This is a genomic window from Hoeflea sp. CAU 1731 (assembly GCF_039888615.1).
In the GTDB taxonomy this organism is placed as follows: domain Bacteria; phylum Pseudomonadota; class Alphaproteobacteria; order Rhizobiales; family Rhizobiaceae; genus Flavimaribacter.
This window is the reverse complement of sequence record NZ_JBDQQS010000004.1, coordinates 1-55,994: the sequence shown is the minus strand read 5'-3', so window position 1 is coordinate 55,994 and position 55,994 is coordinate 1. Positions and strand designations below refer to the sequence as shown.

The following is a 55,994-nucleotide window of genomic DNA, read 5'->3' as shown; positions in this document are numbered from 1 at the left end:
GGTTGGCCAACCGATCGGCGCCTGGGATTACAGTTGCACGGACGAACCTGCATCCGCCAGACAGTGCAGCATCAGCCAGAGCATAACGGAAGGCGCCAACGGTTCGCTTGCCTTTGCCTGGACGATTACCGCCGATCCTGAAGGCAATATGAGCGCTGTGTGGCGAACACGCACCGGCGTGAAGGTCAGCCGCGGCATCATCATCGAAGCGGGAACCCCGAAACCCATTGTCCTGCCTTTTGAGGATTGCACGCCCCGCTTCTGCCTGTCCCGCGCCAACCTGGCTCCCGATTTCGTGACAACGCTGAAATCGGCGACGTCAGCCAGCGCAACGATCACATCGGTCAATGGCGCGCAGATGACGTTCCAGATCGACACGGACGGTCTTGCAGACGGATTGACGCTGCTGCAATAACAAGCGCATTCATCGCGTTGCAGCAGTTAGCCCTCGCACGACAGGATTGGCCGACCCCGTGGCGGCGGATTCCGGGATTGCGCCGCTCTTCCCGCACGTTCGGCATGGCAAATCAGAATTCACAGTATTCGAATAAATTTTTACTAAATATATACTTATAAAATATCCGCCAATGGCTTGTTTATATTACTTAGTCGTTTGCGAATTCTAATGAATTACCTTAAGTGTACAGCCGACATTGTTTGTCAGGGCGCACATTCATGACCACATTTCTGACCATTGCAATCGCCATCGCAAGCTACTTGTTGGCATTGACAGCCGCGCTGCACATTCTCGCACGGCTGGGACCTTCGGGCCGCAAGATCCTCGACGCGCTCTCCAAGGCGCCCGCGCTCGATGGCGTGATCGTCGCCTATCAGATTCTGCCGCTTGCCGCCGGCGCGATCCTTGGCGGTTGGGCAGGACTGGCCGGCGCGCTTGCCGGTTGCCTGATCGCCTATTTTGTATGGGTGATCGCGCACGAGTATCACCATCGGGATGTCATCAGAAACAAGCCGCGTATTGTCACAACCTTGAATCGCATCGTCGGCAGCAGCTTCCGTCAGCAGACCGCCCTTTGGACGACGACGCTGGCGTTTCCGGCCTTTTGGCTGATCCGTCTCGCGGAGATCATCGTTTATCCTGTCCTTATCTGGGGCATCAATCTGCCGCCTTACAAATCCGGAGACTGGGTGGCGATCAGCCGCCACAAGTTCGAGGGCCTGGTGGGGCACGATCGCCTGTGGTGTCTTTACTGCGACTGGATGACGGGGGTCTATTCGCTCGGCGCGGAAATGCTGCGCAATCTGGAATCCTTCTGGTGCCCGATCAAGTTTCAGTCGGGTTCGAAATGCGCCAACTGCAAGCTCGATTTTCCCGATATCGAAAAGGGCTGGATACCGCATGACGGATCAATGGAAGATGTCGTAGGGCTGCTCGAAAAAAAATATGGGAATGCAGAATCAAACCGTTGGTTCGGTCACGAGGACCGGAAAAAGAACGAAAACGCCGTTTGCGAGCTTGCAAATTCAAAAGAAAAAGTGACCTCGTAACCTGGAGGACTGGAAAAGGCGCCCGAAATCGGACGCCAATTCCTGGATGAGCATCATCCAAGTCTTAACGCATGGACAGCGCGATACGGCAGAGTTCAACTGTTGTGGAATCGTGCCGCCCTGGGTACTGCACAATGCTGTGACAGCGTTTGCGCAATTTTATGCGGTCGCCGTAACTCATGGAGGCGACCGAGGCTGCGACCGATTGCGCCCCTCCACCGGAACCACCGTTTCCTCCGGCGCCGGATCCTGTTCCCGAGCCGGTTCCAGTGCCGCCAACGCCGACGCCGGCGCCCACCCCGGCGCTAGCATCACCGGCGCCAACGCCCGCGCCAACACCCGAAGTGCCTACTCCAGCGGCTGCGCCAACTCCGGCGCTCGCATCACCGACGCCAGCGCCAACGCCAGCACCAGAAGAACCGACGCCCGCGCCAACGCCTGCACTGGCTCCAACGCCACCCACGCCGACGCCTGCGCCTACACCGGCGCCAACTTGAGCGAGCGCGGATCCGGGTACAGCACACAATGTGATGATTGCGACTGCGGACAGCATACGATTAATGTATATTCCACTAGTAATCATTCTTTTCTCCTTCCAGTTTTAATTTAGTTTCTTATATTTATATATATAAAATACTATTTTTTCATTGCATAAAAGTATTCATAGTTCATAAAATCTTTTGTATGTTTCTATGCACAAAAGAGCGCATGGTTACTTGATATAACGAAACTAAAACCGGAAAAGTTGCAAAGGTTAAAATTCTTTTCATAGTAGTTGTAATTGCGATCAGAAATTTTCCAGATGCAACACTACAACGCCGGGGCCGGCGCGCGTCATCCGCTGAAGCCTATTCATTTGCAGCTATGAATACGCCATATTCCTGTGGTAGCTTTCGCCGGAAAGCGCGTTCTGTGCTAATGCAATGAAAACAGCGTTTTGGCCGACGGAAACAAAGCACCCATGAACAGGCTCGTCGTAAGCGAAATCTTTGCACGCCTAAATGAAAAGGGCGAGGATACTGTCCGCCTTGAACTGGACGGTGGCTTGTATAACGAGCAATTGGAGCGTCTGGCTATAAAATGGTTGGCCAGAGCGCAGGCTATGCGACAGAAACAGCAACTGCAGCCGGTTCCACTTCCCCGCAAGTGATTTTTTCAACGATCTAGACTAGGCGCATCAAAGCTCAGGCAGCGCACCCGCGCCGCGTCACGTCGACGAAGGGGCGAATGCGCGTATTTGATATTTGTTTAAACGGCCAGTTGGCCGGACTAGCCGGCTGGCGTCTCTTTGCCAGCGGCCATAGCCATGAAGACGTAGGCCCATCCCGATGAAATCAGATTGATCCCGGCAAGCAATCCGATCGCCCAGGCGGCTGAACCCGGCAATTCGAGAAAGATCAATACGCCGACGACCAACGCCAGGATTCCGGCGATCAGCACCCAGCCCCAGCCGCTGTTCGGGCGCAGGCGAAATCCCATTGCGATTTCCAGCACGCCTTGCACGATGAACATCGCCGAAAGCAGGATGGTCAGCGTCAAGATGCCGGCAAGCGGCAGGAACGCCAGCCATGCGCCAACAACGATGTAGAGAACGCCGACGAGCAGATTGAAGAAAAACGCGCTCCACTTGGCCGTCGAAAACGCATGAACAACCTGAACAATGCCGCCAATCAGGAACAGCCAGCCCAGGAACGTCTTGGCGACGATTGTTCCCAGAAGCGGAAATATGATTGCCAGAATGCCGAGTATGATCAGGCATACGCCGAGCACCGTGAACCACGTCTTGTGTTTCGCGATGATCTCCCGAACGCCGGAAGCTGCAGTCATTGAATTATCGGTCATTTCCCTCTCCCCGAAAAAGGCCAGGGACGACATGCCCCTACTCCTGGTCGCTTTCGCGCGCATGGCTGATACATTTGTTGAACCGGATGGAGAATTTGTCAAGTAACTAGCATAGTTAACTCAAGCTGCACTCAATCAATGACAAATACTTCAAAATACATAAATCCATAGATTGCAAGCGATATCCCGCTTCAAATCGGAGACTATCGAAGCAACCGGCGACCGCCGCTCAGGCGCTGAAATCCTTGCCGAACTGATCCCGCAACAGGTTCTTCTGAACCTTGCCCATGGTGTTTCGCGGAAGTTCCGAAACGATGTGAATGCGCTTCGGTTGCTTGAAGCGGGCGATCTTGTCGTGGATCGCTTCCAGAATGTCCGCCTCTTCGACAGCCGCCCCCTTTTGCGGGACGACTGCCGCGATCACAGCCTCGCCGAAATCGGGATGAGGCACGCCGATAACGGCTGATTCCAGCACGCCCTGCTGTTCGTCGAGTAGCAGTTCGACCTCCTTCGGATAGATGTTGTAACCACCCGAGATGATCAGATCCTTGGCGCGTCCAACGATGTGAACGTAGCCGTCCTCGTCGATCCGCGCGAGATCGCCGGTAATGAAGAAACCGTCGTCGCGAAATTCCTCCTTCGTCTTTTCAGGCATCCGCCAGTAGCCTTTAAAGACGTTCGGCCCCTTGACCTCGATAACGCCGATATCACCATGCCGCAGTTCCTTGGTAGTTTCCAGATCACAGATGCGCAGGCTGACGCCCGGCAGCGGGAAGCCGACGGTGCCCGCCCGGCGCTCGCCGTCATAGGGATTGGAGGTGTTCATGTTCGTCTCGGTCATGCCGTAGCGCTCGAGGATACGATGGCCCGTCCGCTCCTCGAAGGCGACATGGGTTTCGGCGAGCAGCGGCGCGCTTCCGGACGTAAAAAGCCGTATATGACTGACGAGGTCCTGCGTGAAACGCGGGTCGTCCAGCAGCCGGGTGTAGAAGGTCGGCACGCCCATCATGGATGTCGCGCGCGGCAGGTTTTCGATTACTGCGTCGATCTGGAAACCGGGCAACCAGATCATCGCGCCGCCGGCAAGCGTCATAGTATTGGCGGCGACGAAGAGACCGTGGGTATGAAAAATCGGCAAGGCGTGCAGGAGTATATCGTCCTCGGTAAAGCGCCAGGCGTCCACAAGAGACACGGCGTTGGACAGCAGATTGTCGTGCGTGAGCATCGCGCCCTTGGAACGCCCGGTGGTGCCGGACGTGTAGAGGAATGCCGCGAGGTCGTCAGGACCGCGATCGACCGTCGGGAACGTCGTGGACTGATCCTTCGCCAGTTCGGTCAGCGAGCCCGATCCATCGCTTGCGAGCGTCTTCAACTCGGCTCCGGCCACCGCAGCGATGGGCGCCAGGGCGTCGACGGACGCCGGATCGCAAACGAGCAGTTTCGGTCCGGCGTTCTCGACGAAATATTCGATCTCGGAAGGCGTGTAGGCGGTATTCAGCGGCAGGAAAATCGCACCCGCCTGAACTGACGCGATATAAAGCGCGAGCGCTTCCGGCGACTTGGCGATCTGAACCGCGACCCGGTCGCCGGGCTCCACGCCGAAGGAACGCAATGCATGGGCCGTGCGCGCCGCCATCGCCAGAAAATCCGAATAAGTAATGCTCGTTCCGTCAGGCTTGAAGATATAAGGTCGGCTGCTGCCCCGATGCTGTTCGAACAATGCGTCGTAGAGGGCATTAGGCATTCTCGGAACTCCGTTGTGTCTTTCTCGCCGGACGGTCGCGCAGCAAGGCTTTGATCGGCCGGGCGACGATCACCTCATTATTGTGGGCATAGGCCTCGTGATTGTCCTCGACCGTGTTCAGGTCATACAGATAGTTGACCATAACGCCACTCGATGCGGCCAGTCCTTTCCGCGACAGATCGCCCTGTGGATTGATCCGTTCGAGCCGCGCGCCGTTGCCAAGGTGGAATCGCGCGACCGGATCTGCGGGCCGCCCGTCCGGCCGCTTGGCAAGGCAGACATAATCCGCGGCCAGACGCGTCAGTCCGGTCGCATATTCAGAAAGCTTCCCGCCGTCTCCTGCCTTGAGAATGGCAAGAATCTCGTCTCGATCGGCGCGCTGCTCGTCGCCGTCCAGAGACGCCTGCCCGCGAAGCCACTCGTTGAAGCCCGGAACCGGCGACAGGGTGACGAAGGTTTTGAGATTCGGCAGGCTTTGCTTCAGGTCCGTCGCCACCTGCTTGATCAGGAAATTGCCGAAGGAGACGCCGGCGAGACCCTTTTGGCAGTTGGATATGGAATAAAAAACCGCCGCAGTCGCCTCATCCTCGTCGACGTGCTTCCGGTCTTCGCTCAGCACGTCCTGGATCGAGCCCGGAATACTGGTCGCAAGCGCCACCTCGACGAAGATCAGCGGCTCGTCGGGCATCGACGGGTGGAAGAAGGCGAAGCAGCGCCGGTCTTCCGGCGCCAGTCGACGGCGCAGGTCTTCCCAGTCATCGATTGCATGAACGGCTTCATATTCGATGATCTTCTCGAGAATATTCGCTGGCGTCATCCAGTCGATGTGCCGGAGGACGAGAAAACCCCGGTTGAACCACGACGCGAACAGATGATCGAAATCGATATCTGCTCGCCGGAATTCAGGATTGTCCTTCAAGAGCGACAAAAGATCGGCGCGCATGCGCACAAGCTGGCCAGTGGCGCCGGGGGCGCGATTGACCCGCCGAAGCAGTTCCTGTCGTTTGGGCTCGGCTTCTTCCAGCAGTATCGCAAGATCCGCGCTGTCCCTGCTGTCACCATAGTTATCGGCGGCCGTAGCCACCTTATCGGTGTCGATGTCGTATTCCTCGACAAGCAGAGCAAAGAAACGCTTCCTGGCTTCGTCATCGAGTTCCGCGTAACGGTCGAGGATGGCGCCGGCCAGACGCGTCCCGGAAGATTCTCCGCTTTCCGACAGAAGTGCCCTGCACAATTCCTCTATCGACCGGCTGTCGCGACTGACGAAACGCCGCTGTCCGCGCTCGAAAACCGAGGACAGGAGATCTGCAAGGAAGTTCGAACGCGTCACAGGGCAGGTCCCATCAGAGCCGTCGGCAACCAGGTAACGATGCCCGGAAAGATACACAGGATAACGATCGCCAGCACCATACACATGACATAGGGCAGCGAACCGCGCAGAATAGTCTGGAGACGTATATCCGGGGCAATGCCGTTGATGACATAGAGATTGAGCCCGACCGGCGGCGTGATCAGTCCGATCTCCATGTTGATGGTGAGGATCACCGCGAACCAGTAGGGATCGAACCCGGCCTGAAGAATAATCGGCAGCAGGATGGGCGCTGTCATAAGGATTACGGCGACCGGCGGCAGGAAGAAACCTGCGACCAGCAGGAAGGCGTTGATCATCGCCATCAGCACCCAGCGATTGACGTCGAGCATCGAGATCCACTCGGCGATGGACTGGGTGACGAATGTCAGCGACAGGGTGAAGGCGAACAGTTCGGACGCCGCGATGATCATCATGATCATCACCGATTCCTTGGCCGTATCCCGAAACATCGAGATGATGGGCTTTGCCCGGAACATCCGGTAGATCAACACTACCAGAACAAGACAGAACAGAGCGCCGACGCCAGCCGCCTCGGACGGCGTCGCCACGCCGCCGTAGAGCACATAGAGGATGCCGGCGATGATCGCCAGGAACGGCAGCACGCGGGGCAGAACCTCGAACTTCTGCTTCCAGGAATAGCGGTCGGCCATGCTCTTGAGCGACAGGCCCTGTCGCCAGCAGGCATAGATCGACCAGAGCATGAACAGCCCGGTCAGCAGGAGACCGGGCAGGATGCCGGCGATGAACAGCCGCCCGATCGATGTCTCCGTGGCGATGCCATAGACGATCATGGTGATCGACGGGGGAATCAGGATGCCGAGCGTTCCGCCGGCGGCGATCGAACCCGTGGCGATCTCCGGCGGATAGCCACGCTGCCGCATCTCCGGGATTCCCATCTTGCCAATCGCCGCGCAGGTCGCCGGCGACGAGCCGGACAGCGCTGCGAAGATGGAACAGGCGCCGAGATTGGAAAGGACGAGGCCGCCCGGAACGCGGTTCAGCCAGCGGTCCAGCGCTTCGTAGAGATCCTTGCCGGCAGGACTGGACGCGACTGCCGACCCCATCAGGATGAACATTGGAATGGAGACAAGGGTGAAGGAATTCAGCCCTGCGAAAAAAGTTTCGCCTAGTATGTCGAGCGAACTTGTACCTTCCGTAAACAACAGGGCCGCCACGGACACCGCGCCCAGGGCGAAGGCGATGGGCATGCCGCTCGCGAAAAGCGCCATGAGCGCGATAAAAATGTAAAGTCCGATCTCGAGAGGGCTCATCAGCTGAGCGCCTCCGGCTGAGTCGGTTCGACCGGCTTCACGATCTGGACGACATACTGCAAGCAGGTCATGATCATTCCAAGCGGCAGGGGCAGCAGCGGAATCCAGAGTGGAATCTTCCAGACGGTTTCCGTGGTCCAGCCTCTCGAAAAGGCCTCGTACCAGAAATGCCCGCTCGTCCACGCCACAAGAGCACAGAAGACCAGCGCTATCAGCGATGCGACGATGTTCAAGAGGCGCGCAGGCCCGCGCGCCAGCGCGTTCGGCAGCAGGTCGACGCCGACATGTCCATGCAGAAGCAGCACATAAGGCGCTCCGATGAAGGTCGAGGCGATGATCGAATAGATTACGAATTCGGTCTGCCAGATGGTGGAGTGACCGAGCACGTATCGCACGAAGACCATTTCGGACACGACGATGACCGCCGCGGCAAGCAGGACCATTGATACGAGACCGCACAGTCGCGAAGCGGCCTCAACGGCGCGAATGAAAATGTTCATGGCTTTTCCGGAAACGCCGGACGCCCTGCATGAGGCGCCCGGCGACATTGGAGATCAGTCTACCGCGAGGGCTTTTTCGATCAGTTCCTGACCGCCGTCGACATTGGCGAATTCCTTGTAGGAAGTCTCCTTGGCGATGGCGAGCCACTGCTCGTAGTCTTCCGGAGACATTTCGGTAATCTCGACACCGGCCTGCTTGAACGTGTCGACCATCCGGGTGTCCAGATCACGCGCCTGGCTATCGAAATATTCCTCGGCTTTCTGGCCGGCGGCGAGCACCGCCGCCTTCTGCTCGTCATTGAGTTTGTTCCAGGTATCCTTGGATACGAGCAGCGGCTCGTACATGAACCAGAGCGCGTTTTCGCCGGGCGCAGTCAGACACTTCACCTGCTCGAACAGCCGGTAGGAGACGAACGATCCCGATGATGTGTTCGCGGCGTCGAGCACGCCCGTCTGCATGCCGGTGTAGATCTCGGAGGACGGCATGGAAGCGATCGAGGCGCCGGCTCCGACGAGCATCTGTTCAAACGCCGGTCCGGCGGCGCGCGTCACCTGTCCCGAGATGCTTTCAGGCGAGGTGATGCATTTGCTTTTCGAGGCGAAGGCGCCGCTTAACCAGGCGTCCGCAATAACCATTGCGCCGTTTTCCTCGATCAGCGCCTTGATGTCGTCCATGAACGGAGAATCGTTGAGCCGCTTCGCCCTGTCATGGTTGCGCACCAGGCCTGGCATCAGTGTCACGGAAAACTGCGGCACGCGGCCGGACGCATAGTCCAGAGGGAAAGACGTAAAGTCGAGTTGCCCCTTTGTCAGGGCGCCCCACTGTTCGCGGGCCTTGAACAGCGACTGGCCCGGATAGACCTGCACCTTCAGCCCGACGTCGGCGGCCTCGATTTCCTTGGCGAGGATCTGCACCATCTCGTCGCGCGCATCGCCCTTGCCTCCCGGGAACTGATGCGACGCCTTCAGGGTCATGTCCTGTGCGACCGCGCTTACTGACACGGACATGATAATGGCGCCGGCGAGACCAGCGGTAAGTAGTTTCATGATTTCCTCCCTTGGCGCCGGGGCGCCGTGTTGATCGTCGTGATCAATTGACGATCGGATGACAGCACCAATTGCATGCATTGTCAATATTCTTGTATACAAGAAATGGATTGTGGAATGTTTGCAGCAGAAATAGAGTCTGGACATGACGGAACGAACAGCAGACAGGATTCGCGAAGAACTCGAACAGGCCATTATCGGCGGGGCATTCGCCGATGGTGAACGGCTGGACGAAGTCTCGTTGTCGGAACAGTTCAACGTGTCGCGCACGCCGGTGCGCGAGGCCCTGCACGCCCTGTCGGCTTCCGGCCTTGTCGAACAGCTTCCGCGGCGCGGAGCCTTCGTGCGCTATCCCAGTTTCCGGCGGACGATCGAGATGTTCGAGGTCATGGCGGAACTGGAAGGCATGTGCGGCCGCCTTGCCGCCCGCCGGATCACCGACAGTGGGATCGTCGCCATCGAACAGGCGATGCAGGGATGCGAGGCGGCGCATCGGGCCGGAGACACCGACCAGTATTACCGTGAGAACGAGACGTTCCACCACCTGATTTACGCGGCGAGCGGCAACACCTTTTTGAGCGGCGAGGCCTCGAAGCTGCATCGGCGCCTGAGGCCCTTTCGACGGCTTCAGCTCCGCGTGCGTAATCGCATGCGGCAATCCCTGAACGAACATCGCGACATCGTTGAAGCCATCCGATCCGGAGACGCTGACCTCACCGGGCGCCTGATGCACGACCACGTCGCCATCCAGGGCGAAAAATTCAACGATCTCATGGCCAGTTACGACGAGGCCAGAGCGGGTTGACTACTCCTTCCCGTCTTCGGCCCTGACGAATGTCCCGGTTCCGTAGGCGTCGAGAAAGTCGAGCGTGACGGCGCTGGCCTGGTTTCCGTCCGGCACGGTGAACGTTGCGCCCACCGTCCTTTCGCCATCGTCGCCATGCGTCAGGAACGTGAAATTGAAGACGTCCCGATCCCAGTGGGTGAGCGAAAACGGCCCCAATCCGTTGCCGAGACGAATGGCGAGGCCGCCGCTGTCTTCCACAATCTGCAGGTCGCCGAAATAGGTATTGTGGTACTGGCCGGCATAGGCCGACGCGGAAAGACCCGGCGATACAGTATCCGGCGGCGACGAGAAATCGTAACCGGCTTCGGCGTCCAGCATTTGCTGGAAGAGACCTTCGAACAGCGGCAGCCAGTCGCGCTGGGGCTCGCCCTGAAGCAGGATGTCGAAGAAATTGTTGGTCACGGCTTCCGGCAGGCCCGTCGGAAAGGCGTTGGCGAGCACGATGATCCCCACCTCCTCGCCGGGCAGGAAGGACACGACCGAGCGCGCGCCGGTAAAGAAGGCGCCGGAATGGGAAAGCCGGATCAGGCCGTTGGTATCGTAATTGACGATCCAGCCGAGGCCGTAGAATTCCGCCCGGCCGTCTTCATGACTGGTTCCGCTGGTGATCTGCGGGCGGAACGTCTCGCCCAGAGCCTCCCCGTCAATGATCTGCCGGCCCTCGAAGCTGCCGTTGTTGATCAGGAGGGTCAGCCACTTCGACATGTCCCGTGCGCTCGAACTGACGCCGCCGGCAGGCGCCTGCCCGTCGGGGTCGCGATCATATCTGGCGCGAGCCTCGCCGTTCTCTATTGCATGGATCGTGGCGCGGTTTTCGGCCGCCAGATAGTCAGCGTGGCGCGCGCTGCTGGCCGTCATGCCCAACGGTGCGAAGACACGGGCCGCAATCAGATCTTCCCAGGTCGTGTTCAATGTCTTTGCCGTTGCGACACCGGCTTCGGAAAAGGGAAAGTTTGTATAGGCGTAGTGCGAACGAAAACTGCTCGACGGCTTGAGAAACCGAAGCCGGTAGAAGATTTCCTCGCGGTCGTAACCGAGGTCTTCGAGCAGGTCGCCCGCGTGATCAGGCATGCCGCTTCTGTGAGACAGCAGGTCGCGAATTGCAACCTGGTTCGTCACCCACGGCTCCATGAGCTGGAAGCCCGGATCGAGATCGGCGATCCGGCTCTCCCAGTTAACCTCGCCGGTTCCAACCACGGACGCGATCGCTGTTGTAGCCAGCGGCTTCGAAACCGAAGCGATCTGGAAGACGGTGTCGGGGTCGACCGCCGCGTCTTCACCGACCTTGCGTACGCCGAACCCTTTAAGATAGACAACCTCTTCGCCGACGACCACGGCGACGGCGACGCCCGGCACTTCCGTTTGCTCCATGGCGTCGTTCACGATCTCTTCCAGCCTTGGCAGCACCGCCTTGACGGAATCGGCTGTTATGTCCGCCGCGTGGGCTGATGTGAACGGAAATACAGTCGCAACGGCTATGCCGATTGTCGCCAATGTTCTCGTGATCATGTCGCCCATCCCTGTCCAGACCGCCTGGAAAGTCGATCCTTCCGGCGGTCCACTCTTATCCGAATCCGGGCGCGCGAACAAATATTCAACGCCCGGATTTGCAAAACCGAAATCGCCTGAACAGACATCGTCACAGCGCCGCCAGCACCGCGTCCGTCGACGCCGCCGCCCCGAAAACGCCGTCCTTGAGCGTGATCTGCTCCATCATCCGCTCATGGACAGACGCGAAGCCCGCCGCGCTGGCGTCCGAAATCGTCAGGCAATCGAAGCCGCGGTCCAGCGCCTCCTGCACGGTCTGGTGCACGCAGCAGTCGCTTGTGACGCCACAGACGACCAGATTGGCGACGCCTTTGGCGCGCAAGCGTCGATCAATGTCCGTGGAGGCGAAGGTTCCGTAGGACGGTTTGTCGAGAACGGTTTCGCCGACGATCGGCGCGACCTCCGGCATGATTTCCCAGCCGGGTTCGCCCCTAATCAGATAACGGCCGTGCGGCCCGGCGTCGCCAACGGCCGGCTGGTCGCCGCCCCTTCCCTTCCACAGGCGATTGGGTGGCGCGTCCGAAAGATCCGCCGCGTAGCCTTCCCGCGTATGGATGACGGCGAAGCCGCCAGCGCGCGCCGCTGCAAGCAGCCGCGCCGCGTTTCCGAGACCTGACGCAAGCGCCGTGACATCCAGCCCCTGCGCATCCATGAACCCGCCCGGACGGCAAAATTCGCCCTGCATGTCGATGAACAGAAAGGCCGTCGTTTCGGCCGACAGCGCGCCCGCAAGCGGAAACGGATAGGGTTGAGACTCAACGGGTTTCATCAGGCAGGACCTTCGTCGCACACAGTTGCGCCCCTCAACGCCGTGTCCATTTGGGCGGCTCGCCGGTGAGATCCTCCACCGTCTCGTTGACTTCGCGCGTCAGGTTGCTCAGTCGCCGGTAGTGATGATCGGTAGGGCGCAGATTGCACATCAGCCGCTGCAGCGCGTGGAAAAACTCCGCCGAGGCTTCCACGAGCCTGCGCTCCTCCGCAGCCCGGAGTTCGGAATGGCGTTTGTGTCTTGGCATGGCGCGGCTCCTCGCATGAAGTTTCAACGATGTGCCGCATGAAGTACTGAGTAGTGGATTAATTGATTCGCGATAAGAACCTCAGGGTTGTGTTTGGTTGATGCCAGAACTACGGTTCGCGGCCTTAAGTATTCAATATTTGGAGGAGTGTTGTCCAATGCCCTTTCCAGATCAACCTGATGCTACACCTATACCAACCCCACTGAAGCGCTGGAACTGGGGAGCATTTTTCTTGAACTGGCTCTGGGCAATCGGCAACAATTGCTGGTGGCCGCTATTGGTTGTCATGGCGCCGTTCTTGATCATAACGATACTATTGGTTCTGGCTCAAGTTTACTACATGATCCAGTATGAGAATGTAGGCTCCGCCTGGATACCGGGCATCGCTGCATACATTTTGGGATGTATCGCGATTATGGTTGTTTTCGGCATGAAAGGAAGTAACTGGGCCTGGAAGTACAAATTGTGGCGAGATGAAAGACACTTCCGGACGAACCAGAGGAAATGGGCAATTGCCGGGTTCGCCTTTTTGGGTCTCTGGCTCGTGGGTATGTTTATCAATGTGGCGGGATTGCTGACAGGATTCTAGATATGCCGTGTCGGCGCAACTTTTAGGCAAACATCTATGTGCGGACGTTTCATAACAACCGGAACCTGGGCGGAGTATCGGCGATACCTGAACATCCTGCCGGCGGAGGTTGACGCCCGCAACGGACCCGAGCCCAACTACAATGTCGCGCCGACGTCCGAACTCGAAATCATCATCCGCGACGGTGACGACAACGTCATTGCCCCTGTCGTCTGGGGGCTGATCCCGCTCTGGGCCAAGGACAGCAAGATCAGGGCGCAGATCAATGCGCGCGGCGAGACCGTCGCCGAAAAGCCGTTCTTCCGGACGGCGTTCGAGCACCGGCGCTGCCTGATCCCGGCGACCGGCTATTACGAATGGCGCACCGAAAACAAGGTCAAGCAGCCCTATCTGATCCACCTGCCCGGCGACGCCCCGACCTTCGAGCCTTTCGCCTTCGCCGGCGTCAGCGCCTACAACAAGGCGCTCGACACGACGACCTTCGCAATCGTCACGCTGGACGCCGATCCGTCGGTGGCCGAGATCCACAACCGCATGCCGGTGATCCTGAAACCGGACGCGCTTGAAGCGTGGATGGACACGGCGACCGGCAAGGACGACGCGCTGGACCTGCTCCAGCAAAATCGCGGGCCGGACCTGGTCTATTACGCAGTCGACAAGGCGGTCGGCAATGTCCGCAACAAGCAGCCGGAGTTGATCGAACCGACGGCCGACGGCGATATCTGAGGCTGGATAAATATTTTTGTGAAACAATATCAACGTCTTAATTTATTTGGCTTTGTTTGGGGATTTCAGGATACCGTGACTTGTCTGCAATCTGGCTTCGTTTCGGGAATCTGCATTTCTCGCGTCTTTGACGTCCTCCGGATCCGGAATCAGCATCTGGCTTTGTTTCGGTAAATCGGGTTTTTCACCGCCCAGCATCCATCTGGCTTCGTTTGGGGAAACCGGGATTTCATGCCTCCGCCGAATCTGGCTTTGTTTCGGGAATCTGCATTTCACGCATCCTGAACGTCCTCCTGATCAGAAATCAGCATCTGGCTTTGTTTCGGTAAATAGGGTTTTCATCGCCCCGCGGGCATTTGGCTTTGTTTCGGGAAATGCGCTTATTCACGAATTCGTCGCCTTGGCGCCGCGCTACATCTCCTCATTGAATAATAGCACAAGTCCCGGGGAAATGCAGTAAAAATGTTCTTATTTTGTTCCGGGCACGGGGGCAGCACAAAAACTTCAGCACCACGGCATGCGACGACCCCGCCACTTGCGCGCCAGACCGGCGGCGATGAGTTTGTCGCCGATTGTCGAGGTCATGGTGTGGAACGTGGCGAGCGTGCGTCCGTATCGGTCTTTGCCGACGCGCGCCAGCCGCCATTCATTGTCAGATAGCAATACACGAAGTTTCTGTGTCGCCTGGTTCGCGAGGTCGGCCTCATAGCGACATTGCGGCTCGTGTTTCTCTGGAGCGTCGATCCCGGCCAGACGGATCTTCTCTCCTCTGAGCCAGACGGTGTCGCCGTCAACGACACACGTGTAGCGCCTGAAGGTGCCGCAAATCGAGAAGCTGATACGTTCGAACTGGTATGCAGAGGCCGGCTCCTGCGACAATTGCCGATGAACCCACTGGTCAATGTCCAATGCATTATACGCGGCGCCGGCGGAGAACGCCGCAACCAGCATGCCCGCAAGAAAGAGCCTGCGGGGCAGTTTCGATCGACGACGAATTGGGACAACGTTGAACGCCATGCCCGAAGACATAATCGCGGCGCCGTGAAGATTCCGCAAACAAAGTTGGTCACTATTTCAGAATTTCCCAGATATTCAATCCGAGTTGAATGCTTTACCTCTTATATCCCGCGGAGATACACCAAATGAATGCAAGGAGATGAAATGTATACACTCTTCTAAGTTGCATATTGTGACAATACCTGCTGTGCTGCAGTGGTATCGCTGAAAACTAAAACTGGAAAATTAAGATCAGGTCGAACAGAGATGGTTTTGGTTGAATCCTTGCCTGATTTGGCTCCCCGTCTGGCTCACACATATGCTGCATTCCAATTTTGAGACATTGTTGGATTCGTGAAATTCTCTTTGCCAGTCAGATTTTAGTTGTTCTGCGGTATAGTGGCGCTGATATTATTCGCTCCGGTCGCGGCGCCCTAGACGCCGCACCTGTACGGCCGCCAAACCAAACCCGTCCTAAAAGTCCGCCGCTCCTCATACACGCAGGGATTGCTCTACGGTCATTAATGCAACGTGGCATTCATTGATGACAATGTTGCGCGGACAGAGAAAATTGCAGCTTGAGGATTACATATCCCACAGCATTCTCCGATATGTGCCGATTGTGGCCGCCCATGACACCGACGATCTGCATTATTGCGATGTCATGATCGCGCGCTACGCGATGGTCGCCAGACTCCCGTGTGAGAAGGTTCACAGAGTACGAGGCAATCCTGCTTCCGATTTTGAGGGCAACAGATGAAAAAGTTCAAGCAGTACTTACCCAAAGGCTCAATACATCTAGTTCGTTAATCTCAAGCGTGTTGACGACGCCATGAACGAGGCGGGCATAGTCACGAGAAACGCGGCGACGAACAAATAGAATGCCCGCCAGACAACCCAGACGTCTGTAGAAAAACTGCGCCAGACGATCTCGTTTGCAACGGCGAGAATGATCAAGAATAATGCGCCATACAAGGCCAGAAGCGTGTGACCAAATGACGTTGAATTGCGCTCTGGAATCAGTGGAGAGCGACGGTCTGGACTCCCGACGCTCAGCAAGGACGCAACCGCCAAAATCGCCAGTGTCAGCGTCGGGACAATTTTTATCAGTCCCTCATCGCGCAGCAGGATCCCCGCAAACCCGAAAATGAATATGACGCAGAAAGTGTAGAAACGGTAAGAGGTGTATTTTGGCCACGGATCAGACGCCAAAATTCTTCTGACAACTCCAGCAGCCAAGGCAACGGCCGTTGCCAGGAACAAAGGCCCGCCCAAATGCGCAAGCCACGGAAGCAGGGAAACCAGAACCGGCGCATAAAAGTAACTTAGAAGGAACACGACAGGAAAGATGAAGCTACTCGCAAAGCGAATGGTGTCCGAACGGCTCCAATCGGCGTGCTCAGTTTCTGAATCATGGTCTACCAACAAACCGCTCCGTGAAGTATCCGACGCAGGCAATGAATGAGATTTTGAGCGCGCGGTTGCAATCCTAGTATTAGATTATAGATTTGCTCTTTGGATGAGTTGATCACGCATCCAAATTGATTTCTATCCAGTTTCTTCGACGATACCGATACGGTCAAACGCCTGACATCATGAAATACGATTACTGGAACGAATACTATGTGGAAGCTTCTCGCGGCGACCTGCCAAGTGTCTTCGTTGTTCCACATCCGTTTGTCGACATCGGCGCGATGAGTCTTCCGGACTATTTCGACCATTGTATCGAGTGGGAAGACATACCAGCACAACATCCCTTCCGCGCCCAGTTCACAAAGGAACAATGGAATTTCGATGTCTATGCAAAGCAGAAAGGAACTCCCGTCGCCTGGCAGGAAATTGCTGACTGCTGCGGCTTCAGCAGCATCGCCGAGACCTACCACGCCGTTCTGTCTCAGGCGATTACACTCAAGAATGTGCTTCGATCGCCGGAGCTGGCGAAAAAACTCTATTCCATTGTGCAAAGCGATGGCTTGCTCATGCCCGAACCGGACGCATTCCCCGCCATTTTGGAGAAACCGTTGGGTGAGTTATTCGAGGCGCTCGGCAAGAATCAGATTATCATAGAGAGCCAGACCCATAAGGAAACGAGAGAGGTTCGAACCACCGACCTGAAAGCACCGGATCGAACGGTCCGGCAAGTTGGCGGACCGACCCCGAACTACCTTTATCCAAAAGACATGTCGGTCGTTGTCGTTTCTCTGTGGGAGTCGCATCATTCCATGATCTGCCTGAATGAAGCGAACGCTGGCCGCGTCAACCCTTCGAGATGGTTTGAAGGCTTCTGGGCACCTAAACATACCGGTCCTGATTGGTGGCAGGAACAACCTTGGCAGGATATTGTGAGGGACAACCGCAATCAGGCGCTGCTCTAGCATCCAATTCACCAGGCACTTCAATTCTTCACGCCACAGCGGAATCAACTCCCGATCGATTGATTCAGCGCATCCGGCCTATAAGACTCTCACGCCGGAACCGCCGCGCTTTGCGGGCGTTCTTTGTGCCGGGAGGTCAAGGTCTGAAATCGACCGTCGCCGGGCTTCGCCCACGATCAGGACAACAGGATCGATTGAATGTACGGAATGCAGACTCTCCTCACATGGGCCGAATCCTGGAATCGACTGAGCTCCGCCTATGTGCATTTGGGGCTGGCCTCTCACGAAGTCATCTGGCGCAGAAGCGTCAAGTTTGCGAACGGTTCACTGACGCCGGTGGAATTGACCAGAATGGTCTTCGAAAAACCCTCGGCCTTCGCCAAGGCGGCTGAACGGGCGGCGGCCGCCGTTGCAACCCGGCAAGACCCGCTCCTCGTGGCCGAGGCGCTGGTCCAGCCCATCGGCGCCGCGGCGCGGAAAAACGCCATGCGGCTCAGGCGCGGCTAAGCCGAAACACAATCATGGTCCGGAAACTGCAGTCATCGGCGTGAGGAATAGCGGCGACAAATTTTACGCGTCAAAGCAGCAAAGATGCGGCCTGTCGCCTGAAAATCACCTTCCGCGTGGTAATTGTCACAAACACATCAAGAGTTGTTGCGATAGCAACTTCTGTAGCGGCCTCTCACTTACATGACAGTGGCGCCGCAAGGGTGGCTCGCTTTGCGCCGGCGAGCCACCCTTACTTCTGTTCACCATGGTCCTCTGCAGCCCGCCGCGCTGTTCGGCGTTCTGTCAGTGGCTCGGATTGCGCTGCAGGTCCATGGAATAGGTGAAGCTGTCGCCGGGGTGCCAGTTATACGAGGCGATCAGCGTGCCCTTGCGGGACGAATAGCGTCGCAACAGGCGCAGCGCGACGGCGCGAGGCTCACGGCCCAGCGCATTGGCGACCGCCTTTGTCATGGGTTCGGCGCCGATCTCCTGGGAGGCGTTCGTGATCGTCTCGCCGGAGCGTTCCTCCAGCAGCGCGTAAAGCGGGCCGACGCAGTCCGGGATGTCCGGTTCGATCGCGGCCAGCCGGTCGGGAATATAGGAGTGCGTGACGCAGATCGGCTCGCCGTTCTTGTGGGTCCGGCGCACGCTCTTGATCTCTAGCCACGTCGACCCGGCCTCGCCGCCGACCGCGGTCGCGATCTTTGCCGGCAGTCGTATTTTTTTGATGGCGCGAATATCGAGATGCGTGTCGAGCGCATACTGGAACAGGTCCGCCAGCGAACGGACCTGATGGACGAAATTGCGATGCGGCTCCGTGGCGATGATCTCGCTGCCGGACCCCTGTCTGCGGGCAAGCATGCCCTGATCGACGAGGCGGCGCAGCGCTTCGCGCACCGTGTAGCGGCTGACGTTGAACTCGTCGCAGAACTCCACCTCCGTCGGCAGGTTGCTGCCGATCGGATAGGCGCCCGAGCTGATGCGTTCACGCAGCATCGCATAGATCTGCTGGTAGCGCGGGCGGTCCGATCCGCCCGTATCGATGTCCTGAATGACCATCTGCTCCATATCCGTCACTGCCCCGGAGACCCAAATCCGTCACTTACAACGGTTAGAGGAAATCCGTCCGTTCGTCTGCCCCGCTCCACAAGCAATCAGTGGAGAACGCGCTTCAGGCCGCGCGGTATTCGCCGAAATGAGCGTAGATCTCGCTGCTCTCCATCAGGTCGGCGTATTTCTGGCCCATGTCGAACAGGTTGGCGTTGTGGGGTTCAATCGCCCTGTCGCCCACGCAATCGGTCACCACGATCGTCCCGAAATTGCTGCTGACGGAATCAATCACGGTGGCGCGGACGCATCCCGAGGTGGTGCAGCCCGTCACCAGCGTGGTGTCGACGCCGCGATAGGTCAGCCAGGCGGCGAGTTCGCTGGCGAAGAAGGCCGAGGCCTGGCGCTTGCAGAGGATGAGCTCGCCCGGACGCGGCGTCAGCTCCGGCACGATCTGCGACAGTTCGCTGTCGGGCGTCAGCTTCAGGAGACTGGGCACCTTGCGCGCAAAGGCGCCGGCGTCCGATCCGTCTTCCTGGTAGACCACGCGCGTATGGACGATCGGCCATTCCTTCTTGCGGGCGAAAGCCAAGAGATCCACCGTCTTTTCGATGGCCGGCGCGATATTGCCGCCGCCGAAATGTTTTGGATCCGTGAAGCCGATGACGAAATCGACAATGATCAAGGCCGGGTTCTTGCCCATGCCAACGGCATTGCCGAAGCCCTGATTGCGATAGATATCCGTTTCTTCGGCCATGCGCTCACTCCGATCTGTTCAGGCGGCCTCGCCGGCCGCCGGTGGAAACATTCCGGCGCGCTGCAGCATGCCGGGCGGGCTGACGCCGAGCATTGTACCGAGCCAGTGCGCGGTGTCTATCAGCGCCTGTGCGTCCACGCCGGTTTCGACGCCCATACGGTCGAGCATGTAGACGAGGTCCTCGGTGGGAATATTGCCGGTCGCCGCCGGCGCAAACGGACATCCGCCGACGCCGCCGATGGATGAATCGATGCGGGTCACGCCGGATTCGATGGCGGCCACCGCATTGGCGAGCCCGGTGTTGCGGGTGTTGTGCAGGTGGCACCGCAGCGGAACGCCGCCGATCTCGCGGGCGACTGCGGAAAATTTGGCCTTGATGTCGCTCGGCGCCGCGACGCCGATCGTGTCAGCCAGAGCGATTTCGAAAGGTTTGAGTTCGGCAAGCCTGGCGGCGATTTCGGTTACCCGCTCGACTGTCACCTCGCCCTCAAAGGGACAGCCAAAGGCCGCGCCAATCGTCACGCCCATGCGGACGCCGCTGTCATGCGCCATCGCGGCGATGCGGGCGATATCCGCCATCGTGTCGTCGACGGCGACGCCCTGGTTGCGGCGGTTGAAGGTCTCGGTGGCGACGACGACGCAATTCACGTCCTCGAGACCGGAAAGCCGCGCCCGCTCGAAGCCGCGTTCGTTAAGGACCAGGCCGATGTAACGCGTATCGGAGCGTTTTTTCAGCCCCTGGGCGACCTCGCCCGCATCGGCCATTTGCGGGACACGCTTCGGATTGACGAAGCTGGTGACCTCGAACGCCCTGACGCCTGCCGCAGTCGCGCGGTCTATCAGCTCGAGCTTGGTTTGCGTCGACAGCAGAGTTTTCTCGTTCTGGATGCCGTCGCGTGGCGATACTTCGATGATGTCGACCCTGGTCGTCATGATGTCTCCGCCGCTGTGCGAGAATGCCATTGGCCTCACTTTGTATGGACAAATTATAGGTCGAGCGCCCTTGACAGGCAACATGGATTGACCCCGAGTTACTGATTGGTAACCAAAAAATGAGATTATCCGATCTATTGACGGCTCTCTGCCGCGGTTTGATTTCTAACGTCGAGGGCACGGGAGTCGGTCAAGGATGCATGCTGCTGTACGGCAGACTCCCGGAACGGAAGCGGAATTGTCAAAAGATATCGACAAGCTCAGACGCAAGCTGGAAAAACGCAATGCGCGCATCGCCCAACTGGAAGCGCTGGTCGAGCGTCAGCTGGCCTTGCTCGATCGCTACGACCGGACCGCTGACCGGCTGAAGAGCCGGGCCGAGGGAAGCGCCGCACCCGTGCGCGAGCTTTCTTCTCTGGACTACGAGCGCCTGATCGGGCTGCTTGACCGCGCCGTCGCCCGCGCAGAGCAACTGACCGGCGACAAGCAGGATCTGCAGGCGAACCTCGATCATACGCTGGGATTGCTGGACCGGGCTTTGAGCGCGCAGGAACGCATGTCGACGACCTTCGCCAATGGCGGCCGCGAAAAGGCCTCATCGGTATCCGTAACCGATCGCGAAATCGACGCGACGATCTCGAAATACGACGCCATGCTCGATCGCTCGCTTGCGGCGCTCGAAGCAGCGCACAAGGCGAACCACAGCCAGAAACAGGAGATCGAGCAGCGCGACCGCTATCTGAACCAGACGCTGGACGCACTGCAGAAAGCAATGCGGATGCAGGAAACGATGTCGGAGCGACTGGCCTCCGCATCCGGATCGACGGCGCCGAAATCAGACGACGGTTCCACCCAAGCAACGATCGCCCGCTACGACGCCATGCTCGAACGGTCGCTTTCCGCCCTCGAAGCCGCGCACCGGGAAAACGGCGGCTGGAAAAAGGAAATAGAGCAGCGCGACCGTTACCTGACCCAGACGCTGGACGCCCTGCAGAACGCCATAAGAATGCAGGAGGAACTCTCGCAGCGATACATCTCCGCCCTGCAGTCACAGGGCGGCGGAGCGCCTGCGGAAGTTAACGCCGGCGCAGCGGATGCGACGCTTGCCCGCTACGACGCCGTGCTGGAGCAGTCGCTGGCAGCGCTCGAAAAGGCCAACCAGTCCAACCAGGACCGCAAGAAGGAGATCGACCAGCGGGACCGGCTGTTGAGCCGAACGCTGGACGCTCTCCAGAACCTCATCGAGCAGGAAGGCGCGGCGCCGAAAGAACGCGGCGTGCTTTCCCGCTTGTTCGGGTAGGCAGGAACAGCGCCGTCAGTCGGCCGCGTTCCTTTTCCTTATTTCCTCGAAATAGGCCAGGGACTCGTCGAGATCGAGGATGTCGCTGTAGCGGCGGCCGATGTCCCGGAGATTGTCGCGGTGCGGCCCCTCCTCCATGTCGGCGACGCAGGGTTCGGGAACCATCACCCGAAAGCCGTAGGAAAAAGCGTCGATGACGCTGGCGCGGATGCAGCCGGACGTGGTGCAGCCGGTGACGAAGACGGTGTCGACCCGTTCCTTGATGAAGAGCTGGACGACGGCTGTCTGGAAGAAGACCGAAGGTCCCGTCTTGCAGAACACGGTGTCGTAGGACGCGTCATAGGTGCGCGGCTCGAACTCCGTGCCCGGCTTGCCGTGATGGAATTCGTTGACCACCGTCGGCACCTTCCAGTAGGGCGCGTCACGCGCGCTGGAGTAAGCAGTGTAGACATTGGCGACCGGCGCGTTCGCCGCCCGCGCCGCCTTGAGCAGCGTCGCCGTCGCTTCGACGGCGGAACCGATCATCGGGCTCTTGCCGAGCGGAAAGTTCGGATCGGTGAAAGCGGTCTGGAAGTCGACGACGACGACGCCAGGCTTCTTGCCGAAACCGATCCGGGAGTCGGGCTGATACCCGAACGTTTCGTATGCATCCGTCATTGTGCTGTCCTTTCGTCGACGGTCAGCGACACGTCGAACCGGTTCCGGAAGATCTCCTTCAGACGGTCGAAACAGACGCCGACGCGCACAACGTGGAAATCCCCGAAATCGATGATCGTGCTGGAGCGCCCTTCGGCGTTGACGTATTTGCTGAGGCCATGGTCGAGATGCATATCTGCGGCCTTACGGACCTGCTCCTCGATATCCGCATACCGGTATTTCGAGCCGGCGAGCGACGTGTTGGCCGATGAACCGAACACGGGCTGTCCCCGTTCGACCGCCTGCCGGGCGACCTCGTCGTGCACAAGACCGGCGTTCAGCAACATGTCGAGCGTGCCGGCCCTGGAGGAGTTGGCGAGCACGAAGGGCGCCACCCGGGCGAAAATCGGGTGATCCGCGCGGAAGGGAGCGACGACCGAGAACGGCAACCGGTCCTCCTCGATGACGCTTTTGACCATGGCGTGACGGTCGTCGTCCATGATGTGAACCTCGCCCGAGAGCGCCCAGTTGCCGAACATGCCGGACGGCTTGTCGTAGGAGCGGTTCTTCGCCGTGAAGATGCGTCTTATACCCTCTTCGCCGGACGCGACGATGGCGTAGGCGACGTCAAGCGGGATGATCGCCACCCCGCCGGCGGCGAGCGTGTCCAGCACCGACGACACCTCGCCGGCGAGTTGCGCCTGAGGTATCGGGTCGTCTGTGCGGGAGGTTTCGCTCGCCGTTTGCGCCATCACGTCATTCGGCGGCCTGCGCCGCCTTCTCGCGCTTCATCCATTTCTGGAAGATGGGCGCGCGCGGCGGATCAAGATGCGTTTCGGCGCGGCACCGCGCCTTCAGATCCTCGATGCTGCCGCCGCGGTCGAACATCGGCAGTTCGCCGCGGTCGGCTTCCATGCGTTCGCGCAGGCGCCTGGTTTCGCCCTCTTCGAGGGAGAAATCGTCACGCAGCACCACGCCGTAGCGTCGCGCTCCCGCGACGGTGACCAGACCGCGCCGGGCGTCCATCGCGACCTTGGAGGCCTCGCGCTTCAGCGGGTCGCCCCAGCCGCCGCCGCCCCAGGTATTGAAGAAGAGCGTGTCTCCGGGCTCGACCTTCACCTTGTCGCATTTGGACGGAAGGTGTTCCTTCGAGCCGTCCTTGCGGGCAAGGAGCTTGGTGGAGCGCGCGCCGGGCGTACCGCCGTTGACGCCCCACGGATAGGTGAGCCAACGGTCGTCGTGGATCGAGATTTCGCCGGGTTCGAGGAACTGGTAGCCGAGCGACACGCCGTTTCCGCCGCGGTGCAGGCCGGCGCCGCCGGAATCCGGAATGGTCTCGTAAGTCACGATCCGAAGCGGAAAGTAAGCTTCCAGAAACTCGTTCGGCACGTTCATGAATGCCGGCCACAGCGAGTGTCCGTCCGGACCGTCGCCAACCGGCCGACCCGGAATTCCGCCAAAGCCGATCTGGTAAAGCTGGTACCATTCGCCTTCCGAATTATAGCCCGAATACATGAAGTGCGGGCTGTCGGAGAAGCCGGCGGCGTTCAGCGCATCCGGCGCTCCCTGGCCGAGCAGGCCGCCCATGATGTCGAAGATGCGTCCGAGCATGTGGGTTCGGCAGGACAGCGCCGCCGGCCGCACCGGCTTGAGGATCGTGCCTCGCGGGATGCGGACCTCGACCAGCGGATAAAAGCCGTCATTGAACAGGATCTGCGGGTCGAACAGGTTGATCGTGAAGGCGCCGAGGAACATCTTGAACATCTCCTCGTTCAGGAGAAAGTTCACCGAACTCACCGATTGCGGATCCGTGCCCTCGAAGTCGAAGATCGCCACGTCGCCTTCGCGCCAGAGGCTGCAGGCCACCTTGTACGGGCCCATGCCGATGCCGTCGTCGTCGATATAGTCTTCAAAGTAGAACTTGTTCGAGGATTCCGGGATCACCATGTGGATGATCGCCTTCATCGCCTGGAAGTTACGGTCGAGCATGTCTTCCATCGCGGAGTAGAAGGTATCGTCGCCGAAACGGTCACAGATCTCGTGCACGCGGCGTTCGGCGAGCCTGAGGGCCGCGACGATGGCGTTGAAGTCCGACTTGTTCCACTCTTCCGTGCGCGTGTTGCGCAGGCACATGTTCAGGACTTCCTGGTTGACCTCGCCGCGATGGTAGATCTTGACTGGAGGAATCTGGATGCCTTCCTCGAAGATCATGTGCGCATCGGTCGGCAGGCTGCCCGGCACCCGGCCGCCGACATCCGTCAGGTGGCCGAACATCGCCGCCCAGGCGACGTGCCGGCCTTCCCGGAAGATCGGCTTCATCGTTAGCCAGTCATTGAGATGGCTGACCGCGCCGTTGCAGGAGTACGGGTCGTTTGTCAGGAAGATGTCGCCATCCTCGATTACCCCGTCATAGCCTTCCGTAAAGCCGTGGATGAAGGAGCCGAACTGGCCAACGACCATTTTGCCCGCCGAATTGGCGATCATGGGAAATGCGTCGTGCTGTTCGCGGATGCCCGGCGACATGGCGGTGCGAAACAGCACGGCGTCCATTTCGGTTCGTGCGTTGCGCAGGGCGTTCTCGATGATGTCGAGGGTTATCGGTTCGACATCGACCCTGTTGAAGGGGGTGTCGTTTTTCTGAATGATCTTGGCCGGCATGGCGTTGTTCCCTTGCAGGTTTGATTCAAGACACGGGGCGGATCAGCAGGCTGCCGACGGCGTCGACCTCCGCATAGTGATCCGGCAGGATGAGGGTGGTGGAATCCATCTCCGTCACGATGGCGGGACCGGCGATGCGATCGCCCGTCCTCAACTTCTCGCGGTCGTAGATGGCGGCCTTCCGATCTTCCCCGTCACAGAACACCGTTGTTTCAGCGGTTTTCGCCCGGGACGGATCGCCGCCGCCCGTATCGAGCTTGCGGGCCGTCACCATGGTTTCCTTGCCCTGGACCACGGCCCTGAGATTGACCAGTTCGTGCGGCTGGTCGAGATTGAAGGTGAACATCTGGTGATGCATGTCGTCGAAGTGCTTCGTCACGCCCTTCAGGCCCTCGCGGTCGAAATGTTCCGGCGTCACCGGAACCGAGAGCGAGGTGCCCTGGCCGGCGTAACGCAGGTCGATTTCGTAGGCGACGGTCTGATCGTGGCGTTCGACGCCTTCGCCCTCAAGGCTCTTGGCGGCCTGGCTCGCCAGTTCCTCCAGTTCGTTCCGGATCGTCCGGTCGCTGGTGTTTTCCACCCGCACAACCAGCGTGCGCGAGGCTTCGTCGCGCAGACGCGTCGTCGCGTCGCCGGAGGCGCAAAGCACGCCCGGCCCCGGAGGCACGATCACCGGCCACGATCCCATGAGTTTGGCGAGCGCATTGGCGTGCAGAGGACCAGCGCCGCCGAAGGCGACAAGCGCAAAGTTGCGCGGATCGTAGCCTTGCTCGACTGACACCAGCCGAAGCGCGCCGAACATGTTCTCGTTGACGATGTCGTAGATGCCTTCGGCGGCCTTTTTGACCGGAAGGCCGAGCGCATCGGCGACGGTTCCGACCGCCTTTTCGGCCAGCGATACGTCCATCGCCATGTCGCCGCCGAGACGGGCCGCGGCCGGCAAGTAGCCGAGAACGATATTGGCGTCGGTAACGGTCGGCTCCAGGCCGCCGCGGCCATAGGCGGCCGGCCCCGGATCGGCGCCGGCGGATTTCGGCCCGACGCGAAGCGCCTTGGTGAGTTCAGGAACGTAGGCGACCGAACCGCCGCCGGCGCCCACGGTCCGCACATCGATGGACGGCGCGCGCACCGTCACGTCCGCGACGCGCGTCTCGCGCCGCGTCTGGGCGACGCCGTTCTGGATCAGCGCCACGTCTGTTGAGGTGCCGCCCATGTCGAAGGTCAGCAGGTCTTCGTAGCCGGACTGTTTGGCGATCCAGATGGCGCCCGACACCCCGCCGGCCGGACCCGACATCAACAGGTTGACCGGCGCCGACTTGGCAGCGTCCGCGGACGACAGGCCGCCGTCGGAACGCAGGATCTGGAGGCGAACGCCGTTCATGCGGCGATCGAGTTCGCCATGCAGGTTCTCGACGTATTTGGCGACGACCGGGCGGATGTAGGAATTGACCACGGTCGTTTCCGTCCGTTCGTATTCGTACATTTCCGGCATCACTTCAGATGAAATGGACACCGGAATGCCAGGCAGCACCGACTGGGCTACATCGCGCACCATGCGCTCGTGAACGCCGTTGGTGTAGGCGTTGTAAAGGCTGACGGTCAGGGCCTGGATCTCGCCGTCCTTCAGGATCTGCAGATCGCGCCGCAGCCGGCTCTCGTCGAGCGGTTCAACAACAGAACCGTCGGCGGCGATGCGTTCATTCGCCTCGATGGTGAATTCCAGCGGGGCGAGCGGATCGGACTTGTTATAAATGACCCAACCGCCGAGACCGCCCGGCACAAACGACCTGGCGATCTGCAACACCTGCCGGTAACCACGCGTGGTTACCAGTCCGACCAGCGCGCCTGATCCGGTCAGAACGGTGTTGGTGGCGACGGTTGTTCCATGCATCACATAGTTGATTTCGGTAGGATCGATTCCGGCCTGGCTACAGATCCGCTCAATGCCGCTGAGAACGCCGATCGAGGAATCCTTCGGCGTCGAGGACACCTTGGCCACGTGGGTATCGCCTGTGCGTTCGTCGATGAGCATGAGATCGGTGAACGTTCCGCCCACATCCACGCCAAGGCGATAGCCCTCGCCGATGCGCGGCACGTTTCTTCGGGCGGCAATTTGCATCGCCGGCGGCGTTTCATCGCCATCCATGAACGCTTCCATGCGGCGCAGCCGCGCTTCCAGTTCGGCGATCCGCTGTTCGTACTTGCGAACCGAGTCGTCAGAATTACTCATGTAACGCCTTTCCACTTGCTTGCTTTTGCCCTGGCCCGCCTGCCGCAGCAGATCTCCAATCCTCTGCCTGACCTCACGGCCGATCCGTTTGAGACCGGCCACGTCAGACGGAAAATCCGGTTTTCGTAGGTCGTCACTGGGAATAGGACACCCTCCGGCATACCGCGCGCCAATGCAAATCCCCTCATGGTTTGCACCCTTGTGACTATGAATAGCACATCAAACGAAGTGATTTGTCCAGACCAATTGTTTGATAAAATTCTCTGTGCTAACGTTTGCCTGTCCAGGGGAACAAGGAGAACATCAATGACTGCATGCAAGGGAATGCGCATTTCGGCATTCGTGGCGCTCGCCGCAACGGCGGGTTTTGCAAGCGCTGCGAACGCTCAGGACGCCAAGGCGATGCTAGACGGGGCAAGCAAACTGCCGAGTTTCGAAGCACCGGGCGAGGCTTTCGACGCCAAGGCCTGCATGGCCGAAAAGAAGGTCTATGTCATACCGCTGACAAGTGAAAATCCGTTCAATGTCGAGATCGCCAAGGCTCAGAAAGAAGCCGCCGACGCGATCGGTTTCGAACTCACAGTGTCCGAAAACCAGCTCAACCTCGACCAGTGGGTCCAGGCCGTGAAGCAGGCTGTCTCGGAAGGCTATGACGTCATCGACATCCAGGGCGGAATCCCGCCGGAAGCGATCGGCCCGCAGCTCGCCGAAGCCCGCGACGCCGGCGTGAAAATCGTCGCGACCCATCTCTACGACGTCACGCAGACGCCGAGTGAACTCGTCGACGGCAACTTCGCCATGGACTACACCAAAGCCGGGCAGCTGATGGCGGCCTGGGCAATGGAAAAGACAGGCGGAAAGGTCAATGCGGTGATCATCGGCTCGGACGAGATCATTCCGACTGGGCCTTTCGTCAAGGCGATCCAGGAATATCTCGACGCCAACTGCCCTGACTGCAAGCACAAATACGTCAACGTTCCGGTTGTCGAATGGGGCAGCCAGATCCAGCCGGAAGTCCAGTCGGCCCTCGTCGCCGACCCGGGCATCAACTACATCCTGCCGATCTACGATTCGATGTCGGGTTTCGTCGTTCCGGCGCTGACCCTGTCCAATCGCGAGGACGTGCGCATCGCCAGCTACAACGGCACGCCGTTCATTCTCGACATGATCCGTGACGGCGATCTGGTGGAGATGGACGTCGGCGAAAGCCTTGCATGGGTTGGTTGGTCCAGCATCGACGGCACCATGCGCCTGCTCTGCGACAAGGGCGAAGTGACCCAGTTGAACACGCCGCTTTATCTGTTCGACGACAGCAATGTCGAGACGGCGGGCGTTCCGGCCACCTATGGCGGCTATGGCGACAGCGAGATCAGCGGTTTCAAGAAATTGTGGGGCCTGGAATAGACCCCGCAACAGGCTGGACCGATGCAGAAGCCACCAGCGCTGCAAATTACAAATTTGAGCAAGCATTTCGGAGGCGCCGTCGCACTTGACGGCGTTTCCCTCTCCGTTTCGCGCGGGGAAGTGCACGGACTTCTGGGGCAGAATGGTTCCGGCAAGTCAACCCTGATCAAAATCCTATCAGGATTTCTGGCGCCGCAGCCAGGCGCCAAGCTCGTCCTCTACGGCAGGGAAATTCCCCTGCCGCTGACGCCCGGCCAGTTCCGCGAACTGGGTATGGCGTTTGTCCATCAGCATCTTGGACTGATACCGTCGCTTTCGGTGACAGAGAACATATGCCTCAGCGATTTCGCGACGCAAAACCGCTGGCGGATCGACTGGCGCGGCGAGAGCCAGCGTATTCGCAGAATTCTGACAGACTATGAACTGGCGATCGATCCGACGGCGAAGATTCAGGATCTGCCGCAGGTCGATCGCTGCCTCGTCGCGATTGTCCGCGCGATGGAGGAAGTGCGCTCGGCGCAGGAGGCGCATGGCGGCGAAGGGATCCTGGTGCTTGACGAGCCAACGCCGTTTCTTCCGCGCATCGGCGTGGAAAAACTGTTCAATCTTGTCAGACAGTTGGTGAAAAAGGACGCCTCGGTGATCTTTGTCAGCCACGACGTCGACGAGATCATGGAGATCACCGACCGCGCGACCGTCCTTCGCGACGGCCGGGTTGCCGGCGTCATCGAGACCGACCGCACTTCGCCGGAAGACTTCATCGAACTGATCATCGGCAAGCGCGTCACCGCCTATCAGGCGACGCACAGGAAAAAATCGACGGATCGCAGCGCTGTCATCGTCAACGATCTTTCCGGCGCGACCTGCCGCAACGTTTCGTTCGATCTGTCCGGCGGCGAGGTGCTTGGCCTGACCGGTCTGATCGGTTCCGGTTTCGACGAGATTCCGTCGCTCATTTATGGCGCCCGCACGGCGCTCGACGGCATGCTGTCGATTGACGGTAAAGAGACCAGACTGCGTGAAATGAATCCGGAAAAGGCGATCGGTCTCGGCATGGCCTTCCTGCCAGCCGACCGCATTGGCGCAAGCGGCGCCGGCACGTTGCCGATCACCGACAACATGACTCTGCCCTCGATGGCGAATTTCGCACGAAGGCTGGGTCTGGACCGGCTGGGCATGCGGCAATGGGCGCAGGTAACCGGTGGAGCGCACGACGTCAGGCCCAACAATCCGGACCTCAATCTGGAAAACCTGAGCGGCGGCAACCAGCAAAAGGTGTTGCTCGCCAAGTGGCTGGAGCTCAAGCCGCGCCTGCTATTGCTCGACGAGCCGACGCAAGGCGTGGACGTCGGCGCGCGCCAGCAGGTTTTTGCCGCAATCGATAAGGCCGCCAGGGAGGGCGCCTCCATCGTCTGCGCCAGCACCGACGCCGAACAACTCGCACAGATCTGCGATCGCGTTATCGTCTTTGCACAGGGGCGGCCGGTGACGGAACTCACGGGCGAGCGGCTCACCAAGGAGGAGATCGTATTTCAATGTTATTCCGCCCAGTCTGTCGATCAGACAGCGCTGGTCGAGTAAAGCGCAAGGACCCCTTCCATTGGACGCTCACAACAACGATCCCATCGCCCAATACGAAGCCCGGCTCGCGGAACTCGAGTCGAAAGTCCTGCGCCTGCAGGAAGAACGATCGAAATCGGCGCCGACGCCGGCTGTGCCAAAGAAGTTCTTTGAGCGCTATGCGATTATCGGGATCTGGATTCTGCTGATCGCGCTGTTCGCCTTTATCGACAGCAGTATCTATGGTTCCTCGCGATTTTTCAGCTGGACCAATTTCTCGACGATCTTCGGCACGCAAGGCGTTCTGATCGTCCTGACGCTCGGTCTGCTCCTGCCGCTGACCGCAGGCGATTTCGATCTGTCGATCGCCGCCAACATGACGCTGTCCTCACTGGTGGTCGCCATCCTGATCAGTTTGGGTTCGCCAACACTCGTCGCAGTCGTCCTCGGACTTCTGGTTGGCGCAGCGATCGGGGCCGCCAATGCTTTCTTCATCGTCTTTTTCCGCATTCATTCGCTGATCGTCACCCTCGGCATGGCGACTTTCGTCATCGGCATTGCGAAATGGATCAGCGGATCGCGCACCATCTCGATCTTCGGCGCCAATCCCACCCTCATCGGCTGGGTCAACCAGACGCGCCTGTTCGAGGTGTCCATGTCGTTCTGGTACGCGCTGATCCTGTGCGCGATCATCTGGTATTTCCTCGAATACACGACGCCGGGGCGCAGGCTGCTCTTCGTCGGTCGGGCGCGCGAAGTGGCCCGCCTCGCCGGGATACGCGTCGCTTCGGTGCGCGCGCTGGCGCTGATCTGCTCGGGCGCCATCGCCGCGATTGCAGGCGTTCTTGCCGTAGGACTGAACGGCTCGGCGGATCCGAGCTCCCGCATCGGCCTGCTGTTGCCGGCTTTCGCGGCCGCCTTTCTCGGCGCCACCAGCATCGTGCCCGGAAGGTTCAATCCGGTCGGCTCGCTGATCGGCGTGCTGCTGCTTGCGACCGGTATTTCCGGCCTGCAGATCTTCGGGATACCAAATTTCGTTCAGGACCTCTTCTATGGCGGCGGCCTCATTCTCGCTGTCGCGGCGTCGCAGCTCGTGCGAAGGCGCCAGCCGATGGAATTCGGCAGTTAGCATGACGGGAGCCTCGAACCATGACAGGTCGCTGGCATGTCATGCGCGTCACCATTCCGCCGGGCGAGGATCCGGTTCTGGCGGCCAGTACGCTTCGCCGGGTCGAGGCGTGGCTTGCGACGCATCACAGGCCAGTGGCGCTGTTTTCACCGTCCGGAAAGCCGCGCAGCCGGCACGTCTGTTTCGCAGCGCCGGCCGAGCAGGCGGACAAGGCTCTCGCTTTCCGCATGTTTTGCCGGGAACTCGGTCTGGAAGGCCGGATCGTTCAGTGGAGGATCGACGCCTGAGCCGCCATTCGGCGCCGGCGTCGGAAATATCCGGATAGGGAGGAACCATGCCAGTCGCGCGCATCAACGGTCACACCATGTATTACGAGGTCCATGGCAAGGGGCCGCCCGCCATCTGCATGGGCGGCTGGGGCACCTATTGCCACGGCCAGCACCATCACCTCGCCCGCAGCCTCAAGGACAATTATCAGGTCGCGATCTTCGATCACCGCGGCATCGGCGAATCGGATGACGATGCTTCCATTACGCCCAGCATGCAGCTCTACGCCGGAGACGTCGCCGGATTGCTCGACCATCTCGGCTGGAGCGACGTGCATGTCGTCGGCCTTGTCGGAATGGGCGCCTGCATCGGCCAGGAACTGGCGATCGGCCGGCCGGACCTGGTGCGCTCCATGGTCAACATGGGAACCTGGGCGAAACCCGACGCGCTCTTCCGCCACCAGATGGAAATGCTGCGCGACGTTCATCGCGAGATGGGGTGGGAGGCGTTTCAGAAACTGGTTTGCCTGTGGTCTTTCGACGAGGACTATTACCTCGCCAATCATGAACGCATTCTCGGGCCAGAGGGACCGTGGCGCGAATTGCGCGATCGTTTTGAGGCCCATGACAGACTCATTCAGTCGTGCCTTTCGCACGACGTGACGGATCGGCTCGGACAGATTTCCGCGCCCTGCCTCATCGTCCATTGCCCGCTCGACACTGTCACCGGGCCACGGCTGACGAAGCCGATCGAGGCGATGATACCAAATGCGCGCGGCTATGTGCTCGAAGGGGCCGCCCACGTGGTGGCGGGCCCGGAGATGCGCAAGCGCTTTTCCGATGTTCTGGGTGAATTCCTCAACGAAACTGACAATGCAATGGAGGTGGCGACGCGATGAGTGCGAGATTGACAGGCAAGGCGCGGACGGCGACGGGTTCAGGCCCGCTATCCGGAATCCGGGCAATCGAGGTCGGCCAGCTTCTAGCCGGTCCCTTCGTCGGCAGCCGGCTCGCCGATTTCGGCGCCGAGGTTATCAAGGTCGAGCCGCCGATCAAGGGCGATCCCATGCGCGACTGGGGTCACCATCGCTATAACGGCCACGGCTTGTGGTGGCCAACTCTGGCGCGCAACAAGAAGTCGGTGACGGCCAACCTGCGCGATCCGCGCGGCCGCGACCTGTTGCGGCGACTTGCCGCCGAGGCGGACGCCATGGTCGAGAACTTCAAGCCCGGAACGCTGGAGAAATGGAATCTCGGGCCGGACGAACTGCACAAGGAAAACCCCGGGCTGGTGATTGCCCGCGTCTCCGGTTTCGGCCAGACCGGCCCCTATTCGGAGCGGCCGGGATTCGCCAGCGTCGGCGAGGCGATGGGCGGAATCCGCTATATCAATGGCTTTCCCGACCAGCCACAACCGCGTTTCGGCATCTCGCTCGGCGACACGCTGACGGCGCTTTTCGCATTTGAGGGTCTGCTGATGGCGCTTTACTGGCGCGACGCCGGCGGCGGCGGAAAGGGACAGGTCGTCGACGCGGCGATTGTCGAAAGCTGCTTCTCGATGCTCGAAAGCACTCTGCCCGAATATGACAAATGCGGCGTCGTCCGCAAACCGTCCGGAACGGGCCTGCCCAATGTGGCGCCGTCGAACATCTATCCGACCAACGACGGCAGCTATATCGTGATCGCCGCCAATGTAGACCCGATGTTCCGCCGGCTTTGCGCCGCCATGGGCCAGCCTGAACTGGCCGAGGATCCGCGCTTTTCCACGCATCTGGCGCGCGGCGATCACGTCGAACTGCTCGACGGCATGATCGGCGAATGGACGAGCACGCTGTCGCCAAAAGACCTCGGCGCAATTCTCGACGAGCACGGCGTCGTCTATGGGCCGATCAATTCAATCGCCGAAATCGCCGAGGACCCGCATTTCAAGGCCCGCGACATGATCTTGCGCGTCGAGGACGAGCGCTTCGGAGACATCGCTGTTCCCGGGATCGCGCCGAAACTCTCCGAAACGCCTTGTGAGGTCAATTGGCTCGGCCGCGACGAGCCAGGCAAGGATAACGAGGCGATCTATGGCGAACTGCTGGGGCTCAACACAAAGGCCCTGTCAGAGCTGACCGATGAAGGCGTTATCTAGCCTTCTCCAGCTTCTCCTCGAAGGCCCATATTTCGGGGAAGCCCATGAGTTCGTTGAACCTGGAAAAATCATAAAGCTCGACGGCGTCGGTGGTTTCGCCGTTGGCTTTCAGATCTCCGTACGCCTTTTCGAGCGCGGCGCCCATTGAGAGAAAGCCGATCGCAGGGTGGATGCCGATCGCATATCCCAACGCCTTCAGCCGGTCTTCCGACAGGGTCGGGGTCAGACCGCCATTGACCATGTTGGCGAACAGCGGCGCGTCGATTGCCTCGGCGACGCGCTTCATCTCGTCTTCGCTTTCCGGCGATTCGACGAAAACCACATCAGCGCCAGCCTTCGCGAAGGCCTGGCCGCGTCTGATCGCCTCGTCAAGCCCGTAGCCGGTGCGGGCGTCCGTCCTTGCTATGATCAGGAAATCGTCGCTTTGCCGGCTCTCGACAGCCGTCTCGATCTTGAGCAGCATGTCGTCCAGCGCAATCACGCGACGATTGGGCGTGTGCCCGCATTTTTTCGGAAATTCCTGGTCTTCGATCTGTATTGCGCTGACCCCGGCGCGTTCGTAGCCGCGAACGGTGTGACGGACATTGAGGGGGCCGCCGTAACCGGTGTCGGCGTCGGCGATGACGGGCGTTTTCGTCCGCTCGGCGATGCAGGCGATACGGTCGATCATGTCGGTGTAGGTGGCAAGCCCCGCATCTGGCAGACCGAGATAGGAGGCCACGGTTCCGTAGCCGGTCACGTAAAGCGCCTTGAAACCCATCGAATCGGCGATCAGCGCCGAAATCAGTTCAAATACGCCGGGTGCGGTGATGAACTCACCAGTTTGCAAAGCTCTCCTGAGGGCAGGATCGGCCATTGAGGACATTTCTCCAGTTTGATGTATTGCATGACAGGACGCTCGCCGCCCCACCGGCGGCTACGTCGAATTTGCCCCGTACCTGCCACGGCGATGAACTAATTGTCCAGACCAATTTTGTGATTTTGGAAATCCCCACCATTTGCAATCATGAGAATTCTCCAATCCTGACTGGAAATGGACCTCTTTATCCTGGGTCGAACGCTCGCCATTGCCATGGTCCGCAACCACGCGGCTGTCCCGGATCTTGTCATAAAGCGTTTGCGCTGCCGGTTCCGATACTCCAACCTCACGGCATGTATGCGCCGCCATTGACCCAAAGCACCTGGCCGGTCATGTAGGCGCTGTCAGGTCCGAGCAGAAAGCGGATCGGCCCGACAATGTCTTCCGGCTCGGCGACGCGCGCGAGCGGGATGACGCTGACATATTTTGCGAGATCGACTTCGATTTCGGCGGTTTCTTCGGAGATGCCCGTGCCGCCGTGCGAGAACGCCGTGTCGACGAATCCGGGCGCCACGGTGTTGACCCGCACCTTCGGAGCACATTCGAGCGCCAACGTGTTGGCAATGGCCATCAGGCCGGCTTTGGCCGAAGCGTAGGATACGAAGCCGGGGCGAATGTAACGGCCGAGGCCGGAGGCGATCATGACCACGCTGCCGCCATCGGACATCAATGGCATAATCGTCTTCGCCGACAGGAAGGCGCCCCGCAGGTTTCCGGAGACGACATTGTCGAAATAGTCCGTCGGCGTGTCGGCCACGGACTGGATCGAAGGATTGTAGCCGGCCAGATGGACATACCCGTCGACCGACGGCCAATGGTCGGCGAGTTCACGCGCAGCGGTGTTGATCGCCTCCTCCGACAGCACATCGATGTCGATCGTTCGGGTCGTGGGGCGATGGCGTTCGATGGATGCCGGAAGGTCGAGTACGACGACATCGTCCCCCGCTTCCGTCAGCGCCGCGACGAGGGCGCGCCCGATGCCCCCTGCCCCGCCAAGGATCGCGATCCGGCGGCTCATCGCACGCGCCGCCAATGCGGAAATTCGAATTTCCTGGCTGACGCTCGCATCGTTGTCATCTCAAACCTCTCCAGATGGACTGTCGCCCAATTCGCCTCTATTTCAGGCCGAAACGTATTTCTTTTCGAACTCCCAGATGTCCGGGAAGCCGAGCAGTTCGTTGAACTGCTGGAAATCATAGAGGTCGATCGCCTTGCTGGTTTCCCCGTTCCGGTAAAGATCCGTATAGGCTTTCTTCAGCGCCGCCCCCATGGACAGAAAACCGATCGCGGGGTGGATAGCGACCGCGAAGCCGAGAGACTGCAATGTGTCCGCAGACAACAACGGCGTCCGGCCGCCATTGACGATATTGGCCATCAGAGGCGCATCGATCTCATCCGCGACACGCTTCATTTCTTCCTCGGACTCCGGCGATTCCACAAAGACGATGTCGGCGCCAGCCTTCGCGAAGGCCTTGCCGCGTTTGATGGCCTCGTCGAGACCCAGACCCGTTCGCGCATCCGTTCTGGCGATGATCAGGAAGTCGTCGCTCCGCCTGCTGTCGATTGCGACCTCGATCTTGCGGATCATATCTTCCAGCGGCACGACCCGTCGGTTCGGCGTGTGGCCGCTTCTTCGGAAACTCCTGATCCTCGAGCTGGATTGCGGTGACGCCGGATTGTTCGTAGCCGCGAACCGTGTGACGGACGTTCAAAAGGCCGCCATAACCAGTGTCGGCGTCCGCGATGACCGGTGTTTTCGTCCGGCCCGCAATACTCGCTACACGGTCGATCATATCTGAATAGGTGGCGATGCCGGCGTCCGGAAGCCCGAGATAGGAGGCAACCGTTCCGTAGCCGGTGACGTAAAGCGCCTTGAATCCGACTTCGTCGGCGATTAGCGACGAAATCATATCAAAAACGCCGGGCGCCAGGATCAGGCCCCCGGAACGGATTGCATTTTTCAGAGCTGGATCGGCCATGGAGTTCACTCAATTCTTCCTGGCGTCACTTCAGTGGCAGGAAAGGAGGCGCCCGAATGACTGGAACCGGTCCTGCAGGCCGACGGCGCGCAGCATCGACCAGAAGGTCGCCTGATTGGAGGTGACAACCGGAACGCCCAGTTCAGACTCGAGGCTTTCGACCAGAGGCAGGGTTGGAAAATCGGTGCAGGTGACAAGAAGCGCGTCGCTGCCCGGAACAAAGGCCGCCCTTGCGTGTTCTGCGACGGCGTCAAGCGGCGTCTTCGCGATGCGCGGGTACTCGCTCGACCCGCCGGCGCCAATGCCGAGCCCGATCAGCCGCAACACCTCGAAGCCGTGGGCTTCCAGAAATTCGGTTTCATGGGCGTTCAGAGCGTCGGCATAGGGGGTTGCGACGGAAAGTTTGACCACGCCGAGCGTTTTCAGTGCGTCAACAATTGCGGCCGAGGTCGTGACGCATTGTCGACCGGTGCGCTCGCTCAGCCTGTCGGGCATTGACTGCGCTGGCGTTATCATGGAGCCGGCCGTGCAGGCATAAGCGATCGCATCGGCGCCGCACTGGCCCAGCATGCCGATCGCCGTATCGAGGTCGGCGTAGAGCGCAGCCTCGCCTGCTTCGGTGTGTGTATCGGAATGAAGGCGCATCCTGTGCGTATGGTAGGTGACGCCATCCGGGACCATGCGCGCCCACTCCGCCTCATTGACAGTGTTCGTCGGCGGAACAATGAGTCCGAGCTTGGCCCGGGCGGAATAAGTGGACTGGTGTTTTACGTTCATTGCCAGATGATCTATAGTTGATAATGACGAATTGGCAAAGGCGTGATCTATTTGTCCGTATCAATATTATCTTTGCAGTCTCGCGGCCACTGCCGTATCAGTCATCGAATTCGGTGGCCGGTTTCGGATCATTAACGAGATACAGGTGCAAACAGGAGCGATTCCGGATCTTCAGAGGAAGATCGCCATGGAGCAGTCACTCAAATGGAGCAGTCACTGAAAAAGAACAGTCCGGTCGAAGATAGCCAGATGAGCGACGAATCGTCCGGTCCCCGCTACTCCCGAATACAGAAGGAGTTGGTCGGCCGTATCGCAAATGGCGTCTATCCGGTCGGAAGGCTTATCCCGACCGAAGCCGAATTGGCTCAGGAATTCGACACCAGCCGCTTCACCATTCGTGAAGCGTTGCGATGCATGACGGAAGACGGCTATGTCGAGCGCCGTCAGGGAATGGGAACGCGGGTGATCTCGGCCAAGCCGCTGTCCGTCTACTATCAGTCTTTCGAATCTCTGCAGGAACTGTTCCAGATCGCGCTGGACACCTACCTCGTCGTTCTTGGCAACAAGACCGTGACTCTCGACGCGAAACTCGCCGAGAGGGTTGGCGGACAGGACGGCGAACAATGGATCCGCCTCGACGGCATACGCTGGACCGAACCCGGCGGCCGTCCACTCTGCTATATCCAGAGCTACATCCCGAAGCGGTTTGAAGCGGTGATCCCGGAACTGGCGACTTACCAGGGGCCCTTCTTCGATATCCTCGAAGGATATTCGCGCGAAACGATCAAGGAAACACAGCAGGAAATACGGGCGGAGGCCATGCCGCCGGAAATCGCCGCATCGCTGGGACTTCCCGCGGAATCGCGCTCGCTTCAGATCCTGAGGCGCTACATCACGGATTCCGGCGTGTTGATCGCTTCCTTCAACTGGCACCCGGCTGACCAGATGACCTATCGAATGCGTATCAGGCGAGGCCGGCAATCCGCGTAGCGGCTTCGGCGATCACACGAATACCGGCCGGAAACCGCTGACATCGTTTCCTTCAACGCGCATGCCGTGGCCGCCGCGCAAATGCGCGGGCAAGAGGATCGCGCCGTCTCCAGCGCATCGTTCCGCCAGTCTGCGGCGAAGCTCGCCGGCCTGTACGGCGTCGTGGCAGAAAGCGCTGCTCCAATGCGGTCGGAATATCTGGACCGGGGAATGAAACGCATCGCCGCAGAACAGCGCATGGCTTCCGTCGCCGCAATTCAGGTCCAACCCGATCTGGCCCGGGGAATGTCCGTGGAGAGGGATGATTTCCAGACCTGACGTCAGTTCGAAACCGTCATCGACCGCTTCGACGAGGCCCGCTTCCACAATCGGCAAGACGCTGTCCGCATAGCAACCATGATTGTGCTTGCCAGGTTCACGGCTTTCCAGATCACTCCAATGATCCAGTTCAGCTCGGCCCATGACATAGCGCGCGTTGGGAAATGTCGGCGTCCAGCGGTCGTTCTCGAGTTTGGTGTTCCAGCCGACGTGGTCCGCATGCAGATGCGTGCACATCACGATATCAATGTCCTCGGGCGCCAATCCGGCCGCGGCCAGGCGCGTCAAATAACCGGTGTTGTGTCTTTGATCCCAGTCTTGTCGGCGCGAGCGCGGTTTGTGCTCGCCGACACAGGTGTCGATGAGCACCGTCAATCCACTGATGTTGAGCACGAAGCTGTGCAGGCTCAACAGGATGCTGCCTGTCCCGAAATTTACGTGATCGGGAGCGAGTACTGCGGATTCACCGGCGAGTTCCGCCGGATCCCGGCCAGGCAGGAGGAAATCGAATGCAAGAACGAAGGGATCGAGGTCGACGATCTTGCTAACGGTGGCCGGGCCGAGCTTGAACATAAAACCTCACATGATGGATGGTCGTTCGACATGTGGCGATCGCGCCGCCACAGCCGCGGTTTCTGCGTCCAGGGCGTCGTCCCACAGCCGGGCGATGAACCGTGCGCCGGAGACGCCATTGGACGCGTCCGAACACAGCCAGCCAATCCCGCGGCGCATGATCGCCGGCGAAAGAAGGTTGCCGTCCGCGCCTTTCCTTGCAGGTCCCGGGGGGAGCAAATCGGTGTCGGCCGCGCCGCCGGGCAGATAGACATTGACGTCGACGCCCGTGCCTTCCAGGTCTTGCGCCCACACCCGCGAGGCCGCCTCAAGCGCCGCTTTCGAAGGTCCGTAGGGTGAGTATCCTCGCCTGACCATCGTCTGGTCGGACGTCGAGACGTTGACGATCTTGCCGAAACCATTCGCGATCATTGCGGGCGCAACGGCGCGCGCCATGTTGAAGGCTCCGTTGACATTGATATCGATGATCATCTTCCAGGATTGCGGATCGGCTTCCCAGAATTTGGTCGGCTTCGTGTTGAATGTCTCGCTGACAAGGCGCATGCCGCGACCGGCGTTATTCACCAGGACGTCAACGCGCCCGAAACGCGCAAGCGTCGCGGCCGCGACGCTTTCGGCAGCCTGCGGATCCGCAACGTCCGCAGCGAAAGCCAGAGTGCGATCGGTCGGCATGAGCGCCGCAGTCTCCTCCAGCGCAACAGAACCGGCGGATCCCGTGATGACCAGGTTCGCCCCGGCTTCCGAGAGTTCCAGAGCCATCTCCTTCCCGAGCCCACGAGAGCCCCCCGTTATGATGACAACACGTCCGTCGAGAGAAGGATGACGATAGCTCATTGGCGATTCCGTTTAACTCAGCGACATCGCCTTGCGACGTGGACGCGTGGAAAGGATGTGTCCGGACATCGCGGTTTCGGCCCACTCCGGATCGCGCGCCCTCAGGGCTGCGACAATGTCGCGGTGCTGGTTGTTGGAGCGCGCGATGTTGACCCGCTGCTCCCAGACGAATTGTTTGATCAATTCAAGCGGCAGCGAAACCGCCTGAGCGCTCAACGACTGCATCTGTATCGACCGGGTTGCTCCGACGATTGTCGTGTGAAAGCGTGTGTTCAGGTTGGCGAACAGCCGAACCTGAGCGGGATCATCCGTGTCTCCGATTTCGTCAATCTGATCGACGATGCGCTCCAGTTCGGCGATCTCGGACTCCGTGATCAGGTCGGCGGCGACGCGTGAGGCGTAACTTTCAAGCCGGGCCCTGATATTGAAGACGATCTTCAGTTCCTGGTAGGAGAAGTCGGCGACATAACGGTGCCTGTTGTCGGCGCGGGCCAGACCCTCGGCCACGAGACGGCGCAGCGCTTCGCGGACCGGCGTTCGGCTGGTCCCTGTCATCTGGGCAAGCGCTTCCTCCGGAAGGTGCGATCCGCCAGGCAGGGCGCCGCTCAGGATCGCGTGGCGTATTCCCTGGTATGCCCGCTCCGCCGGCTTCTCGATCTCCTCGAGCTGGAGTTCACCTGCCAGAATGTCGGCCTCGGCGGAACGGCCATTTCCACTGAACATGCTCAACCTTTCGGGGGGATGTGTTCCTGATGATGGTCGAGATACCATGTAGCGATGTCCTCCCGTTTGGCAAACCAGACGCCATCGAACTGCTTGGCGTAGCGAATAAAATCCCGCAGGGCGCGAATTCGGAACGGTTGACCGATGACATGCGGGTGCAGGCCGATATTCATGAACCTCCCGCTCGTCTCGCTTTCCGCATAAAGCCAGTCGAACTGTTCCTTGAACATCTGGAAGCCGGTATCCACCGTCAAACCCTGACGAAGGAAACTGAAATCATTGACTTCGGATGTATAGGAGATCGACACCATCGGGCTTCCCGACCGGGTCTCCACCAGGTACGGCTGATCGTCATTGAGAAGGTCAGTGATGAAAAGCAGCTTCTCTTCAGCCAGTATGTCGATCGTATTGAGCGTGGAGCGCAGCGAACTCGACAACCAGCCCCTGGCCTTCTTGCCGACCGCCTGTTCGTAAACGTCCAGCGTGCGACGGATGACATCCCGTTCAGCGGCCTCGTCGAACATGTAGTCCGTCAACAGTTCATCCTGCACATAATTGTGGGCGACGATTTCCCAATCCCGCTCCAGCGCCGCGTCAATGACTTCGCGGCGCTTGAGCGCCATTTTCGCGTTCATTGTGCAACTGGCTGTGACGCCTTCGGCGTCGAATACGTCGAACATCCGCCAGACGCCGACCCGCTGCCCGTATTCGCGCCACGTGAAATTCGGATTGTCGTAGACATTGCCGGGCAGATTGCCGCCGACGATACCCGGCCCGCCCGGGTAATAGGGCTTGTCGGACTGCTGCACCGGATCCCAGTACTCGAAATTGATGGTCAGAAAAATCGCCAGACGCTGGTCGTTCGGCCAGCGTAGAGGCTTGCGTTTTGATATCGGCACATAATCGTAGTGCATGGCGAACTCGCGCTCCGTCTTCAGTGATGGGTCAGCAGCGACCCGAAGCCCTGAATCTTGTCTTCGATGCCGTTCATTCGCAGCGCATGCCAGTAGGTCGCCGTGTTGATCGCGATGACCGGCTTGTCAAGCCAGAACTCCGCAATTGCTCCGACACGCGCCATCGCGAGATTGGTTCCGGCCTGGACGATGGCCTCGACGGAAGGATCGTTGACCTCGATGATGGCGTCACGCAACGTCTGTTCGCTTTCATGGGCGATCAGCATCGGGCTCTTGCATTTCAAACCCTTCACGGTCAGGACTTCGTAGCCGCAGTCGGTGAAGAACTTGCGAACCTGTTCATCGCCGATCGGCATATAGGGCGTGATGACCGCTATCCGCTTGACGTCGCCCATCTTCGACAGGGCGGCCTGGCAGGCGTCTGAGCCCATGGCGACCGGCATACCCGCCCGCTCCTCGACTTGAGCCTTCAGCGTGTCGGCGCGTTCCTTGCCGTCCCAGAACGTTTCCGCGGACATGCCCATTATCATTGCGCCGGGCGAACAGGTCTTGACCGCATCGATGGCGTTCATCGTCTCAGCGCGAATGCGCATCACAAGCTCATTGAAATCCTCGTCCGAATGGACCGGGTCATCCGGTATGATGATGCGCGAAAAGTGGTTGGTCACACCGACCGGGCGCATATCGTCGAATTCGGGTTGGACGGACGTGTTGGTCGATGGGGCGATTACGCCGAATTTCATTCGGTAGCCGAGACTGTCAGTCATGATCGTTGTCCTTGGTGGTAGAAACTATGCGACTTTTTCGAGATCACGCAGCGACTGGAGCATCGACGATCGCATAAGGTAATCCTTGTGCCTCACCGGATCGGCGGCTATCGCCCGCAAATCGTCATGGTACGTCCGGCGCGCCTCGGGGTCGTTTTCAGCCATGATCTGCCGGTTGCGCAGCGACTGGGACTGCACCGTGTCTATCGCCACCTTGCGGCGCTGCCGTTCATAACGACCGATGCTTTCCAATGGAGCGCCGCGCCACACGAGAACCAGTTTTTCGGTCAGATTGACGGCGTCATGAATGCCGCCGTTCATGCCCATGCCGCCCAGCGGATTGTTGAGGTGCGCAGCGTCGCCGGTCAGAAAAATCCGGCCCTGAACATAGGATTTTGCAACGCGCTGATGCACCCGGTAAGCGGTCGAGTGGACGACGTCGTAGCTGCCGGATTTCGGACAGAGTTTCTGAAGGCGCGTCTCCATGGTCTCGGGCGCCTTGATCTCTTCGTCCGTGAGATTCGGATCCGTCGGCAAAAGGACTCTCCACAGCGAAGGCGTCCGCAGAAGCACCGCCCATTCGTCCGGATCCGTCAGATAGGCAATGGGCGCCAGATCCGGGATTGCCTCGGCGAAGTCGAATTCCGTCGACATCGAGAGGAAGATCTCCGGAATGGTCAAACCTTCGAATTCGATGTCGAGCGACTTGCGGATGTTGCTGCGGGCGCCGTCGGCGGCGACCAGATAACGCGCGCGCATCTCCCCAATAGAGCCGTCAGGATAACCCACAGTTAGGGCAACACCGTCATCGGTTTGCGTCACAGACTGGCCTTCCAGTCCGTAGAGCAGTTCGATCAAATCGGATTGTTCGATCAATTCGCGCAGGTGCTCGGACAACTTCCACTGCTCGCATTGCAGCCGATAAGGATGGTTTGTCTCATCCTTCAGGAGCCCAAGGTCGAATTCGGCCACGACGCCCTCTGTGCGATCCCGAAACTGCCATTTCGGGCAGATCAGGCCGCGCGCTATGAGCTTGTCGGAAATGCCGAACCTGTCGAGCATGTCGAGGGTCGGAGGATGGAAAGTTGACGCGCGCAGATCCTTCGGCAGCGCTTCGTGGGCATCGATAACGGTGACGGGAATGCCTGCTTCGCCGAGACAGGCCGCAGTCACCAGACCGACCGGACCTGCGCCCACAATCAAGACCCGTTCCGCACTGTCCGACATTTCCACCTGCCTCCGCATATGCACTTGACAACCCTTGGGATGGCCAGCATTGTGTACAAAAGGTCAGGACAAATCAACTCCTGATTTTTTGAAATGCATATCAAATTAAGGGTGTTTTGACCGTCGGTCAGGATGGCCCGGAAACGCGAGAAACCGGTTCGGCAGAAGAGAATGTCCGTTTATTCTGGGAATTTGACGTGCTCTCCACGGATTCGCAGATCTGAAGTCGGGAACATGCGGCTTGTCCGTTTTTCCTTTGCGCCAGGCGAAGAAACTGCGATATTTGTGTACAAACATCACTCGATCGTCGAGGGATGTGGCTGATGCTTCTGGCTCAGCAACTTGTAAACAGCATCATGCTCGGCAGCGTGTACGTCACGGTGGCTGTCGCCTTTACCTTGACGATCGGAATTCTCAACTTCCTCAATTTCACGATACCGACGCTGTTCATGCTTGCCGGCATGATGGGTTGGGCGCTGTCCTATTACGGTCTGCCGTTCGGGTTGTCCGGACCGATGCCGTGGCCACTCGCCCTCGCGGTGGGAGTAGTGCTCGCCATTCTGGCCTCGCTGCTGGTTGAGCGGTTCACCTTTCGATATCTGAAGACGCGTTACGGCGACTCCACCGAACACGCCATTCCGCTGGTGAGTTCGCTTGGATTTCTGCTCATCCTCGAAAACCTGGTCCGGATCGGATATGGAACCGAGGAACGACGCTTCGTCGGGCCGGACGCCGATCTCACGCTAAACATCGGCGGTCTGTTCATTCGCGTTCCGCAGTTGATCAGCCTGTTCGTTACCGTTCTGATCGTGATCTTCCTGACGATGCTCATCCGACGCACGCGGATCGGTCGCGGACTGAGAGCGATCGCCGAAAACCCCGATGCGGCCAACATACTAGGCGTGGACACCAAACGCGTCGTCCCGGTGGTTTTCATGCTGACCGGACTTCTCTGCGGCCTGGCGGGGGCCCTTTTCGCGGTCAACTACGGTGAGGTCTCGCCGCTGATGGGCGAGGATATCGGCACGAAGGCGATTGCGGGAATGGTGATCGGCGGCCTCGGTTCGATCTGGGGCGCCGTGATCGGAGGACTGATTGTCGGCGTTCTCGAGCTGATGACCGTCCACTTTTTTGGCGCGGACACGGTTCAGGTGGTGGTCTGGGGCGCATTACTGCTCACACTGATCGCCTATCCGAGCGGGCTGCTCGGCCACAACGCCATCGGCAAGGGGAAACTCTGACATGAGCGGCTACATGTCGGGAATCCTGGCGATTCTCGCCATAAACATAATCTTCGCTTACGGTATTTATCTTTCTGTCGCCACCGGTCAGCTCAATCTCGGCGGCGCGGGCTTCCAGGCCGTTGGCGCCTATGCCGCCGCCTATCTGTCCGCCACCTACGGTTTTCCCGTCTTTCTGACGCTGCTGACCGGACTTCTGCTCTCGGGTGTATTCGGTTTCGCGATCGCATTGCCGATTCTGAGAACCCGAGGGGTCTATCTCGTGCTGGCCACGTTCGCCTTCGCCGAGGTGATCGCCGGAGCCTTGCTGAATTCGGAAACCTTCGGGGGCGCGATGGGCATTTCCGTTCCCGGATATGTCGAATGGTACGTACCGGTCATTATCGCCGCGTTCGTCATTCTGATCGTGTTCTACATCATGTCGACGCGCTTCGGCCTGAACATGCGCGCGATCCACGACGATGAGGAAGTCTCCGACCTGATGGGGGTGCCGGTCCGCAAGGTGAAGGTCATCGCCTTTTCGATGGGCGCGGCCCTGGCGGGTCTGTCCGGCGGTCTCTACGCGCATACGTTCACCTTCGTGGAAGTCCAGGGCTTCAACGCCATTCTCTCTATCTACGTGCTGCTTTACGTGCTGCTCGGAGGCACCCAGACCGCCTGGGGCCCACTTGCCGGCGCCACCTTCTTCACGCTGTTTCCAGAGGTATTGCGGGACCTGCTGCCGGCCACAAAAACCTTCCTCGTCAGCCTGTTCGGCAATGCTGAAAATGTCGCCCCACCTGACGAATCCTGGCGCTTTGTCATCCTGGGCTTCCTGACGGTTCTGATGATGGTGTTTCGCCCTGAAGGCCTTATCACCAGACCGATGCTCGCACATCTGCGGCTGCGCAGACCGGGCGCACGCGCCGCTGGCGGAGAGGTGCTGGAATGAACGCGGCGCTTCCCCTGCTCTCCGTAAAGGCCGTGAACAAAAGCTTCGGCGGACTGCAGGTGATTTCCGATGTCAGTTTCGACGTCGAACGGGGCTCCAGGATTGCGTTGATCGGGCCGAACGGAGCCGGAAAGACAACGATCTTCAATCTCATTTCCGGGGTTTATACGCCTGACAGCGGTTCCATCAGCTTCGATGGCGCGGATATTACGACTGTTCCATCGCGCAAGCGGATTGGCCTCGGCCTCGCCAGAAGTTTCCAGAACATTCGGCTGATGCCGCACCTGTCGGTGGTCGAGAACATCATGCTTGGCCAGCAATCGAACGCGACGCGTCTGGCCGACATGGCGCTTCCGCTGTTGGGCCGGTCACGATCGCGCCGCGAGGCAAAGGATCTGCTCGCCCGCATGGGGCTCGGAACCTTTCCAGGCGACGTTGTCGCGACATTGCCTTACGGAATCCGCAAGAAGATCGAGGTTGTCCGCGCGTTGGCGGCGAAGCCGAAGTTGCTGATGCTCGACGAGCCCGCCGCCGGCCTGAACCCTGCCGAAACGGCAAGCTTGCGGGATTTTCTCATCGCCATCTCGGAGACAGGCACGACGATTCTGATCGTGGAGCACGACATGGGACTGGTGCGAAGCCTCTGCGAGGATGCGGTGGTCCTCAATTTCGGCAGCAAGATCTACGAGGGCTCCACAAGACACGTTCAGGACGATCCGCAAGTGCTGGAAGCCTATCTGGGTTCGCGTCACGTGAAGGATCACGTTGTCGCCGGAGGTGAACATGCTTGAGGTCGAAACCCTCAACGTGACCTACGGAAGGACGCGAGCTGTCCAGTCGCTCGACATGACGGTTGGCGATGGCGAGGTCGTCACCGTTCTCGGCTCCAACGGCGCCGGCAAGACGTCGCTTTTAAGGGCCCTGCAGGGCGCGGTGGCGACAAGCGGCGGCCGTATCGTGTTCGACGGCAAGGACATGACCACGAAATCACCGGCGGCAAGGGTGAAAGCCGGGATGGTTCTTGTTCCGGAAGGCCGTCAGATTTTCGTGTCGATGACCGTGCATGAAAACCTGCTGATGGGCGCGTACCTGCGTCGGGACGACGGCGTCGAGAAGGATCTGACAGAAATCTACGACCGGTTTCCAAATCTCGCCGAAAGACGCCACATGAGCGCAAAGACGCTTTCAGGCGGCGAGCAGCAGATGCTCGCCATCGGACGCGCGCTGGTGGGCAGACCAAGGCTGATCATGCTTGACGAGCCCTCTCTCGGCCTGTCGCCGCTCTACGTCGATCGGCTGTTCAATCTTCTGGGTGAACTCAACAAGGGCGGCATCGCCATACTGCTCGTCGAACAGAACACGAGCATGGCGCTGGACATCGCATCGCGCGGATATGTCCTGGAGCTTGGCAGGAAAGTACTTGAGGACCGGGCGGAGGCCCTCGCAACAGACACGGCGTTGACCGAGGCCTATCTGGGAGGCAGTGACGGCGACGGATCAGCGCGTGTGCTCGAAGAGCAACCATAAAACAACGCAGAAAAGGAACTTCCAGATGAGAAAGAGAACTGCAGGTATCCTCGCCGCAGCCGCGGCTATCGCGCTCTGCGCCGGCCCGTCATGGTCGCAGGAAACCATCAAGATCGGCAATATCGTCGCAACAGCGGGCGTTCTGAAGAGCGCTGCCGAGCCGACAGTCGTCGCCGTGGATATCGCCGTCGACGAGATCAACGCCGCCGGCGGCATCAATGGCAAGCCGATCGAATTAATCCGCTACGATACAGGATCCGACCCGAAGCAGGCCGCAGTCGCCGCACGCTCACTGGCGCAGGACGACAAGGTGCTCGCCATCGTCGGACCATTCTCGTCCGGTGAAGCCTCGGTTGCGTTGAACGACGCCGAGCGCCTCAAGGTACTGATGATGCCGACATCATCCTCGGCGCCGGGCCTGACCGACGGCAAACGCTATGGCTGGCGCCTGTCTGAAGACGAGTTCAAGCAATTCGGCCGTCTTCTCGCCGCCATGAAGAAAGCCGGCATCAAGATGGACACCGCCGAGATCGTCTACATCTCGGAGGAAGTCGTTTCCAACGCCGCCGGCACCAAGCTCTATCCGGCGCTGCTGGAACAGGCCGGCATCAAACATGGCGATCCGATCCCGGTCCAGTACAAGAGCTTCGACCTCTCCGCCCAGGTGGCGAAGATCCTGCAGAGCAATCCGGACATCGTTGCAGTCGCCGCCCTGCCCGGATCGGCCTCCAAGCTGATTGCTGAACTGGACCGCCAGGACTATCAGGGCCGCGTTATCGGTTCGCAGATCTTCTCCGATCCCAATGTCGTCGAACTCTTTGGCCCCGCCGGCGACGGCACGCTGATGATGGCCGGTTTCTGGAAAGGAAGAACCCCGGAAAGCCAGGCTTTCAACGACAAGTTCGTCGAACTTGCCAATGAGCGCGGAATTCCGAAAGCCGGCGCTCACCATTCCGACGCACAGGCCTACGACACCGTCTACCTCATCAAGCAGCTCATGGAAGCAGCCGGAACCACCGGCGATCCGGACAAGCTGCAGGAAGAGCGCGAAGCGCTGGCCGACGGCATGAAGGGCATCCGCTTCAGCGGCATCCTCGCCGACGACGTCTGCTTCGACGGCAACGACGCGGAACTCGCCGGTTACGTTATCGAAATCAAGGACGGTGAGTGGACGAAGTTCGACGAAGCGCCCGCCGATACCTGCGACTGACAGCAGTCGAAAGAGAATCGCCCCTGCGCCGGGGCGGTTTTCTTCATGCTATGATCAAGTTTTAGCGGAGAAACGCCTTGGCTTTGAATCCGGTCAAACCCGCCTTTGAAGCACTGGTGTCGGCTTTTTCGTTTCTGGTTCCGGTGATCGCCGTTGTCTGGGTTTTGTCCGTTCCCCAGAGAATGGGGTTTCTGGTCTACCCCGAACAGGTTGCGGCCTTCATGCTGGGCGCAGCCCTGTTTGTCGTTTTCGCCCGTGACATGAGCGAGAAACGCCCGGCGCGGCAATTGCTCGATTCGGCTCTGGCCATCGCCTCGATCGGGCTCGGCATATATGTCTACATTCGCTTTCCCGTCCTGACGGAAGACGTCTACCAGTATCCCACCGAAGGCCTCATTCTCGGCATCCTCGTCACCATTCTGGTGCTTGAAGGACTGCGAAGGGTCGTCGGATGGACGCTTGTCGTCATTACCTTCCTGATGCTGCTCTATGCGCTCTACGGCGACTACGTGCCGGGCCCGTTGCGCGGACGCGGCATGGAATTTGGCGACGTAATGCGGTTCGTTGGCACCGACAGCGGAGGAACCTGGGGACCGGCCCTGCAGATCGCCGCCTTCGTCGTCGTCATCTTCGTGCTGTTCGGCGGCTTGCTGCTGGCGATCGGCGGCGGCGAATTCTTCACTCAGGCGGCGATGCGCGTCGCGGGTAGAGGCCCTGGAAACACGGCCAAGGTCGCGGTCGTCGCATCGGGTCTTTTCGGCTCCATTTCCGGAAGCGCCGTCTCCAACGTGATGTCGACGGGCGTGATGACCATTCCGATGATGAAGCGATCGGGTTTCAAACCCGCTCAGGCCGGAGCGATCGAGGCTGTCGCCTCGACGGGCGGTCAACTCGCGCCGCCGGTGATGGGAGCAGCAGCGTTCCTGATGGCCGAACTGCTCCAGATGCCCTACCGGTCGATCCTCCTCGCCGCCATCATACCGGCGATCATCTATTATCTTTCTATCTATGCGCAGATCGACTTCATCGCGCGTCGCGACAAGCACGGCGCTGCGGACTGGCTGGACCGGGAAACGATACGGTCCGTCCTGGCGAAGGGCTGGCTGCCCCTGATCGCGATTGTCGTTCTGATCGGAAGCATCTTCACGTGGAACAAGCGTGCCGAAGTGGCGGCTATCTGGTCCATTGCCGTTCTTGTCATCATATCCGGAAGTCTCTGGCTCGCAGGCAGAGGCAGACCGAAGCTCAGCCCGCGCGAGATCGCCGCCAACGTCACGAAAACCGGCGGCCAGATTTGCGACATTCTGCTGATTTGCGCGGCGGCCGGGATGATCATCGGCCTGTTGTCGGCGACCGGCCTCGGATTTTCCCTGTCCTTCTTTCTGATCGGTTTTGGCGGGAAGAGCCTCTTCGGACTCCTGGTGATAACGGGGCTCGTCGGGATCGTGCTGGGCCTTGGTCTGCCGACGACAGGCGTGTACCTGCTGCTGGCGTCAATGGCCGCCCCGGCGCTGGTGCAGCTTGGTATCGAGCCGCTATCCGCGCACATGTTCGTCTTCTATTACGGCATGCTGTCGATGATCACGCCGCCGATCGCGCTCGCCGCCTTCGCCGCGGCCTCGATTTCCGGCGCGCCGCAACTGCAGACTGGCATGCAGGCGCTGCGTTTCGGATGGGTCGCCTATCTCCTGCCCTTCCTTTTCGTCTACAAGCCGGGTCTACTGATGGAAGGCCACTGGTACGAGATCGCTTATGTCTTCGTCAGTTCTCTCACGGCGCTGCTGCTGGTTTGCGGCGGCATGGTCGGCCACGCCCTCACGCCGCTGCGCTGGCCCATTCGGGCGCTCTGGATCGTCGTGGGGCTGCTGATCATTGCGCCGTTGCGGCAGATCGGCCCGGCGTTTCTGGAATTCTCCGTCTCCGGCCTGGGCCTGGCGATCCTCGCCATCTACTTCATTCAGACCCGCACAGTCGCCGAAGCGGCCCGGGACGAGAAAGTGGCGACAGCTTCGGACACATGAAAAAACCGGGGTTGGAGCCCCGGTTTTCATCAGTTCGTTTGAACTGTTCTTCAGGCTATTGTTCAAGCCCCTGTTCCTTGAAGAACGCGATTGCCCCCGGATGATAGGGAATGTCGGCCTTCTTGCCGATCATCTGCGGGTTGAAGCCATTCCACAGCGGGCCTGTTTTCTTCAGATCATCGGCGCCTTCGTAGACGGCCTTGGTGACCGTCTTGATGGTTTCATCGTCGACATCCGCGTTGGCGAACAGCAGATAGTCGTAGGCGAACACCCGTGTAGGCTCGTCGAGGCCGGGAAGATCCTCATTGGCTTCCACCTCATACAGATAAGCGCCGGGCAAAAATTCCTGGACTTTCGCCAGCGCATCTTCCGGCACGGGCAGAAACTGGATATCGCCGAGCGACGCCTCGAGGTCGAATGTGGCCTGGGATCCCAGCGCCGCGATAGACACGTCGATGCGCTTGTCCTTGAAGGCTTCATACTGCTGCGGGAAATTGGCGATCGGAACGCTTTCCACGTCGTCATAGGTCAGTCCGCCGGAGGCAAGCGCCGCCCGCACCACGAAATCTCCCAGCGAGTTTTCCTTGTACCGCGGCACCTTGTGGCCCTTGATGTCGGCATAGCTCTCGATGCCGCTGGATTCCGCAGCGACCAGAGCCGCATAGAAAGGCATCATGGTGGCGACGAGCCTCAGGTTCTCCGACGGCTCGCTGGACATGCCGGTGCCTGTGACGGCGTAGTAGGTTTGGGGATAGTTGGCGATCGCCAACTCCACTTTGCCTGAATCCAGGAGCGGAATGTACTGTGAAGTATTGGCGCTGACCTGCGGAATAACCTGGAGATCGGTGTTCAGCGAGATCACCTGCGAAAGCGCGGTGCCAATCTGGCCGGTGGCCCCGCCCTTGGTTGTTCCCAGTCCGAGCGTCTGTGCCGAAACCGGCGCGGCCGCAAAGGCGGTGACTGCAGCAATCACTGCTGCGCCGAGAAGCTTGCGGCTGAAAGATGGTCTGTATGTCATCGTTGTTCCTTCCTCTTTCCCGATACCGGCACTTTGTGCCTCAGGCGTTATACTCCATAAGAGTAACCTACATGAGGCAAGTTTGTCATGACAAATTTTCCATCGTGCTGAATTGCACATATTCCCTGAATTCTAGCGTTTTCGAGATGTTTTACTGTGCTGATATGTTGGTTTTCACTTTAAATGTTGCCAGTTTCACGCATAATGTACTAACAAATCCAGGGAGGCTAGCAGCTTGAAAGAACCTGTCGAGAACACCGGGGAGACGCAAGGCGTGCTCGCCGCCGAAGCCTATCTGCAGGCGCTGACGAAAGGCGGCGTGGATTCGCTCTACGCTGTGGCCGGAACCGATTTTCCCTCGATCGTGGAAGCTTATGAGCGCGCGCCAATGACAGGCGCAAAGCTTCCGAAGGCGTTCACCGTGCCGCATGAGAACCTCGCAGTCGCCATGGCGCACGGCGACGCGCTGCGCAGCAATCGCCCGCAGGCGGCGATGGTGCATGTCAGCGTCGGCACGGCGAACATGGTTTGCGGGGCGTTGAACGCCATTCGCGACGGCGTGCCGCTGCTTTTAAGCGCCGGCCGAACGCCCCTGACCGAGGATGGCCCCGAGGGGACGCGGACCCGGTTCATTCACTGGGCGCAGGAAATGTTCGATCAGGGCGGCATGATACGCGAAGCTGTGAAATGGGATTTCGAACTGCGCCATCCCGAGCAGGTCGAGGATGTCGCCATACGGGCGCTCGACATTGCATCAACGCCGCCGGCGGGCCCTGTCTATCTTTCCCTGCCGCGCGAATTGCTGGCGGCGCGCGTCGCGCCTGATCGTCCCGACCGGGCCCGCAGCCGGGTCTCCGCCGCCGCTCCCGACAGCGAGGCGATCGCGCGACTGGCCGATGCGATCCGCAAGGCGGAATATCCGGTGATCGTCACGAGTAACGCCGGTCGCGAACCGGCGGCTGCCGCCCTGCTCGACGAACTGGCGCGCGCCTGGGCGTTGCCGGTTGTGCAGTTCAATCCCCGCTCGGTCAATCTGCCCTTCGACCATCCCATGGCTCTCGGCTTCGACACGAGAGATCTGTTGGGGGCAGCCGATCTTCTGCTGTCGATCGCCTGCGACGTACCGTGGATACCGAGGGTGACGCAGCCGAAGCCGCAGGGCGTCCTCTGGGAGATCGATCACGACCCGCTGTTTTCGCGCTACCCGCTCCGCAGCTTTCCCGCCGCGGAATCGATCACGTCCGGTCCGGCCGCGGCGCTCCGGGCCTTGTCGGAGGCGCTCGGCCATCCGGGACCGGCCGATCTGACCCGCATCGAGAAGAGGCGTCGCGTCGTCGGCCGGGAACGCGAGAAGCGCCTTTCGCCCGACAAGCTGGACATGGACCGGCTGACTGCGGAATCAGCGAGTGCGATCCTTGCAGCCCAGCTGCCGCAGGACGCGATCGTGGTCAACGAGTACTCATTCAAGACGGAGCTTGCACGTTTCGAGCGGCCCGGCCAGTTCTACGGTTTCACGCCGGCAGGCGGGCTCGGCTTCGGTTTCGGTGCGGCGCTCGGAATACAGGCGGCGCAGGCACGAGACGAACAGGCTCCCGGACCGGTCGTCGCCATGCTCGGCGACGGCGCATACATGTTCAACAATCCGGTCGCCTGCCACTGGGCGTCTGCGGCCCACAAATTGCCGGTGCTGGCGATTATCTTCAACAACGGCCGATGGGGCGCCGTCCGCAATTCGACGCTGGCCATGTACCCGCAGGGCGCCGCAGCCGCAGCCGACGGAATGTTCCTCGCCGACCTTTCGCCGAGCCCGGACTACGCCGCGATCTGCCGCGCCAATGGCGGACACGCCGAAACGGTGGGCGGAGTCGCGGATTTGCCCGCCGCGCTGGACCGCGCGCTGGCTTCCGTCGATGCGGGAACGCAGGCGCTTATTGATTTGAGGGTTGTCGGGTGACTTGGGAGTTCGTGAATGGGACTGCAGGTTTCAGGCCAAGTGCGACGTGCAACGGACTCATAAGCGTCTCACGTTCACGCTCTGCTTTTTCTAACTATTTGAGGAGCTTATCGAGAGATAGCTGACATTTCATTCCGGACAGATGGTTTACACAACGCGCATTTGGGGGACCCGAATGCCTTGGAAAGAGTGTAGACCAATGGATGAACGTCTCAAATTCAAATCCAGCCTGCTTGAAGGCGAGCAGATGGCGTCGCGCGGCGGCCCTATCGCCAGGCCAACAGGCTTCCCGTCCAGATCGAGCGCTGCATCCTCGGTCTCAAGCGCGAGCATTCATCCTGGGGCGCGCCAAAGATCCGCGATAAACTGATCCGGCAATACCCGATGATCAAGCAGCCCGCGAATCTATCGAAAGTTCTCAGAGACATGCCGGCTACTGAAAGTTGTACATGTCCGGGTAATAAGTGTTGGGTCGTGCGACATTGTTTAGATACAATGTCGCCAAAGGGGGTGCTAGGATATACCAATCACTATTGATGTTTTGCAGAATTTTAGGGGCCGGTAATAGGTAGCGCAATTGATTTTCTAAACGGCGGCGGAGAGATGGGGGCTCTGATCCGGGCGTTCGACTGGTCCGCAACACCTGTCGGACCTCCTGACGCCTGGCCGCAGAGCTTGCGGCTGACAGTCAGACTGGTGCTCAACAGCCAGCATCCGATGTTCATCTGGTGGGGCCCGGACCTTATCCAGTTCTATAACGACGGTTATCGAAAAACCATGGGCCCGGAAATGCATCCCTCAGCCTTGGGGGCAAAAGGCCGTGATAGCTGGGCGGAAATATGGGACATCATTGGTCCCCAGATCGAATATGTCATGGCCGGGAAAGGAGCCACCTGGAATGAAAACCAGATGGTCCCTATCAAGAGGCACGGCGGCGTGCAGGAAGTCTGGTGGACCTATGGATACTCGCCGATCGATCTTGACGACGCAGTAGGCGGTGTTCTGGTCGTCTGCACGGACGTAACCAGGCAACATCTCTACGCCGAAGAGCTCAGGAACAGATCAGAACTTATGGCGCGGCAATTTGAACACGCACCGGGCTTCATAGCAGTGCTGCGTGGCCCGGATCACGTCTTTGAACTGGCCAATGCGGCTTACCGCAAACTGATCGGCGACCGCAATGTAATTGGCAAGCCTGTGGTCGACGCGCTTCCGGAGATCCAGAAGCAGAATTTCGTCAATTTGCTGAACGAAGTCAGAGCAACCGGCAAGCCGTACGTAGGTCGGAGAATCCCTGCGTCTCTGGTATCGGACGGATCAGAAAGCACTCATTATCTGGACTTTATCTATCAGCCCATCTTCGAACCCGACAACACCGTTAGCGGAATTTTCGTCGAGGGGCAGGATGTTACGGAACACGTGAAAATCGAGAAAGAGCTGACTGTCAAGAACAAGGAACTCGCTCACCGAGTCCGCAATGCCCTTACAATGGTTGGCGCCGTTGCCAATCAAACGCTGTCCGAGGCAGCTGGTGAAGAAGCAATGGCAGTTTTCCATGGCCGTCTCAGCGCCCTTGGGTCCGCTCAGGGCGCTCTGGCCGGCGCCAATTTATCCGGAGGTGCGCTTATTGACATCGTGGAGCTTGCGATCGCTCCGCACCGGCCAACGCCCGAGCGTATCATTATCCAGGGGTCGTCGATTGCAGTAGGATCCAGCCAGGCTCAATCGTTTTCACTGGCCATCCATGAACTTGCAACCAATGCCGCGAAATATGGCTCTCTTTCGACTAGCAATGGTAAAGTTGATTTGAGCTGGTCATCCGACCGCGGCCTGTTCCACTTGGAATGGCGGGAAAGTGGAGGACCTGCAGTACGCCAACCCTCGCGAACAGGCTTCGGATCACGGCTCATCAAGATGCTGGCTCAAGAGATAGGCGGAGAACTCGATTTGCGCTACGATACCGCCGGATTGTGGCTACGTCTTTCTGCGCCCGTAGATAAGCTTTTGAACTCCACTGGCAACTAGAGCATCGTGTGCTTTGAGTGAATCAGGGATGCTTCCAATTGTGCCGGCGGTGTGATTTTTTGGGTCGAGGAGATGATTCGATGACCCATGCACTTTCCAGTGACCTTCGCCGGCGTGTAACGGACTTCATTGCCAAGGGGCAGTCGCGCCGCGCGGCGGCCGAACACTATTCGATCTCGGC

The 55,994-nt window shown here is 59.6% G+C and carries 54 protein-coding genes and 1 pseudogene (1 of these 55 running past the window's edge); 24 read left to right on the top strand and 31 right to left on the bottom strand.

The window, feature by feature from the left end; genetic code table 11:
- Window positions 1-415 carry the 3' portion of an invasion associated locus B family protein gene (locus tag AAFN47_RS08355; protein ID WP_499808757.1) on the top strand. 308 nt of this gene lie to the left of the window's left edge, so the window shows 415 of its 723 coding nt (coding positions 309-723); its start codon lies beyond the left edge, outside the window; the stop codon is at window positions 413-415.
- Between the two features lie 260 nt (window positions 416-675).
- Window positions 676-1,506 carry a hypothetical protein gene (locus tag AAFN47_RS08350; RefSeq protein WP_499808756.1) on the top strand — a complete coding sequence of 277 codons (831 nt, stop codon included), beginning with the start codon at window positions 676-678 and terminating at the stop codon, window positions 1,504-1,506.
- Between the two features lie 64 nt (window positions 1,507-1,570).
- On the opposite strand, the gene AAFN47_RS08345 is transcribed toward AAFN47_RS08350, so the two are convergent.
- Window positions 1,571-2,089 (bottom strand): hypothetical protein, encoded by a 519-nt coding sequence (locus AAFN47_RS08345; RefSeq protein WP_499808755.1) that lies wholly within the window; start codon window positions 2,087-2,089, stop codon window positions 1,571-1,573.
- 378 nt (window positions 2,090-2,467) lie between these two features.
- On the opposite strand from AAFN47_RS08345, the gene AAFN47_RS08340 reads away from it, so the two are divergent.
- The gene (locus AAFN47_RS08340) at window positions 2,468-2,656 is read left to right on the top strand and encodes a hypothetical protein (protein ID WP_499808754.1); all 189 of its coding nucleotides are present in this window, start codon (window positions 2,468-2,470) and stop codon (window positions 2,654-2,656) included.
- A gap of 119 nt (window positions 2,657-2,775) precedes the next feature.
- On the opposite strand, the gene AAFN47_RS08335 is transcribed toward AAFN47_RS08340, so the two are convergent.
- From AAFN47_RS08335 to dctP, 6 genes are all read right to left on the bottom strand, one after another.
- Window positions 2,776-3,348 carry an HdeD family acid-resistance protein gene (locus tag AAFN47_RS08335; protein WP_499808753.1) on the bottom strand — a complete coding sequence of 191 codons (573 nt, stop codon included), beginning with the start codon at window positions 3,346-3,348 and terminating at the stop codon, window positions 2,776-2,778.
- 229 nt (window positions 3,349-3,577) lie between these two features.
- A complete protein-coding gene (locus tag AAFN47_RS08330; protein ID WP_499808752.1) occupies window positions 3,578-5,092 on the bottom strand; it encodes a malonate--CoA ligase in 1,515 nt (504 codons plus the stop codon).
- The gene (locus AAFN47_RS08325; RefSeq protein ID WP_499808751.1) at window positions 5,085-6,422 is read right to left on the bottom strand and encodes a malonyl-CoA decarboxylase; all 1,338 of its coding nucleotides are present in this window, start codon (window positions 6,420-6,422) and stop codon (window positions 5,085-5,087) included. Before AAFN47_RS08325 ends, AAFN47_RS08330 begins: the two co-directional genes overlap by 8 nt.
- Entirely contained in the window at window positions 6,419-7,735 is a 1,317-nt protein-coding gene (locus AAFN47_RS08320; protein WP_499808750.1) for a TRAP transporter large permease, read from the bottom strand. Before AAFN47_RS08320 ends, AAFN47_RS08325 begins: the two co-directional genes overlap by 4 nt.
- Entirely contained in the window at window positions 7,735-8,235 is a 501-nt protein-coding gene (locus AAFN47_RS08315) for a TRAP transporter small permease (protein WP_499808749.1), read from the bottom strand. Before AAFN47_RS08315 ends, AAFN47_RS08320 begins: the two co-directional genes overlap by 1 nt.
- Before the next feature lie 54 nt (window positions 8,236-8,289).
- On the bottom strand, window positions 8,290-9,243 hold the full coding sequence (gene dctP, locus AAFN47_RS08310; RefSeq protein ID WP_499808994.1) for a TRAP transporter substrate-binding protein DctP: 954 nt from the start codon (window positions 9,241-9,243) through the stop codon (window positions 8,290-8,292).
- 184 nt (window positions 9,244-9,427) lie between these two features.
- Here dctP and AAFN47_RS08305 point away from each other — a divergent pair, with 184 nt between their 5' ends.
- Window positions 9,428-10,087, top strand: coding sequence for a GntR family transcriptional regulator (locus tag AAFN47_RS08305; RefSeq protein WP_499808748.1), 660 nt, complete (start codon window positions 9,428-9,430; stop codon window positions 10,085-10,087).
- Here the strand turns inward: AAFN47_RS08305 and AAFN47_RS08300 are convergent, their stop codons facing one another.
- From AAFN47_RS08300 to AAFN47_RS08290, 3 genes are all read right to left on the bottom strand, one after another.
- Window positions 10,088-11,638 carry a serine hydrolase gene (locus AAFN47_RS08300; RefSeq protein WP_499808747.1) on the bottom strand — a complete coding sequence of 517 codons (1,551 nt, stop codon included), beginning with the start codon at window positions 11,636-11,638 and terminating at the stop codon, window positions 10,088-10,090.
- A 130-nt stretch (window positions 11,639-11,768) separates the two neighbouring features.
- Window positions 11,769-12,446, bottom strand: coding sequence for a cysteine hydrolase family protein (locus AAFN47_RS08295; RefSeq protein WP_499808746.1), 678 nt, complete (start codon window positions 12,444-12,446; stop codon window positions 11,769-11,771).
- A 34-nt stretch (window positions 12,447-12,480) separates the two neighbouring features.
- The gene (locus tag AAFN47_RS08290) at window positions 12,481-12,693 is read right to left on the bottom strand and encodes a hypothetical protein (RefSeq protein WP_499808745.1); all 213 of its coding nucleotides are present in this window, start codon (window positions 12,691-12,693) and stop codon (window positions 12,481-12,483) included.
- 157 nt (window positions 12,694-12,850) lie between these two features.
- Between AAFN47_RS08290 and AAFN47_RS08285 the strand changes: the two genes are divergently transcribed.
- Window positions 12,851-13,282, top strand: a complete 432-nt coding sequence (locus AAFN47_RS08285) for a hypothetical protein (RefSeq protein ID WP_499808744.1) — start codon at window positions 12,851-12,853, stop codon at window positions 13,280-13,282.
- Window positions 13,283-13,318: 36 nt separating this feature from the next.
- Window positions 13,319-14,008 (top strand): SOS response-associated peptidase, encoded by a 690-nt coding sequence (locus tag AAFN47_RS08280; RefSeq protein ID WP_499808743.1) that lies wholly within the window; start codon window positions 13,319-13,321, stop codon window positions 14,006-14,008.
- A gap of 504 nt (window positions 14,009-14,512) precedes the next feature.
- Here AAFN47_RS08280 and AAFN47_RS08275 read toward each other — a convergent pair.
- Window positions 14,513-15,037, bottom strand: a complete 525-nt coding sequence (locus tag AAFN47_RS08275; RefSeq protein ID WP_499808742.1) for a thermonuclease family protein — start codon at window positions 15,035-15,037, stop codon at window positions 14,513-14,515.
- 765 nt (window positions 15,038-15,802) lie between these two features.
- Window positions 15,803-16,429 carry a septation protein IspZ gene (locus tag AAFN47_RS08270; protein WP_499808741.1) on the bottom strand — a complete coding sequence of 209 codons (627 nt, stop codon included), beginning with the start codon at window positions 16,427-16,429 and terminating at the stop codon, window positions 15,803-15,805.
- 170 nt (window positions 16,430-16,599) lie between these two features.
- Between AAFN47_RS08270 and AAFN47_RS08265 the strand changes: the two genes are divergently transcribed.
- Window positions 16,600-17,379 (top strand): DUF2711 family protein, encoded by a 780-nt coding sequence (locus AAFN47_RS08265; protein WP_499808740.1) that lies wholly within the window; start codon window positions 16,600-16,602, stop codon window positions 17,377-17,379.
- A 198-nt stretch (window positions 17,380-17,577) separates the two neighbouring features.
- On the top strand, window positions 17,578-17,886 hold the full coding sequence (locus AAFN47_RS08260; protein ID WP_499808739.1) for a hypothetical protein: 309 nt from the start codon (window positions 17,578-17,580) through the stop codon (window positions 17,884-17,886).
- Window positions 17,887-18,171: 285 nt separating this feature from the next.
- Here the strand turns inward: AAFN47_RS08260 and AAFN47_RS08255 are convergent, their stop codons facing one another.
- The 3 genes from AAFN47_RS08255 to AAFN47_RS08245 all read right to left on the bottom strand — a co-directional run bounded on the left by AAFN47_RS08255 (window position 18,172) and on the right by AAFN47_RS08245 (window position 20,605).
- Window positions 18,172-18,936: a GntR family transcriptional regulator gene (locus tag AAFN47_RS08255; protein ID WP_499808738.1), complete on the bottom strand. Its 765-nt coding sequence runs from the start codon at window positions 18,934-18,936 to the stop codon at window positions 18,172-18,174.
- Window positions 18,937-19,039: 103 nt separating this feature from the next.
- The gene (locus AAFN47_RS08250; protein WP_499808737.1) at window positions 19,040-19,672 is read right to left on the bottom strand and encodes an isochorismatase family protein; all 633 of its coding nucleotides are present in this window, start codon (window positions 19,670-19,672) and stop codon (window positions 19,040-19,042) included.
- Between the two features lie 18 nt (window positions 19,673-19,690).
- Complete coding sequence (locus AAFN47_RS08245; RefSeq protein WP_499808736.1) at window positions 19,691-20,605, bottom strand: hydroxymethylglutaryl-CoA lyase; 915 nt, start codon at window positions 20,603-20,605, stop codon at window positions 19,691-19,693.
- Window positions 20,606-20,843: 238 nt separating this feature from the next.
- Between AAFN47_RS08245 and AAFN47_RS08240 the strand changes: the two genes are divergently transcribed.
- The gene (locus AAFN47_RS08240) at window positions 20,844-21,905 is read left to right on the top strand and encodes a hypothetical protein (RefSeq protein WP_499808735.1); all 1,062 of its coding nucleotides are present in this window, start codon (window positions 20,844-20,846) and stop codon (window positions 21,903-21,905) included.
- A 15-nt stretch (window positions 21,906-21,920) separates the two neighbouring features.
- On the opposite strand, the gene AAFN47_RS08235 is transcribed toward AAFN47_RS08240, so the two are convergent.
- The 4 genes from AAFN47_RS08235 to AAFN47_RS08220 are packed head-to-tail and all read right to left on the bottom strand — an operon-like array spanning window position 21,921 to window position 27,429.
- The gene (locus AAFN47_RS08235; protein WP_499808734.1) at window positions 21,921-22,562 is read right to left on the bottom strand and encodes an isochorismatase family protein; all 642 of its coding nucleotides are present in this window, start codon (window positions 22,560-22,562) and stop codon (window positions 21,921-21,923) included.
- On the bottom strand, window positions 22,559-23,293 hold the full coding sequence (locus AAFN47_RS08230) for an L-threonylcarbamoyladenylate synthase (RefSeq protein WP_499808733.1): 735 nt from the start codon (window positions 23,291-23,293) through the stop codon (window positions 22,559-22,561). The genes AAFN47_RS08235 and AAFN47_RS08230 overlap by 4 nt, the downstream gene beginning before the upstream one ends.
- Window positions 23,294-23,297: 4 nt before the next feature.
- Window positions 23,298-25,199: a hydantoinase B/oxoprolinase family protein gene (locus AAFN47_RS08225; RefSeq protein ID WP_499808732.1), complete on the bottom strand. Its 1,902-nt coding sequence runs from the start codon at window positions 25,197-25,199 to the stop codon at window positions 23,298-23,300.
- A gap of 25 nt (window positions 25,200-25,224) precedes the next feature.
- Window positions 25,225-27,429 carry a hydantoinase/oxoprolinase family protein gene (locus AAFN47_RS08220; protein ID WP_499808731.1) on the bottom strand — a complete coding sequence of 735 codons (2,205 nt, stop codon included), beginning with the start codon at window positions 27,427-27,429 and terminating at the stop codon, window positions 25,225-25,227.
- Between the two features lie 306 nt (window positions 27,430-27,735).
- Here AAFN47_RS08220 and AAFN47_RS08215 point away from each other — a divergent pair, with 306 nt between their 5' ends.
- The 6 genes from AAFN47_RS08215 to AAFN47_RS08190 are packed head-to-tail and all read left to right on the top strand — an operon-like array spanning window position 27,736 to window position 33,925.
- Window positions 27,736-28,833, top strand: coding sequence for a sugar ABC transporter substrate-binding protein (locus AAFN47_RS08215; RefSeq protein WP_499808730.1), 1,098 nt, complete (start codon window positions 27,736-27,738; stop codon window positions 28,831-28,833).
- 21 nt (window positions 28,834-28,854) lie between these two features.
- On the top strand, window positions 28,855-30,414 hold the full coding sequence (locus AAFN47_RS08210) for a sugar ABC transporter ATP-binding protein (protein WP_499808729.1): 1,560 nt from the start codon (window positions 28,855-28,857) through the stop codon (window positions 30,412-30,414).
- Between the two features lie 19 nt (window positions 30,415-30,433).
- Window positions 30,434-31,522 carry an ABC transporter permease gene (locus AAFN47_RS08205; protein ID WP_499808728.1) on the top strand — a complete coding sequence of 363 codons (1,089 nt, stop codon included), beginning with the start codon at window positions 30,434-30,436 and terminating at the stop codon, window positions 31,520-31,522.
- 20 nt (window positions 31,523-31,542) lie between these two features.
- On the top strand, window positions 31,543-31,809 hold the full coding sequence (locus tag AAFN47_RS08200) for a hypothetical protein (protein WP_499808727.1): 267 nt from the start codon (window positions 31,543-31,545) through the stop codon (window positions 31,807-31,809).
- A gap of 47 nt (window positions 31,810-31,856) precedes the next feature.
- Window positions 31,857-32,687 carry an alpha/beta fold hydrolase gene (locus AAFN47_RS08195; RefSeq protein ID WP_499808726.1) on the top strand — a complete coding sequence of 277 codons (831 nt, stop codon included), beginning with the start codon at window positions 31,857-31,859 and terminating at the stop codon, window positions 32,685-32,687.
- A complete protein-coding gene (locus AAFN47_RS08190; protein WP_499808725.1) occupies window positions 32,684-33,925 on the top strand; it encodes a CaiB/BaiF CoA transferase family protein in 1,242 nt (413 codons plus the stop codon). Before AAFN47_RS08195 ends, AAFN47_RS08190 begins: the two co-directional genes overlap by 4 nt.
- Here the strand turns inward: AAFN47_RS08190 and AAFN47_RS08185 are convergent.
- The 5 genes and pseudogenes from AAFN47_RS08185 to AAFN47_RS08165 form a co-directional block, all read right to left on the bottom strand.
- Window positions 33,918-34,781, bottom strand: coding sequence for an isocitrate lyase/PEP mutase family protein (locus tag AAFN47_RS08185; RefSeq protein ID WP_499808724.1), 864 nt, complete (start codon window positions 34,779-34,781; stop codon window positions 33,918-33,920). The two genes, AAFN47_RS08190 and AAFN47_RS08185, sit on opposite strands and share 8 nt — an antisense overlap.
- A 289-nt stretch (window positions 34,782-35,070) precedes the next feature.
- Window positions 35,071-35,802: an SDR family NAD(P)-dependent oxidoreductase gene (locus AAFN47_RS08180; protein WP_499808723.1), complete on the bottom strand. Its 732-nt coding sequence runs from the start codon at window positions 35,800-35,802 to the stop codon at window positions 35,071-35,073.
- Between the two features lie 102 nt (window positions 35,803-35,904).
- Window positions 35,905-36,387: an isocitrate lyase/PEP mutase family protein gene (locus AAFN47_RS08175; protein ID WP_499808722.1), complete on the bottom strand. Its 483-nt coding sequence runs from the start codon at window positions 36,385-36,387 to the stop codon at window positions 35,905-35,907.
- Window positions 36,388-36,478: 91 nt separating this feature from the next.
- A pseudogene (locus tag AAFN47_RS08170) lies at window positions 36,479-36,694 on the bottom strand (isocitrate lyase/phosphoenolpyruvate mutase family protein); the annotation flags it as partial.
- Window positions 36,695-36,793: 99 nt separating this feature from the next.
- Window positions 36,794-37,540 (bottom strand): maleate cis-trans isomerase family protein, encoded by a 747-nt coding sequence (locus AAFN47_RS08165; RefSeq protein ID WP_499808721.1) that lies wholly within the window; start codon window positions 37,538-37,540, stop codon window positions 36,794-36,796.
- A gap of 249 nt (window positions 37,541-37,789) precedes the next feature.
- On the opposite strand from AAFN47_RS08165, the gene AAFN47_RS08160 reads away from it, so the two are divergent.
- Window positions 37,790-38,530: a GntR family transcriptional regulator gene (locus AAFN47_RS08160; protein ID WP_499808720.1), complete on the top strand. Its 741-nt coding sequence runs from the start codon at window positions 37,790-37,792 to the stop codon at window positions 38,528-38,530.
- A gap of 12 nt (window positions 38,531-38,542) precedes the next feature.
- Here the strand turns inward: AAFN47_RS08160 and AAFN47_RS08155 are convergent, their stop codons facing one another.
- Genes AAFN47_RS08155 through AAFN47_RS08130 form a run of 6 tightly spaced genes read right to left on the bottom strand, consistent with a single transcriptional unit; the run spans window position 38,543 to window position 43,886 of the window.
- Complete coding sequence (locus AAFN47_RS08155) at window positions 38,543-39,421, bottom strand: MBL fold metallo-hydrolase (protein WP_499808719.1); 879 nt, start codon at window positions 39,419-39,421, stop codon at window positions 38,543-38,545.
- Window positions 39,422-39,427: 6 nt separating this feature from the next.
- A complete protein-coding gene (locus tag AAFN47_RS08150; RefSeq protein ID WP_499808718.1) occupies window positions 39,428-40,255 on the bottom strand; it encodes an SDR family NAD(P)-dependent oxidoreductase in 828 nt (275 codons plus the stop codon).
- A 12-nt stretch (window positions 40,256-40,267) separates the two neighbouring features.
- Window positions 40,268-40,978 (bottom strand): GntR family transcriptional regulator, encoded by a 711-nt coding sequence (locus AAFN47_RS08145; RefSeq protein WP_499808717.1) that lies wholly within the window; start codon window positions 40,976-40,978, stop codon window positions 40,268-40,270.
- A 2-nt stretch (window positions 40,979-40,980) separates the two neighbouring features.
- Window positions 40,981-41,892, bottom strand: coding sequence for a polysaccharide deacetylase family protein (locus AAFN47_RS08140; protein WP_499808716.1), 912 nt, complete (start codon window positions 41,890-41,892; stop codon window positions 40,981-40,983).
- A 20-nt stretch (window positions 41,893-41,912) separates the two neighbouring features.
- Complete coding sequence (locus tag AAFN47_RS08135) at window positions 41,913-42,659, bottom strand: maleate cis-trans isomerase family protein (RefSeq protein WP_499808715.1); 747 nt, start codon at window positions 42,657-42,659, stop codon at window positions 41,913-41,915.
- Between the two features lie 24 nt (window positions 42,660-42,683).
- Entirely contained in the window at window positions 42,684-43,886 is a 1,203-nt protein-coding gene (locus tag AAFN47_RS08130; RefSeq protein ID WP_499808714.1) for an FAD-dependent oxidoreductase, read from the bottom strand.
- 323 nt (window positions 43,887-44,209) lie between these two features.
- Here AAFN47_RS08130 and AAFN47_RS08125 point away from each other — a divergent pair, with 323 nt between their 5' ends.
- The 6 genes from AAFN47_RS08125 to AAFN47_RS08100 all read left to right on the top strand — a co-directional run bounded on the left by AAFN47_RS08125 (window position 44,210) and on the right by AAFN47_RS08100 (window position 50,816).
- Window positions 44,210-45,127 carry a branched-chain amino acid ABC transporter permease gene (locus AAFN47_RS08125; RefSeq protein ID WP_499808713.1) on the top strand — a complete coding sequence of 306 codons (918 nt, stop codon included), beginning with the start codon at window positions 44,210-44,212 and terminating at the stop codon, window positions 45,125-45,127.
- Between the two features lies 1 nt (window position 45,128).
- Window positions 45,129-46,058 carry a branched-chain amino acid ABC transporter permease gene (locus AAFN47_RS08120; RefSeq protein WP_499808712.1) on the top strand — a complete coding sequence of 310 codons (930 nt, stop codon included), beginning with the start codon at window positions 45,129-45,131 and terminating at the stop codon, window positions 46,056-46,058.
- Window positions 46,055-46,849: an ABC transporter ATP-binding protein gene (locus AAFN47_RS08115; RefSeq protein WP_499808711.1), complete on the top strand. Its 795-nt coding sequence runs from the start codon at window positions 46,055-46,057 to the stop codon at window positions 46,847-46,849. Before AAFN47_RS08120 ends, AAFN47_RS08115 begins: the two co-directional genes overlap by 4 nt.
- A complete protein-coding gene (locus AAFN47_RS08110) occupies window positions 46,842-47,585 on the top strand; it encodes an ABC transporter ATP-binding protein (RefSeq protein WP_499808710.1) in 744 nt (247 codons plus the stop codon). The genes AAFN47_RS08115 and AAFN47_RS08110 overlap by 8 nt, the downstream gene beginning before the upstream one ends.
- A 25-nt stretch (window positions 47,586-47,610) precedes the next feature.
- The gene (locus tag AAFN47_RS08105; protein ID WP_499808709.1) at window positions 47,611-48,795 is read left to right on the top strand and encodes an ABC transporter substrate-binding protein; all 1,185 of its coding nucleotides are present in this window, start codon (window positions 47,611-47,613) and stop codon (window positions 48,793-48,795) included.
- Between the two features lie 77 nt (window positions 48,796-48,872).
- Window positions 48,873-50,816 carry a TRAP transporter permease gene (locus AAFN47_RS08100; protein WP_499808708.1) on the top strand — a complete coding sequence of 648 codons (1,944 nt, stop codon included), beginning with the start codon at window positions 48,873-48,875 and terminating at the stop codon, window positions 50,814-50,816.
- 55 nt (window positions 50,817-50,871) lie between these two features.
- Here the strand turns inward: AAFN47_RS08100 and AAFN47_RS08095 are convergent, their stop codons facing one another.
- Complete coding sequence (locus AAFN47_RS08095) at window positions 50,872-51,834, bottom strand: TAXI family TRAP transporter solute-binding subunit (protein WP_499808707.1); 963 nt, start codon at window positions 51,832-51,834, stop codon at window positions 50,872-50,874.
- Window positions 51,835-52,069: 235 nt separating this feature from the next.
- Here AAFN47_RS08095 and AAFN47_RS08090 point away from each other — a divergent pair, with 235 nt between their 5' ends.
- The gene (locus AAFN47_RS08090; protein WP_499808706.1) at window positions 52,070-53,788 is read left to right on the top strand and encodes a thiamine pyrophosphate-requiring protein; all 1,719 of its coding nucleotides are present in this window, start codon (window positions 52,070-52,072) and stop codon (window positions 53,786-53,788) included.
- A gap of 603 nt (window positions 53,789-54,391) precedes the next feature.
- On the top strand, window positions 54,392-55,813 hold the full coding sequence (locus AAFN47_RS08085) for a sensor histidine kinase (RefSeq protein ID WP_499808705.1): 1,422 nt from the start codon (window positions 54,392-54,394) through the stop codon (window positions 55,811-55,813).
- Window positions 55,814-55,994 lie beyond the last annotated feature (181 nt).

Bases quoted from the DNA above. Each gene is read 5' to 3' on its own strand.
- AAFN47_RS08350 (WP_499808756.1), top strand. From the start codon at position 676: ATGACCACATTTCTGACCATTGCAATCGCCATCGCAAGCTACTTGTTG.
- AAFN47_RS08345 (WP_499808755.1), bottom strand. From the start codon at position 2,089: ATGATTACTAGTGGAATATACATTAATCGTATGCTGTCCGCAGTCGCA.
- AAFN47_RS08340 (WP_499808754.1), top strand. From the start codon at position 2,468: ATGAACAGGCTCGTCGTAAGCGAAATCTTTGCACGCCTAAATGAAAAG.
- AAFN47_RS08335 (WP_499808753.1), bottom strand. From the start codon at position 3,348: ATGACCGATAATTCAATGACTGCAGCTTCCGGCGTTCGGGAGATCATC.
- AAFN47_RS08330 (WP_499808752.1), bottom strand. From the start codon at position 5,092: ATGCCTAATGCCCTCTACGACGCATTGTTCGAACAGCATCGGGGCAGC.
- AAFN47_RS08320 (WP_499808750.1), bottom strand. From the start codon at position 7,735: ATGAGCCCTCTCGAGATCGGACTTTACATTTTTATCGCGCTCATGGCG.
- AAFN47_RS08315 (WP_499808749.1), bottom strand. From the start codon at position 8,235: ATGAACATTTTCATTCGCGCCGTTGAGGCCGCTTCGCGACTGTGCGGT.
- dctP (WP_499808994.1), bottom strand. From the start codon at position 9,243: ATGTCCGTGTCAGTAAGCGCGGTCGCACAGGACATGACCCTGAAGGCG.
- AAFN47_RS08305 (WP_499808748.1), top strand. From the start codon at position 9,428: ATGACGGAACGAACAGCAGACAGGATTCGCGAAGAACTCGAACAGGCC.
- AAFN47_RS08300 (WP_499808747.1), bottom strand. From the start codon at position 11,638: ATGATCACGAGAACATTGGCGACAATCGGCATAGCCGTTGCGACTGTA.
- AAFN47_RS08295 (WP_499808746.1), bottom strand. From the start codon at position 12,446: ATGAAACCCGTTGAGTCTCAACCCTATCCGTTTCCGCTTGCGGGCGCG.
- AAFN47_RS08290 (WP_499808745.1), bottom strand. From the start codon at position 12,693: ATGCCAAGACACAAACGCCATTCCGAACTCCGGGCTGCGGAGGAGCGC.
- AAFN47_RS08285 (WP_499808744.1), top strand. From the start codon at position 12,851: ATGCCCTTTCCAGATCAACCTGATGCTACACCTATACCAACCCCACTG.
- AAFN47_RS08280 (WP_499808743.1), top strand. From the start codon at position 13,319: ATGTGCGGACGTTTCATAACAACCGGAACCTGGGCGGAGTATCGGCGA.
- AAFN47_RS08275 (WP_499808742.1), bottom strand. From the start codon at position 15,037: ATGTCTTCGGGCATGGCGTTCAACGTTGTCCCAATTCGTCGTCGATCG.
- AAFN47_RS08265 (WP_499808740.1), top strand. From the start codon at position 16,600: ATGAAATACGATTACTGGAACGAATACTATGTGGAAGCTTCTCGCGGC.
- AAFN47_RS08260 (WP_499808739.1), top strand. From the start codon at position 17,578: ATGTACGGAATGCAGACTCTCCTCACATGGGCCGAATCCTGGAATCGA.
- AAFN47_RS08255 (WP_499808738.1), bottom strand. From the start codon at position 18,936: ATGGAGCAGATGGTCATTCAGGACATCGATACGGGCGGATCGGACCGC.
- AAFN47_RS08250 (WP_499808737.1), bottom strand. From the start codon at position 19,672: ATGGCCGAAGAAACGGATATCTATCGCAATCAGGGCTTCGGCAATGCC.
- AAFN47_RS08245 (WP_499808736.1), bottom strand. From the start codon at position 20,605: ATGACGACCAGGGTCGACATCATCGAAGTATCGCCACGCGACGGCATC.
- AAFN47_RS08235 (WP_499808734.1), bottom strand. From the start codon at position 22,562: ATGACGGATGCATACGAAACGTTCGGGTATCAGCCCGACTCCCGGATC.
- AAFN47_RS08230 (WP_499808733.1), bottom strand. From the start codon at position 23,293: ATGGCGCAAACGGCGAGCGAAACCTCCCGCACAGACGACCCGATACCT.
- AAFN47_RS08225 (WP_499808732.1), bottom strand. From the start codon at position 25,199: ATGCCGGCCAAGATCATTCAGAAAAACGACACCCCCTTCAACAGGGTC.
- AAFN47_RS08220 (WP_499808731.1), bottom strand. From the start codon at position 27,429: ATGAGTAATTCTGACGACTCGGTTCGCAAGTACGAACAGCGGATCGCC.
- AAFN47_RS08215 (WP_499808730.1), top strand. From the start codon at position 27,736: ATGACTGCATGCAAGGGAATGCGCATTTCGGCATTCGTGGCGCTCGCC.
- AAFN47_RS08210 (WP_499808729.1), top strand. From the start codon at position 28,855: ATGCAGAAGCCACCAGCGCTGCAAATTACAAATTTGAGCAAGCATTTC.
- AAFN47_RS08200 (WP_499808727.1), top strand. From the start codon at position 31,543: ATGACAGGTCGCTGGCATGTCATGCGCGTCACCATTCCGCCGGGCGAG.
- AAFN47_RS08195 (WP_499808726.1), top strand. From the start codon at position 31,857: ATGCCAGTCGCGCGCATCAACGGTCACACCATGTATTACGAGGTCCAT.
- AAFN47_RS08190 (WP_499808725.1), top strand. From the start codon at position 32,684: ATGAGTGCGAGATTGACAGGCAAGGCGCGGACGGCGACGGGTTCAGGC.
- AAFN47_RS08185 (WP_499808724.1), bottom strand. From the start codon at position 34,781: ATGGCCGATCCTGCCCTCAGGAGAGCTTTGCAAACTGGTGAGTTCATC.
- AAFN47_RS08180 (WP_499808723.1), bottom strand. From the start codon at position 35,802: ATGAGCCGCCGGATCGCGATCCTTGGCGGGGCAGGGGGCATCGGGCGC.
- AAFN47_RS08165 (WP_499808721.1), bottom strand. From the start codon at position 37,540: ATGAACGTAAAACACCAGTCCACTTATTCCGCCCGGGCCAAGCTCGGA.
- AAFN47_RS08160 (WP_499808720.1), top strand. From the start codon at position 37,790: ATGAGCGACGAATCGTCCGGTCCCCGCTACTCCCGAATACAGAAGGAG.
- AAFN47_RS08155 (WP_499808719.1), bottom strand. From the start codon at position 39,421: ATGTTCAAGCTCGGCCCGGCCACCGTTAGCAAGATCGTCGACCTCGAT.
- AAFN47_RS08150 (WP_499808718.1), bottom strand. From the start codon at position 40,255: ATGAGCTATCGTCATCCTTCTCTCGACGGACGTGTTGTCATCATAACG.
- AAFN47_RS08145 (WP_499808717.1), bottom strand. From the start codon at position 40,978: ATGTTCAGTGGAAATGGCCGTTCCGCCGAGGCCGACATTCTGGCAGGT.
- AAFN47_RS08140 (WP_499808716.1), bottom strand. From the start codon at position 41,892: ATGCACTACGATTATGTGCCGATATCAAAACGCAAGCCTCTACGCTGG.
- AAFN47_RS08135 (WP_499808715.1), bottom strand. From the start codon at position 42,659: ATGACTGACAGTCTCGGCTACCGAATGAAATTCGGCGTAATCGCCCCA.
- AAFN47_RS08130 (WP_499808714.1), bottom strand. From the start codon at position 43,886: ATGTCGGACAGTGCGGAACGGGTCTTGATTGTGGGCGCAGGTCCGGTC.
- AAFN47_RS08125 (WP_499808713.1), top strand. From the start codon at position 44,210: ATGCTTCTGGCTCAGCAACTTGTAAACAGCATCATGCTCGGCAGCGTG.
- AAFN47_RS08120 (WP_499808712.1), top strand. From the start codon at position 45,129: ATGAGCGGCTACATGTCGGGAATCCTGGCGATTCTCGCCATAAACATA.
- AAFN47_RS08115 (WP_499808711.1), top strand. From the start codon at position 46,055: ATGAACGCGGCGCTTCCCCTGCTCTCCGTAAAGGCCGTGAACAAAAGC.
- AAFN47_RS08110 (WP_499808710.1), top strand. From the start codon at position 46,842: ATGCTTGAGGTCGAAACCCTCAACGTGACCTACGGAAGGACGCGAGCT.
- AAFN47_RS08105 (WP_499808709.1), top strand. From the start codon at position 47,611: ATGAGAAAGAGAACTGCAGGTATCCTCGCCGCAGCCGCGGCTATCGCG.
- AAFN47_RS08095 (WP_499808707.1), bottom strand. From the start codon at position 51,834: ATGACATACAGACCATCTTTCAGCCGCAAGCTTCTCGGCGCAGCAGTG.
- AAFN47_RS08085 (WP_499808705.1), top strand. From the start codon at position 54,392: ATGGGGGCTCTGATCCGGGCGTTCGACTGGTCCGCAACACCTGTCGGA.